General features: G+C 63.8%; 48 protein-coding genes and 3 tRNA genes (2 of these 51 running past the window's edge). 22 read left to right on the top strand and 29 right to left on the bottom strand.

Annotated elements, in window-relative coordinates; genetic code table 11:
- Both atpA and KFK14_RS15365 read right to left on the bottom strand, forming a co-directional pair.
- On the bottom strand, positions 1–604 hold the 5' end (the start) of the coding sequence (gene atpA / locus KFK14_RS15370; protein ID WP_070155393.1) for a F0F1 ATP synthase subunit alpha. It extends 926 nt beyond the left edge of the window; only the first 604 of its 1,530 coding nucleotides appear in the window; the start codon lies at positions 602–604; its stop codon lies off the left edge, out of view.
- A gap of 2 nt (positions 605–606) precedes the next feature.
- Positions 607–1,161: a F0F1 ATP synthase subunit delta gene (locus tag KFK14_RS15365; protein WP_212608255.1), complete on the bottom strand. Its 555-nt coding sequence runs from the start codon at positions 1,159–1,161 to the stop codon at positions 607–609.
- A 460-nt stretch (positions 1,162–1,621) separates the two neighbouring features.
- Between KFK14_RS15365 and KFK14_RS15360 the strand changes: the two genes are divergently transcribed.
- Complete coding sequence (locus KFK14_RS15360; protein WP_212608254.1) at positions 1,622–3,337, top strand: methyl-accepting chemotaxis protein; 1,716 nt, start codon at positions 1,622–1,624, stop codon at positions 3,335–3,337.
- Between the two features lie 165 nt (positions 3,338–3,502).
- On the opposite strand, the gene KFK14_RS15355 is transcribed toward KFK14_RS15360, so the two are convergent.
- A complete protein-coding gene (locus tag KFK14_RS15355) occupies positions 3,503–5,065 on the bottom strand; it encodes a S1C family serine protease (protein WP_212608253.1) in 1,563 nt (520 codons plus the stop codon).
- Positions 5,066–5,203: 138 nt separating this feature from the next.
- Between KFK14_RS15355 and ada the strand changes: the two genes are divergently transcribed.
- Both ada and KFK14_RS15345 read left to right on the top strand, forming a co-directional pair.
- Entirely contained in the window at positions 5,204–6,262 is a 1,059-nt protein-coding gene (gene ada, locus KFK14_RS15350; RefSeq protein ID WP_212608252.1) for a bifunctional DNA-binding transcriptional regulator/O6-methylguanine-DNA methyltransferase Ada, read from the top strand.
- Between the two features lie 114 nt (positions 6,263–6,376).
- Positions 6,377–7,561 carry an epoxide hydrolase family protein gene (locus KFK14_RS15345; RefSeq protein WP_212608251.1) on the top strand — a complete coding sequence of 395 codons (1,185 nt, stop codon included), beginning with the start codon at positions 6,377–6,379 and terminating at the stop codon, positions 7,559–7,561.
- A 26-nt stretch (positions 7,562–7,587) separates the two neighbouring features.
- On the opposite strand, the gene KFK14_RS15340 is transcribed toward KFK14_RS15345, so the two are convergent.
- The gene (locus tag KFK14_RS15340; protein ID WP_212608250.1) at positions 7,588–9,756 is read right to left on the bottom strand and encodes a primosomal protein N'; all 2,169 of its coding nucleotides are present in this window, start codon (positions 9,754–9,756) and stop codon (positions 7,588–7,590) included.
- A gap of 180 nt (positions 9,757–9,936) precedes the next feature.
- Between KFK14_RS15340 and KFK14_RS15335 the strand changes: the two genes are divergently transcribed.
- Together KFK14_RS15335 and KFK14_RS15330 are read left to right on the top strand one after the other, a co-directional pair.
- Positions 9,937–10,566, top strand: coding sequence for a 5'-methylthioadenosine/S-adenosylhomocysteine nucleosidase (locus KFK14_RS15335; protein WP_425516623.1), 630 nt, complete (start codon positions 9,937–9,939; stop codon positions 10,564–10,566).
- Positions 10,563–11,459 (top strand): tyrosine recombinase XerC, encoded by an 897-nt coding sequence (locus tag KFK14_RS15330; protein WP_070156928.1) that lies wholly within the window; start codon positions 10,563–10,565, stop codon positions 11,457–11,459. The genes KFK14_RS15335 and KFK14_RS15330 overlap by 4 nt, the downstream gene beginning before the upstream one ends.
- Positions 11,460–11,468: 9 nt before the next feature.
- Here KFK14_RS15330 and KFK14_RS15325 read toward each other — a convergent pair whose 3' ends face one another.
- The 4 genes from KFK14_RS15325 to rsmI all read right to left on the bottom strand — a co-directional run bounded on the left by KFK14_RS15325 (position 11,469) and on the right by rsmI (position 14,506).
- Positions 11,469–12,080, bottom strand: a complete 612-nt coding sequence (locus KFK14_RS15325; RefSeq protein ID WP_212608248.1) for a DedA family protein — start codon at positions 12,078–12,080, stop codon at positions 11,469–11,471.
- A gap of 118 nt (positions 12,081–12,198) precedes the next feature.
- The gene (gshB, locus tag KFK14_RS15320; RefSeq protein WP_212608247.1) at positions 12,199–13,155 is read right to left on the bottom strand and encodes a glutathione synthase; all 957 of its coding nucleotides are present in this window, start codon (positions 13,153–13,155) and stop codon (positions 12,199–12,201) included.
- Positions 13,156–13,307: 152 nt separating this feature from the next.
- A complete protein-coding gene (locus KFK14_RS15315; protein ID WP_212608246.1) occupies positions 13,308–13,676 on the bottom strand; it encodes a YraN family protein in 369 nt (122 codons plus the stop codon).
- Positions 13,673–14,506, bottom strand: a complete 834-nt coding sequence (gene rsmI / locus KFK14_RS15310) for a 16S rRNA (cytidine(1402)-2'-O)-methyltransferase (protein WP_212608245.1) — start codon at positions 14,504–14,506, stop codon at positions 13,673–13,675. Before rsmI ends, KFK14_RS15315 begins: the two co-directional genes overlap by 4 nt.
- 11 nt (positions 14,507–14,517) lie before the next feature.
- On the opposite strand from rsmI, the gene KFK14_RS15305 reads away from it, so the two are divergent.
- Positions 14,518–15,714, top strand: a complete 1,197-nt coding sequence (locus tag KFK14_RS15305) for a penicillin-binding protein activator (RefSeq protein WP_425516622.1) — start codon at positions 14,518–14,520, stop codon at positions 15,712–15,714.
- Between the two features lie 184 nt (positions 15,715–15,898).
- On the opposite strand, the gene fsa is transcribed toward KFK14_RS15305, so the two are convergent.
- The 5 genes from fsa to putA form a co-directional block, all read right to left on the bottom strand.
- Positions 15,899–16,552, bottom strand: coding sequence for a fructose-6-phosphate aldolase (gene fsa / locus KFK14_RS15300; RefSeq protein WP_212608244.1), 654 nt, complete (start codon positions 16,550–16,552; stop codon positions 15,899–15,901).
- 95 nt (positions 16,553–16,647) lie between these two features.
- Positions 16,648–17,889 carry an NHL repeat-containing protein gene (locus tag KFK14_RS15295; RefSeq protein WP_070156921.1) on the bottom strand — a complete coding sequence of 414 codons (1,242 nt, stop codon included), beginning with the start codon at positions 17,887–17,889 and terminating at the stop codon, positions 16,648–16,650.
- A 130-nt stretch (positions 17,890–18,019) separates the two neighbouring features.
- Positions 18,020–20,068: a transglycosylase domain-containing protein gene (locus KFK14_RS15290; protein ID WP_212608243.1), complete on the bottom strand. Its 2,049-nt coding sequence runs from the start codon at positions 20,066–20,068 to the stop codon at positions 18,020–18,022.
- A gap of 67 nt (positions 20,069–20,135) precedes the next feature.
- Positions 20,136–20,209: transfer RNA gene (locus KFK14_RS15285), tRNA-Gly, on the bottom strand.
- Positions 20,210–20,253: 44 nt separating this feature from the next.
- Positions 20,254–23,892: a trifunctional transcriptional regulator/proline dehydrogenase/L-glutamate gamma-semialdehyde dehydrogenase gene (putA, locus tag KFK14_RS15280; protein ID WP_212608242.1), complete on the bottom strand. Its 3,639-nt coding sequence runs from the start codon at positions 23,890–23,892 to the stop codon at positions 20,254–20,256.
- 125 nt (positions 23,893–24,017) lie between these two features.
- Between putA and KFK14_RS15275 the strand changes: the two genes are divergently transcribed.
- Complete coding sequence (locus KFK14_RS15275) at positions 24,018–24,491, top strand: Lrp/AsnC family transcriptional regulator (protein ID WP_212608241.1); 474 nt, start codon at positions 24,018–24,020, stop codon at positions 24,489–24,491.
- Positions 24,492–24,573: 82 nt separating this feature from the next.
- Here KFK14_RS15275 and KFK14_RS15270 read toward each other — a convergent pair whose 3' ends face one another.
- From KFK14_RS15270 to aroA, 6 genes are all read right to left on the bottom strand, one after another.
- The gene (locus KFK14_RS15270) at positions 24,574–24,867 is read right to left on the bottom strand and encodes a hypothetical protein (protein WP_212608240.1); all 294 of its coding nucleotides are present in this window, start codon (positions 24,865–24,867) and stop codon (positions 24,574–24,576) included.
- Positions 24,868–24,974: 107 nt separating this feature from the next.
- A tRNA-Leu gene (locus tag KFK14_RS15265) sits at positions 24,975–25,061 on the bottom strand.
- A 92-nt stretch (positions 25,062–25,153) separates the two neighbouring features.
- Positions 25,154–25,435, bottom strand: a complete 282-nt coding sequence (locus KFK14_RS15260; RefSeq protein WP_070156904.1) for an integration host factor subunit beta — start codon at positions 25,433–25,435, stop codon at positions 25,154–25,156.
- A gap of 250 nt (positions 25,436–25,685) precedes the next feature.
- Positions 25,686–27,401: a 30S ribosomal protein S1 gene (gene rpsA / locus KFK14_RS15255; protein WP_070156929.1), complete on the bottom strand. Its 1,716-nt coding sequence runs from the start codon at positions 27,399–27,401 to the stop codon at positions 25,686–25,688.
- Between the two features lie 170 nt (positions 27,402–27,571).
- On the bottom strand, positions 27,572–28,207 hold the full coding sequence (gene cmk / locus KFK14_RS15250; RefSeq protein WP_212608239.1) for a (d)CMP kinase: 636 nt from the start codon (positions 28,205–28,207) through the stop codon (positions 27,572–27,574).
- Positions 28,204–29,544 (bottom strand): 3-phosphoshikimate 1-carboxyvinyltransferase, encoded by a 1,341-nt coding sequence (gene aroA, locus KFK14_RS15245; protein ID WP_212608238.1) that lies wholly within the window; start codon positions 29,542–29,544, stop codon positions 28,204–28,206. The genes cmk and aroA overlap by 4 nt, the downstream gene beginning before the upstream one ends.
- A 149-nt stretch (positions 29,545–29,693) precedes the next feature.
- Here aroA and KFK14_RS15240 point away from each other — a divergent pair, with 149 nt between their 5' ends.
- Both KFK14_RS15240 and KFK14_RS15235 read left to right on the top strand, forming a co-directional pair.
- Entirely contained in the window at positions 29,694–30,032 is a 339-nt protein-coding gene (locus KFK14_RS15240) for a TIGR02300 family protein (RefSeq protein WP_070158133.1), read from the top strand.
- Positions 30,033–30,107: 75 nt separating this feature from the next.
- Positions 30,108–30,183: transfer RNA gene (locus KFK14_RS15235), tRNA-Ala, on the top strand.
- Positions 30,184–30,312: 129 nt separating this feature from the next.
- On the opposite strand, the gene KFK14_RS15230 is transcribed toward KFK14_RS15235, so the two are convergent.
- On the bottom strand, positions 30,313–30,966 hold the full coding sequence (locus tag KFK14_RS15230) for a PilZ domain-containing protein (RefSeq protein ID WP_212608237.1): 654 nt from the start codon (positions 30,964–30,966) through the stop codon (positions 30,313–30,315).
- A gap of 220 nt (positions 30,967–31,186) precedes the next feature.
- Between KFK14_RS15230 and KFK14_RS15225 the strand changes: the two genes are divergently transcribed.
- Positions 31,187–31,372, top strand: coding sequence for a hypothetical protein (locus KFK14_RS15225; RefSeq protein ID WP_212608236.1), 186 nt, complete (start codon positions 31,187–31,189; stop codon positions 31,370–31,372).
- 20 nt (positions 31,373–31,392) lie between these two features.
- On the opposite strand, the gene KFK14_RS15220 is transcribed toward KFK14_RS15225, so the two are convergent.
- Complete coding sequence (locus KFK14_RS15220; RefSeq protein ID WP_070157702.1) at positions 31,393–32,688, bottom strand: MFS transporter; 1,296 nt, start codon at positions 32,686–32,688, stop codon at positions 31,393–31,395.
- Positions 32,689–32,862: 174 nt separating this feature from the next.
- Here KFK14_RS15220 and pgsA point away from each other — a divergent pair, with 174 nt between their 5' ends.
- From pgsA to KFK14_RS15205, 3 genes are read left to right on the top strand one after another with little or no spacing between them, the layout of a single operon-like run.
- Positions 32,863–33,426 carry a CDP-diacylglycerol--glycerol-3-phosphate 3-phosphatidyltransferase gene (gene pgsA / locus KFK14_RS15215; RefSeq protein WP_212608235.1) on the top strand — a complete coding sequence of 188 codons (564 nt, stop codon included), beginning with the start codon at positions 32,863–32,865 and terminating at the stop codon, positions 33,424–33,426.
- Between the two features lie 6 nt (positions 33,427–33,432).
- Complete coding sequence (moaD, locus tag KFK14_RS15210; RefSeq protein WP_212608234.1) at positions 33,433–33,693, top strand: molybdopterin converting factor subunit 1; 261 nt, start codon at positions 33,433–33,435, stop codon at positions 33,691–33,693.
- Positions 33,690–34,136, top strand: a complete 447-nt coding sequence (locus KFK14_RS15205) for a molybdenum cofactor biosynthesis protein MoaE (protein ID WP_212608233.1) — start codon at positions 33,690–33,692, stop codon at positions 34,134–34,136. Before moaD ends, KFK14_RS15205 begins: the two co-directional genes overlap by 4 nt.
- Positions 34,137–34,150: 14 nt before the next feature.
- Here the strand turns inward: KFK14_RS15205 and KFK14_RS15200 are convergent, their stop codons facing one another.
- Positions 34,151–34,618: a MarR family winged helix-turn-helix transcriptional regulator gene (locus KFK14_RS15200; protein ID WP_212608232.1), complete on the bottom strand. Its 468-nt coding sequence runs from the start codon at positions 34,616–34,618 to the stop codon at positions 34,151–34,153.
- A 77-nt stretch (positions 34,619–34,695) separates the two neighbouring features.
- Here KFK14_RS15200 and hppD point away from each other — a divergent pair, with 77 nt between their 5' ends.
- The 3 genes from hppD to fahA all read left to right on the top strand — a co-directional run bounded on the left by hppD (position 34,696) and on the right by fahA (position 38,429).
- Positions 34,696–35,748: a 4-hydroxyphenylpyruvate dioxygenase gene (gene hppD / locus KFK14_RS15195; RefSeq protein ID WP_212608231.1), complete on the top strand. Its 1,053-nt coding sequence runs from the start codon at positions 34,696–34,698 to the stop codon at positions 35,746–35,748.
- A 90-nt stretch (positions 35,749–35,838) separates the two neighbouring features.
- Positions 35,839–37,131, top strand: a complete 1,293-nt coding sequence (gene hmgA, locus KFK14_RS15190; protein ID WP_212611173.1) for a homogentisate 1,2-dioxygenase — start codon at positions 35,839–35,841, stop codon at positions 37,129–37,131.
- Entirely contained in the window at positions 37,128–38,429 is a 1,302-nt protein-coding gene (fahA, locus tag KFK14_RS15185) for a fumarylacetoacetase (protein ID WP_212608230.1), read from the top strand. The genes hmgA and fahA overlap by 4 nt, the downstream gene beginning before the upstream one ends.
- A gap of 106 nt (positions 38,430–38,535) precedes the next feature.
- Here fahA and KFK14_RS15180 read toward each other — a convergent pair whose 3' ends face one another.
- The gene (locus KFK14_RS15180; RefSeq protein WP_212608229.1) at positions 38,536–39,432 is read right to left on the bottom strand and encodes a LysR family transcriptional regulator; all 897 of its coding nucleotides are present in this window, start codon (positions 39,430–39,432) and stop codon (positions 38,536–38,538) included.
- A 100-nt stretch (positions 39,433–39,532) separates the two neighbouring features.
- Here KFK14_RS15180 and KFK14_RS15175 point away from each other — a divergent pair, with 100 nt between their 5' ends.
- Both KFK14_RS15175 and KFK14_RS15170 read left to right on the top strand, forming a co-directional pair.
- Entirely contained in the window at positions 39,533–41,635 is a 2,103-nt protein-coding gene (locus KFK14_RS15175; protein WP_212608228.1) for a malate synthase G, read from the top strand.
- Positions 41,636–41,701: 66 nt separating this feature from the next.
- On the top strand, positions 41,702–42,040 hold the full coding sequence (locus KFK14_RS15170) for a cupin domain-containing protein (RefSeq protein ID WP_212608227.1): 339 nt from the start codon (positions 41,702–41,704) through the stop codon (positions 42,038–42,040).
- Positions 42,041–42,136: 96 nt separating this feature from the next.
- On the opposite strand, the gene KFK14_RS15165 is transcribed toward KFK14_RS15170, so the two are convergent.
- The 4 genes from KFK14_RS15165 to KFK14_RS15150 form a co-directional block, all read right to left on the bottom strand.
- A complete protein-coding gene (locus KFK14_RS15165) occupies positions 42,137–43,603 on the bottom strand; it encodes a virulence factor family protein (RefSeq protein ID WP_212608226.1) in 1,467 nt (488 codons plus the stop codon).
- 89 nt (positions 43,604–43,692) lie between these two features.
- Complete coding sequence (gene mprF / locus KFK14_RS15160; protein ID WP_246524656.1) at positions 43,693–46,290, bottom strand: bifunctional lysylphosphatidylglycerol flippase/synthetase MprF; 2,598 nt, start codon at positions 46,288–46,290, stop codon at positions 43,693–43,695.
- A complete protein-coding gene (locus tag KFK14_RS15155; protein WP_246524655.1) occupies positions 46,287–46,727 on the bottom strand; it encodes a DUF2147 domain-containing protein in 441 nt (146 codons plus the stop codon). The genes mprF and KFK14_RS15155 overlap by 4 nt, the downstream gene beginning before the upstream one ends.
- 77 nt (positions 46,728–46,804) lie before the next feature.
- A complete protein-coding gene (locus KFK14_RS15150) occupies positions 46,805–47,515 on the bottom strand; it encodes an AcvB/VirJ family lysyl-phosphatidylglycerol hydrolase (RefSeq protein WP_212608224.1) in 711 nt (236 codons plus the stop codon).
- A gap of 145 nt (positions 47,516–47,660) precedes the next feature.
- Between KFK14_RS15150 and KFK14_RS15145 the strand changes: the two genes are divergently transcribed.
- The 3 genes from KFK14_RS15145 to KFK14_RS15135 are packed head-to-tail and all read left to right on the top strand — an operon-like array spanning position 47,661 to position 50,156.
- A complete protein-coding gene (locus KFK14_RS15145) occupies positions 47,661–48,128 on the top strand; it encodes a PDZ domain-containing protein (RefSeq protein ID WP_212608223.1) in 468 nt (155 codons plus the stop codon).
- On the top strand, positions 48,097–48,777 hold the full coding sequence (locus tag KFK14_RS15140; RefSeq protein ID WP_212611171.1) for a winged helix-turn-helix domain-containing protein: 681 nt from the start codon (positions 48,097–48,099) through the stop codon (positions 48,775–48,777). Before KFK14_RS15145 ends, KFK14_RS15140 begins: the two co-directional genes overlap by 32 nt.
- 2 nt (positions 48,778–48,779) lie before the next feature.
- Positions 48,780–50,156 (top strand): sensor histidine kinase, encoded by a 1,377-nt coding sequence (locus KFK14_RS15135; protein WP_246524654.1) that lies wholly within the window; start codon positions 48,780–48,782, stop codon positions 50,154–50,156.
- Positions 50,157–50,190: 34 nt separating this feature from the next.
- Here KFK14_RS15135 and KFK14_RS15130 read toward each other — a convergent pair whose 3' ends face one another.
- A complete protein-coding gene (locus tag KFK14_RS15130; protein WP_212608222.1) occupies positions 50,191–52,056 on the bottom strand; it encodes a WecB/TagA/CpsF family glycosyltransferase in 1,866 nt (621 codons plus the stop codon).
- Between the two features lie 857 nt (positions 52,057–52,913).
- Between KFK14_RS15130 and KFK14_RS15125 the strand changes: the two genes are divergently transcribed.
- Positions 52,914–53,204, top strand: a complete 291-nt coding sequence (locus KFK14_RS15125; RefSeq protein WP_070155956.1) for a hypothetical protein — start codon at positions 52,914–52,916, stop codon at positions 53,202–53,204.
- A gap of 122 nt (positions 53,205–53,326) precedes the next feature.
- Here the strand turns inward: KFK14_RS15125 and rpoC are convergent, their stop codons facing one another.
- Positions 53,327–57,114, bottom strand: partial view of a DNA-directed RNA polymerase subunit beta' gene (gene rpoC, locus KFK14_RS15120; protein WP_212608221.1) — the 3' portion only. It continues 466 nt past the right edge of the window; only the last 3,788 of its 4,254 coding nucleotides appear in the window; its start codon lies beyond the right edge, outside the window; it ends in the stop codon at positions 53,327–53,329.

The raw sequence follows: 57,114 nt of genomic DNA, 5'->3' as shown, positions 1-57,114 counted from the left end.
TGCAGTAGAGCTTCTTGCCCTCATCCTTGCCCGCATTGACGCCTTTCTGGTTGATGAAGGTGTCGATGGCGACGGCGGTCTTGCCGGTCTGGCGGTCGCCGATGATCAGTTCGCGCTGGCCACGGCCGACGGGCACGAGGGCGTCAATCGCCTTCAGGCCGGTCTGGACAGGCTCATGCACCGAGGTGCGCGGGATGATGCCGGGCGCTTTCTTCTCGACGCGCATGCGGGCTTCCGAAACGATCGGCCCTTTGCCGTCGATCGGGTTGCCGAGGCCGTCCACGACGCGGCCGAGCAGACCCTTGCCGACGGGAACGTCGACGATGGTGCCGGTGCGCTTGACGGTGTCGCCTTCCTTGATCTCGCTGTCCGAGCCGAAGATCACGACGCCGACATTGTCAGCCTCCAGGTTCAGGGCCATGCCCTGCACGCCGTTGGCGAACTCGACCATTTCACCGGCCTGGACATTGTCGAGGCCGTGGATGCGGGCGATGCCGTCACCGACGGAGAGCACGGTGCCAACCTCGGAGACCTGCGCCTCCGTGCCGAAGCTGGCGATCTGGTCCTTGATGACCTTCGAAATTTCTGCGGCGTTGATATCCATGTTCAGCCTTTCATCGCCATTGCTAGCGTGTTCAATCGGGTACGGATGGAGCTGTCGATCATCTGGCTGCCGATCTTGACGACCAGCCCGCCGAGAATTGCAGGATCGACTTTCGCATCAACAGCAACATCGCGGCCGACGCGCGCCCTCAGGCTCTTCTGAAGGGCGGTGATCTGAGTCTTTGTCAGGGCGTGGGCGGAAGTGACTTCCGCGCGGGCCTCACCCTTGTGATTCGAAAGCAGCGTCTCATAGGCGCGGATGACCGCTGGGAGCTGCGAGAGGCGGCGGTTCTGGGCGAGGACGCCGAGGAATTTCGCCGTAAGCTGATCAATGCCCATCGATGAAGCGACAGCGGCGACCGCCTGGGTCGCGGCTTTACGGCCGATCAGAGGATTGTTGATCAATGCCTTGAAATCGGGGGATTGCGTCAGCGCCGCCTTCAGCGCGCCGAGGCTGTCGCCAACCGAGTCGAGGCTCTTGCCGTCGCGGGCCAGCTCGAACAGCGCCAGCGCATAGCGCCCGCTGAGGCTTGCCTGAATACCGCCGGAATTCTCCACGCGCTTACCGTCCTCCCACCTGATGTGCCGGTCATGCAAAGAAAGGGAGGCGGTAGCCCGTCCCCCTGTTGTGCGGGCCGGTTAGCAGGGGGGAGGCGGGGATGCAATACGCCTATGGACCATATGTGACAGGGAAGCGGGCGATAGCAAAATGGGACAGTGACTCCGCCGGGACTCCGCCTGCACTCCGCCGGCCGGAGCGGCGCGGATCAATGACGGGCGATGCCCCGTCCCACGGCCTTCATGCGGGCGGAACCGGCGACGGCCTCGTCCGCCGTTAACCTTTTCATGACAGAAAAATGACTGATTTATGACAGTTTTCCGGGGTTTTCCGAATGCGGAAAGCGGCATTCCGTTAACGATATTTTCAAGGGCAGATGAGACACGGGCCGCAGCGGGCGAGAAGTTCCGCACCACAAAGGGTCTTTGCGTGCGCATTCGGAACATTCTGAAAACTTTCGTGAATCGACGGGTGCGTACAGACGGGTCGCTGATCCGGCATGCGCGGGTTGCCGTAATCGGAATGTCGGTTGCGCTACTGATCCTTTCGCTGTTCGTCCTGGCGGTCGCCTCCATTAACCAACTGGGCGTTGCGCGGCTGGTCGACCACCGGTTCGGCCCGCTGAGCGACCTGCAGACAGTGACCAGCAGCTATGAGCAGGCGCTGGGCATCGCCAACAAGGTGCAGAGCGGGAATATGACGCCCGAAGGCGGCGCGAGCGCGCTGTCGTCCCTGCAGGACAGAATCGCGCGGGCCTGGTCCGCGCTGGACGGGGAAGTGCCGGAGCAGGCGGGCGGCATCGTCTGGAGCGAATTGCTGCAGGAACGGGAATCGGCGGACAAGGGCATGTCGCAATTGCGCATGCTGCTGGAGCGGAACGATCGCGACGGGCTGGATTTCTTCCTGTCGGGCACCTTCTACACCCATGTCGACCCGCTGCTTACGGTGTCGGGCGATTATATGGAGGGGCTGCGCGGCATGGCGTTGTCCGAACGGCGCACGCTGTCCGCCATAGCGACCGTCACGCAGGCGCTGTTCAGCGGCGTCGTCGTCCTGGGAATCGCTATTGGCTGGTATGTGCTGCGGCTGGCGAACCGCAAGATCATCATTCCCCTGTCCGACATTGCATCCTTCACGGCCGCAACCGGCCTAGAGGACGAAGTGCCGCATCAGGACCGGAGCGACGAAATCGGCGACATCGCGCGGGCGATCGCGCTGGCCGGGCAACGCGCGCAGGAAGGCAGGCGGCTGAGAGAGCAGAAGCGGGCGGCGGAGGCGGCCCTTACGTCCCGCGAGCAGGCCGCAGCCGAGGCGGCGCAGCGGCGCGCGGAGTCGCTGGACCAGATATTCGGCCGGTCCGACGCCGAGCTGCGCGACCTGGCGGGGGGCCTTGCTGCGGCGGCGCAATCGATGCGCGAGATGGCGGTGGGGATGGAGCTGATTTCCGGCACGTCGCAGGACATGGCGACGGCCGCGAGCCGGGACGTCGATGATATCGCGGCAACGATGACCCAGATCGAGGACGCAAGCACCGCGCTGACCGGCATGATGGGCGAGGTGGAGAAAACCATCGCCTCGACCCGTGAGCAGGCGGCGAGCGTCCATGTCCGCAGCCAGGACAACCGGACGCACGCCAATGCCCTGCGGCAATTGGTGCAAGGCATATCCGGCATGCTGGACCAGATCAGCGGCATTGCCCAGCAGACCGACATGCTGGCGCTGAACGCCGCAATCGAGGCAAGCCGCGCGGGGGCGGCGGGGCAGGGGTTCGGCGTGGTGGCGCAGGAAATCAAGCAGCTTGCTTCGCAGACGCAGGCGGCGGCGCGCGAAATTGGCGAGCAGCTAGGCCGGATCGCGGACACGAGCGACGCCGTGCTGGGCAGCGTCTCGCTGGTCGAGCAGATGGCGGCGGGCGTCAGCCGCAATTCGGACCGCATTGTCGAGGCGGTGACCAGTCAGGGTCATTCGAGCCGGGAGATCGCGATCGCCGTCGCCCATGTCAGGGGCGGCGCGCGCAGTACGGCCAATGGGGTCAGCGAATTGCGCGACAGGGCGAGCGATGTCCGCCAGTCGGCGAAGGGCCTGCTGGAAACCGCCGACGCCATTGCGGGGAAGGCCGAGCGGCTGCGCAATGCGTTCGGACGGCTGGCGGAGGATGTCAGGACGGCGGCTTAAGGCGCGGGCAGGGACATGCCGCGTTAGCGACTCATCGGCAGTTGCGGGGGCTTAGCTACCGCCGTTCGCCCTGAGCGTGTCGAAGGGTTGCGCTTTCTTGAAACGAAGAAGGGCGGTGCTTCGACAGGCTCAGCACGAACGGGATGTGGAGAGTAGGCGGCGTCTCTAATTGCCGGGCTTGGCCGCCGACGCAGCGCCCTTCTGGCAGTGATAGACCAGACGCTCATTGGGTTGGGGCGGCAGGATGGCGCGCAGGTCGTCCTGCATGCGCTTGATCTTCTCAATGGCCTGCGGATCAGTGGAGCACTGGCCCGAATCCGACTTGGCCCTTACCTCCCGCGCCCGTTCCAGCGTTTCGGCGTCGGCGAGATAGCGTTCCGACCGGTAGGTGCCGGTTTGCGGATCGAAACTGTTGACGGACAGAACCGCCTGTTCGGCCGGGGCGAGGATGCGGCTCCAGATTTCCCCCGCGGGGCCGCGGGTGGGAATGAACTGCGTCTTGCCGTTAACGCAGCCGCCCGCCGCCCAGTTGATCGCCACATCATTCATGTCCGACACGGTGATGCGGCTGCGCGCGGTGTCGATAAGGCAGATATTGTCGCCAAGCGGCGCATAGGTGGATGCGCTTGTCACCTGGCCATCATCGGGCATGACAACACGCTCGTCGATGCTGGAGAAGCTTGGCCGGAGCAGGAAGGTGAGGAGCGCGCCGAGAAGGAGCGCGCCGCCGCCAATGCCGAACCACATCGCCGGTTTCTGCTTGCCCTGATTATAGTTCAGCCCGGCGGCGCCGATGCCGAGTACGGCCAGGGCGAGGAGGACGGCGGCGATCGCCATCGCATTCTCACGCCCGGAAATCACCTGCTGCTCCGCCGACTCGCGGGCCTTCGCCATGGCTGCGTCATGGGCTTCGTCGCGCGCGCGGGCAGCAGCGTCCTTCTGCGCCGCTTCCTCCGCGGTGCGGCGGGCGTCCTCATCCGTGATCTGGGCGATCGACTTGCATTCGGCCGTGGTGCGCAGGAACTGGACGCCCGCCTGGCGGAGAAAATTTGCGATCTCCCGGTTCGACACGGCAAAGCCGAATTCCGCGTCATTGCCGCCATCGGACACCGAGCCGAAACTGTTGACGCCAAGCACCCGGCCGCAATCATCGACCAACGGGCCGCCGCTGTTCCCCGCCGCGAGCGGCGCGGTGTGCAGGATGGTGTCGTAACCCTTGCTGCTGCGGCCGGACGAGATGTTGCCGCTGGTCTTTACCGGGATCAGCGGTTGAACCATCTGCTGCAGGTCGAGGCCCTGGGCGCGGTCCACGGTGCCGGGATAGCCGATGGCGGTGACATGCTGGCCGTCCTGCGGCGCTCCGGCATAGAAGGTGCTGACGGGCAAAGCGCCCTCGTCAAGCTGGATCAGGGCAAGATCATTGCCGGGCGAAAAAGCGACGATCTTGCCGCCATAGCTTTTCTTGCCCTCCGACGGGACCACGCCGATCACGAGGTTTCTTTCCTCGCGGACAAGCTCCACCACATGGGCGTTGGTCAATATCTTGTCGGGCGCGACGGCAAAGCCAGTGCCGTGGCCGACAAAATAGGACTGGTTGCCGTCCGTGGCGACGATCGCCACGCGGACGACCCCGCGCGCGGCGGCGGTCAGGTCCTGCTGATCGGCGCGCGCGACGGAAGCAAAGCCGGCAAGGCACAGAATCAGGGCGAGGCGGCGGATCAGAGTCATTACGCGCGCACTACATATGGGCTGCGGGACGCTTGTAAACGGGAAACCCTTTCCACCCTCCCGGAAGGGAACTTACAAGCGAGGTTTGAGCGCAAGGGGCGGGAAGCCTTCTCGTCGCGGCGCGGGCAGGGTAGACGCATGAACCAGATGACTCACCCCCAAGCCCCTCCAGCGGCGATCGACGCCGATGCCGCATGGGCCGCCTTTTCCAGCCGGGACCGCGATCAGGACGGCCGTTTTGTGGGCGCGGTGCTCACAACCGGCATCTATTGCAAGCCAAGTTGCCCGGCGCGCCATCCGAAGCGGGAGAATGTCCTGTTCTTTCCCGACGCCGCCGCCGCGCGGCACGCAGGCTTTCGCGCATGTCTGCGCTGCCGCCCCGACGAGGCGGGACGGGACAGGCTGGCGGTGGAGAAGGCGCTGGCGCTGATCGCGGCGGCCGAGGAGCCTTTGCCGTTGGAGGCGCTGGCCGAGGCGGTTGGCTATGCGCCGCATCATTTTCACCGGCTGTTCAAGCGCGATACGGGCGTCACCCCGGCCGCCTATGCGCGGAAGCTGCGCGCAGACCGGCTGGAGACAGCGCTGTCCGAAGGGGGGAGCGTGACCGAGGCGATCTATGATGCGGGCTATAATGCGCCGAGCCGCGCCTATGCGGATGCGGGCAGGCGGCTGGGCATGACGCCGAGCGCCTGGAAGAATGGCGGGCAGGGCGTGACGATCCGCTACACCGTCGCCGACAGCAGCCTTGGCCCCATGCTGATCGCCGCGACCGACAGGGGATTGTGCCGGATCAGCTTTGACGAGGATGAGACGGAGTTGGAGCGGCGTTTCCCCAATGCGGATATTCTGCCGGCGGACAAGAATTTCGCTGATCTGGCGGAGGAAGTGGTGGCGCTGGCCGATCACCCGGAGCGGCGGATGAACCTGCCGGTGGACGTACAGGGCACAGCGTTCCAGCAGGCGGTTTGGGACGCATTGCGCGCGATTCCGCCAGGCCAGACCCGCACCTATAAGCAGGTGGCGGAGAGCATCGGCAAGCCGGGCGCGGTGCGGGCGACGGGAACGGCCTGTGGCGACAATGTGCTGGCGGTGCTGGTGCCGTGCCACCGGGTATTGCGCAGCGATGGCGGGATTGGCGGTTACGCCTATGGGTTGGAGCGCAAGGAAAAGTTGCTGGAGCGCGAGCGAAGCGCATAAGAGCACAGATCTTCAGCTCTCTCTAAAAAATACATTCATGATTGTCTTTTATAGGAGGCTGTGCAAGCCTCGCCCTGACCCCTCCACAAGATCTGGGGCAAGAGAGGATGGCCAATGACCATAGAGGAAATCCAGTTCGATCCTTCGCCCGCGCGGCTCGCCGATCTGCGGCAGCGGGTCGCCAACGCGCATCTGCCCCATGATTTTGCGAATGCCGACTGGTCCTATGGGATGAATGGCGACGTGCTGCGCGACCTGCTGGATTACTGGCGGGACGGATATGACTGGGACGGGCAACAGCAGGCCATCAACAGCTTCAAGCATCACCGGGTGACGATAGACGATGTGCCGGTGCATTTCATCCGGGAGCCGGGACGCGGCCCCGCGCCGATGCCGATCATCCTGTCGCATGGATGGCCATGGAGCTTCTGGGATCTCCACCGGGTGATTCGGCCGCTGGCGGACCCGGCCTCCTTCGGCGGCGATCCGGCCGATGCGTTTGAGGTCATCGTGCCGTCGATGCCGGGCTTTGGCCTTTCCACGCCGCTGACCAGGACAGGCATCAACTTCTGGTCGACCGCCGACCTGTGGCACAAGCTGATGACGCAGGCGCTCGGCTTCCCCCGCTATGCCGCGCAGGGCGGCGACTGGGGCGCGCTGACGACGACGCAGCTTGGCCATAAATATGCGGACGAACTGCACGGCATCCATATCTCCACGATCGCGCCGCTGACCCTATTCAACCATGAGCGGCCATGGGACATCACCGCCGGCAATCTGGCGCCCAAGGAGCTGCCGGAGAGCGAGCGGCGGGCGTTTCTGGACTGGCAGGCGCGCATCGCGGCGCATGTGTGCGTCCAGGTGCTCGACCCGCAGACGCTGGCCTATGCGTTGCATGACTCGCCGGTGGGCCTGCTGGCCTGGCTCGTCGAGCGGCGGCATAGCTGGGGCGATTGCAGGGAAGGACTTTATGCCGCGTTCGACCGGGATTTCCTGATCACGACGGCCATGATCTACTGGCTGACGGACAGCTTCGTGACCTCCGCGCGCTTCTACGCGGAGGCCGCCCGCAACCCCTGGCAACCATCCCACACCCTGTCGCCCATGGTGCAGGCCCCGACCGGCATCAGTCATTTCACCCATGACGGCACCACGGGGCTTGGCAAGGGTACGGGCGGGCTGTTCAATCTGACCTTCGAGCGCCGCCATGACCGGGGCGGACATTTCGCGCCGATCGAGGTGCCGGACATAATCATCGAGGATGTCCGGGCGATGTTCCGGCCCATGCGCCAGTCCTAGAGAATCATGTCCCCGCCAAGCAGGTTCTAGACAAAACTGTAGGGGTCGACGTCCACGGCGACGCGGGTGCCGGATTTCCAGACGACATTGCCCAGCCATTCGCGGATCGCCGCCTGCACGTCGAGCTGGCGGGTGGCGTGGACAAGCAGGCGGTGGCGGTGGCGGCCGCGCAGGACGGAGAGCGGGGCGGGCGCGGGGCCATATACGCTCATGCCGTCGATCTGCGGCGCGCTCTTGCCGATCAGGCGGGCGGTTTCGGCGGCCTCGCGCGAATCCTCGCTGGATATGATGATGGCGGCGAAGCGGCCGAAAGGCGGGGCATTGGCGCGGCGGCGGCTTTCGGTTTCGGCGGCGTAGAAGCGTTCGGAATCCCCGGCGATCAGCGCCTTGATGACGCCCGCCTCCATCATCCGCGTCTGAAGGAATACGCGGCCGGGCTTTTCCCCGCGTCCGGCGCGGCCGGAGACCTGCACGATCTGCTGGAAAGTGCGCTCGGAGGCGCGCAGGTCGCCGCCCTCCAGCCCCAGATCCGCGTCGATCACGCCGACGAGGGTGAGGTTGGGGAAATGATAGCCCTTCGTCACAAGCTGCGTGCCGACGATGATGTCGATGTCGCCGCCCTCGACACTTTTCACGAACTCGGCCGCCTTGGCCGGGGACCAGAGCGTGTCCGATGTTACGATGGCGGTGCGGGCGGTGGGCCAGCGGGCGGCGACCTCATCGGCGATACGCTCGACACCGGGGCCGCAGGCGACCAGGCTGTCCTCCTCCCGGCATTCGGGGCAGACCTTTGGCGTTGGCAGGACATGGCCGCAATGGTGGCAGGCGAGGCGGCTGGTGAGGCGGTGCTCGACCATCCATGCAGTGCAGTTGGGGCATTGGAAGCGATGGCCGCAATGGCGGCACAGGGTGAGCGGGGCATAACCGCGGCGGTTAAGAAAGAGGAGAGCCTGCTCCCCCTTTTCAAGCACTTCGTCGATGGCCTTCACAAGCGGCGGCGCTATCCAGCGGCCGCGCTCCGGCGGATCGGACAGCAGGTCCAGGCCAACAATCTCCGGCATTTCCGCGCCGCCATAGCGGCCGGGCAGCTTGATCTCCGTATAGCGGCCGATCTCCACCTGATGCCGGGTTTCGATGGCGGGCGTGGCGGAGGCGAGGATGACCGGGCATCCTTCCTGAAGTCCGCGCATCACCGCCACGTCGCGGGCGTGATAATGGACGCCATCCTCCTGCTTGAAGCTGGTCTCGTGCGCCTCATCGACGACGATCAGGCCGAGGGCCGCATAGGGCAGGAACAGTGCGGAGCGGGCGCCGACGACGACCTTCGCCTGGCCCGACGAAATGGCGCGCCACGCGCGGCGGCGCTCCGACTGGCGCAGGCCGCTGTGCCAGCTAACGGGCACGGTGCCGAAGCGTTTCTCGAACCGTTCGAGGAAAGGTTCGGTGAGGGCGATTTCGGGGAGCAGGACAAGCACCTGCCGCCCGCCGCGGATGGCGCTGGCGATCGCCTCGAAATAGACTTCCGTCTTGCCGGAGCCGGTGACGCCGTCGAGCAGGAAAGGCTCGAATGTCTGGGCATCGACGGCCGCGACGAAGCGGGCGGCGGCGGCGGATTGTTCCTCGCTGAGCGCGGGCGGGGCGAAGTCCGGATCGGGATCGGGGAAGGGGGTGTCGGTGGAGACCTCCACGGGTTCGAACGCGCCGGATTTGACGAGGCCCCGGATCACGGCGTCGGACACGCCGCCGATCAGCGCCAGTTCGCGCACCAGCCCCTGCCGCCCGCCGATGCGTTCGAGGGCCTGGGTGCGCTGCTCCGTCATGCGGTCGGGCGCGTCGCCGGTCGGGCGATATTCGATGACGGTGCGCGCGCCCTCCAGCGCGGACAGGGAGGCAAGCGCCATGCGCAGCACGGCGGCAGGCGGAGCGAGATAATAGTCAGCCGTCCATTCGATCAGGCGGCGGAGCGGTGCGGGGATTGGTGGCGCGTCCAGCACGGCCAGCAGGTTACGGAGCCGGTTGTCGCCCACTGTCTCCGCCTCCTGGAAACTCTCCGGCTCCCACACCACGCCGACAAGCTGCCGCGGGCCGAGGGGCGCTACGACAATGCTGCCCGGCTCCACCTGCATGCCGTGGGGGACGCGATAGTCGAGCGGGCCGAGGGCTGCATTGAGGAGGAGGACGCGGGCGCGAGTCATGCCCCCTAGTTAGGGACGATGGCGGGGAAAGGGAATCGCCGCGTCGAAAGGGTATTCGAAGAAAGCCGCCAGCGCGATGGGGACAATCTTTTCCTTTGGCGGATACGATGGCACAGTGGCGTCAGACTTGGCGATTGCGCGCCTTCCCCGATGGGAGAATGGCCACGATGGGAGAATGGCTTGGCCGACTGCGAAATCATCGGCCGCCACCGCATATTGTTCGTCATGGCGGTCGGCGCCGAATATGGGGTCCATCTGCAAAGGCGGTTCACGCCGCTCCTGACCGGCGTAGGACCGATCGAGGCGGCGATCACGACCGGCATAGCCCTGGCCGATATGGCCCGGTCAAAGACGCTTCCCGATCTTGTGGTATCGCTCGGCTCGGCGGGGTCGCGCGCATGCGCTCTTGGCGAGATATATCAGGTCGCCAGCGTATCGTGGCGCGACATGGATGCCTCCGCACTGGGGTTTCCGAAAGGCGTGACCCCGTTTCTGGATCATCCGGCCGATATACCCCTGGTGACGCCGATCGACCTGAAGGCGGTAAGGCTATCCACTGGCGCGAACATCGTGACAGGGGACGCTTATGCTGCCATCGACGCGGACATGGTGGACATGGAAACCTTCGCCGTGGCGCGCGTGTGCCAGAATTTCAACGTGCCGCTCATGGGCTTACGCGGCGTGTCTGACGGACCCGGCGACCTTGACGGCATTAGGGGGTGGACCGAGCTTCTCTCCGTGCTCGACGAGAGGCTTGCGGCTGCAGTGGATCAACTGGCGGCCGCGCTTTCCTCAACGCGCGCCTTATGACCGCCGCCGCCGCTCTGATTGACGCCTATCGCCTGTTCCTCGCCCAGGACAGGCGGCGGTCGGTTCATACGGTGCGGGCCTATGTCGCGACGGCGGAGCGGTTGCTGGATTTTCTGGCGCGGCACAGGGGCGGAGCGGTCTCGCGCAATGATCTGACCCGGCTGGGGACGGCGGATATCCGGTCTTTCCTCGCCGACCGGCGGGGCGAGGGCATCGGCAACCTGTCGGCGGCGCGCGAACTGTCGGCGGTGCGGGGATTCCTGCGTTTCGCCGGTGGGGAGGGCGCCAGCGTTCCGGCGGTCAAGGGGCCAAGGGTCAAGCGCGGCGTGCCGCGCCCGGTTTCGCCGGATGAGGTGATCGCGCTGGCGGAGGATGTGGCGGAAACGGCGCGGGACGGATGGATCGGCGCGCGCGACTGGGCGGTGCTGATGCTGCTTTATGGTTGCGGCCTGCGGATCAGCGAGGCGTTGGGAATCACGGGCGACGCCATGCCGCTGGGCGAGACGCTGCGCGTCACCGGCAAGCGCAACAAGACGCGGGTGGTGCCGTTGCTGCCGCAGGTCAGGCAAGCCGTCGAAGCCTATCTGGCGGTATGTCCCTGGCCGGCGGAGAAGGGAAAGGCGATCTTTCGCGGGGCGCGGGGCGGCGTGCTGGACCCGGCGCTGATCCGGCGGGCGGTGCAGGGCGCGCGGGGACGGCTGGGCCTGTCGGAGCGGACGACACCGCATGCCCTGAGGCACAGTTTCGCGACGCACCTGCTGGGCCGGGGCGCGGATTTGCGGTCGTTGCAGGAACTGCTTGGCCATGCCAGCCTGTCGTCGACGCAGGTCTATACCCAGGTGGACGCCGCCTATCTGCTCGATATCTACCGCAACGCCCATCCGCGGGCGTAGGAGGCCGTCTCAATCCTTTTTCGTGGCTGACGGTTTCCAGGTGATGAGCCGCCAGACATAGAGGATGGCGATGACCACCACCACGGCGGTCGAGATGGGGCCGATATATTTGTCGATCTCGCGGAAATTATAGCCCAGCACATAGCCTGCATAGGCAAGGATCAGGTTCCAGATCGTCGCGCCCGCCGCCGTCCAGAGCAGGAAACGGATATGCCCCATGCGGAACAGGCCAGCGGGCAGCGAGACCATTGTGCGGAAGGTCGGCATGAAGCGGAAGCCGAACACGATGACCTGCCCATAGCGTTCGAACAGGCGATTGAGCGCCTTTACATGACCCCAGTCCAGCGTCGCCCAGCGGCCGAAGCGGTCGACCAGCGCCTTGATGCGCCGCATGCCCAGTTTCAGCCCGACCAGATACCAGAAATAATTGCCGATCGTGGTGCCGACCGTTCCCGCGATCATCAGCGGGAGCATCTCCATCCTGCCCTGACCCACGCGAATGCCGCCGACGCCCATGATGAGTTCCGACGGAATGGGCGGAAAGACATTTTCCAGCACCATCAGGAAGCCGATGCCCCAATATCCGCCGGAATCGATCAGGTGGAGAACCCAGTCAGTCATGGCTTATCCGTCTTCCGTCATCCCAGCGAAAGCTGGGATCTCAGGAAAGGAAGCGCCATCCGGCCTGAGATCCCAGCCTGCGCTGGGATGACGTAGGAGGGGAGGCACAACTCTGCTCTTATCCCCGCGCCTTCAGCCGCGCGTCGATGGCGTCCCAGATCATGCCGCCGGTGTCGGTGCCGTCAAAGGCGTCAATGGAGACGATGCCGGTGGGCGAGGTGACGTTGATTTCCGTCAGCCATTTGCCGCCGATCACATCTATGCCGACGAACAGCAGGCCGCGCCTCTTCAGTTCAGGACCCATGGCCGCGCAGATTTCGCGTTCTTCCGCCGTCAGTTCGGTCTTGGCAGCGGAACCGCCGACCGCGAGGTTGGACCGGATTTCGCCCGCGCCCGGAATGCGGTTGACCGCGCCCGCCACTTCACCGTCGACGAGGACGATGCGCTTGTCACCGCTGGCGACGCCGGGGATGAACGCTTGAACCATGAAGGGTTCGACCCATGACGCCTTGAACAGTTCCACAAGGGCGGAGAGGTTTGAGCCTTTGCCATCGACATGGAATACCGCGTTGCCGGCATTGCCGTAGAGCGGTTTCACGACGATCTCGCCATGTTCGGCGAGGAAGCTTCTCACTTCCGCAAGGCTGCGGGTGATCATGGTGGGGGGCATGAAGCGCGCATAGTCGAGCACGAACAGCTTTTCCGGCGCGTTGCGGACGGCGGCGGGGTCGTTGACGACCAGCGTTTCGCCCTGGATGCGCTCCAGCAGGTGCGTGGCGGTGATGTAGGAGAGGTCGAAGGGCGGGTCCTGCCGCATCAGCACGACGTCTATGTCGCGGCCAAGGTCCAGCTTCACGGGATCGCCGAAGGTGAAATGATCGCCCTGAACCTTGCGCACCTCCACCGGGCGAACGTCGGCAATGACCCGGCCGTCGCGGAAAGTGAGGTCGGGCGCAAGATAATGATAGAGTTTGTGTCCGCGCTTCTGCGCCGCGAGCATGATGTGGAAGGTCGAATCCCCGCCGATCTTGATGCCTTCCATCGGGTCCATCTGCACGGCGACATTCAGGGTCATGTGGTTCTCTCTTCCTCATCCATTTCGAAGTTCGTCATGCTGAACTTGTTTCAGCATCCATGAGCACGGACGCTGCATTGCCATGCGCCGCCGGAGCCAATGGACCCTGAAACAAGTTCAGGGTGACGAAGAAGGGGGAATGGGCGAACGGCTCACCCCCCATGCCAGACGTTGGTCAGATGGCGCGGCGCGCGGCCGGGCGCAAGGAGCATCACGTCGATTCGCATGTCATCGCCCGGCTGGGCATAGTCCGGCCACAGGATTTCGGCGGCGCGGGCAACGCGGGAGAGGCGGCGTTCGTCGATGGCGAAATCGAGTTCGGCGGCGGTTGCGCGGGCCTTCACCTCCACAAAAGCGACCATGTTTCCGCGCCGGGCGATCAGGTCGACTTCGCCCAGTGGGGTACGAACGCGGCGGGCGAGGATTTTCCAGCCCTTCAGCCGCAGCCACCAGCCGCAGATGCGCTCGGCCTGGCGGCCGCGCTTTTCCGCCCTCAGCCTGGCGGGTTCGGGTTGCCTCATCCCTTCAGGATCATGGCGCGGGCGTAAAGCTCACGGCGGTCGAGGCCGAGCTTCTTCGCCACTTCTCCGGCGGCCTTGGAGACGGGCAGGCGCTCCATCGCCTCCAGCAGCGCGGCGTCGGCGTCTTCCTCGCTTGCAGGTTCAGCTTCTCCCGGCGGGCCGACGATGACGACGATCTCGCCCTTGGGCGGCGCATCGGCATAGCGGGTGGAGAGCGCGGAGAGGGGACCAGTCACGGTTTCCTCAAACGTCTTGCTGATTTCCCGCGAGACGGCGGCATCGCGGTCGCCCAGCGCCTCCGCCATCGCGGCGAGGCTGGCGGAAAGGCGCGGGCCGCTTTCGTAGAAAATGAGGGTCGCGCGCAGGGCGGAGACTTCCGCGAGGGCATCGGCGCGCGCCTTCACCTTTGCGGGCAGGAAGCCCATGAACAGGAAACGGTCGGTAGGCAGGCCGGAAAGGGTGAGGGCGGTGATCGCGGCGCTGGGGCCGGGCAGGCTGGTGACGAACCGCCCGGCGGCGCGCGCGTCCCGCACAAGCTTGTAACCCGGATCGGAGATGAGGGGCGTTCCGGCGTCGGAAAGCAGTGCAACCGATTCGTTAACCATGCGTTCCAAAAGCCGGGCGCGGAGGGTGTCGCTGGAATGATCATGATAAGGGACCATCGGCCGGTCGGACCCGGCATGGCGCAGCAGTTTCGCGCTGACGCGGGTGTCCTCTACCGCGATCACGTCCGCCAGACGCAGGATTTCGGCCGCGCGCGGGGTCAGGTCGGCAAGGTTGCCGATCGGACCTGCTACGATGTAAAGGCCGGGTTCAAGAGAAGGCTTCATAAGGAAAGCAGATGACAGAGACGGGTGCCGGACGGCAAGCGGGCATATGGTCCGCGATGGGAAGAAGCGGGCGCATTCTGTTTGCCGCCTGCACTCTGCTGGTCGCCGCCTGTCAGTCCATCGTTCCCAAGGGCACCGGTCCGACGCCGCCGCCCGTCACGACTCAGCCGGGCGTGGAGCAGGGCCTGCCCACCGACACGCTGCGCAACCGCGTCGCCCTGCTGGTGCCGATGACCGGACCGAATGCCGGTGTCGGCCAGTCCATCGCCAATGCAACGACGCTGGCGCTGCTGGACAGCCGGACGGAAAAGGTGCGCGTCACCACCTATGACACGAATCTGGGCGCTGGCGCTGCCGCGCAGAAGGCGATTGCGGAGGGCAACAAGCTGATCCTCGGTCCCCTGATCGCGTCGGACGTGCGCGCCGTCAGCCCGATCGCGCAGAAGGCCGGGGTGCCGGTCATCAGCTTTTCCAACGACAGCAGCGTCGCGGGCAACGGCACCTACCTGATGGGATACAGCCCCACCCAATCGATCGAGCGGGTGATCACCTATGCGCGGGGCAAGGGGCTGACCCGGTTCGCCGCGCTGGTGCCGCGCGGCGTCTATGGCGAGCGGTCGGGCAACGCGCTGCTGCGCACGGTCGAAAGCGCGGGCGGGACGGTGGTGTCCATGCAGACGTTCGACCGGTCGGCCGGATCATTTGCGGCGGCCGTTCAGAAGCTGCCGCAGGGCGACGCCTATGACGCGATCCTGATCGCTGACAGCGGCCGCACGGCGATCCAGATCGCGCCGCTCGTGCGCAAGCGCGGCGCGGCCGGCGCGCGTATCCTGGGCACGGAATTGTGGAACACGGAAAGCGCGCTGGCGGGCAATGCCGCGGTCAATGGCGCATGGTTTGCGAGCGTGTCCGACACCTATTACCGGCAGCTAGCGACGAAATATCGCGCGCGGTTCGGCGCCGCGCCGTTCCGCCTGTCCTCGCTCGGCTATGACGCTGTGCTGCTGACGGTGAAGATGTCGCAGGAGTGGAAGCCGGGCACGCCGTTCCCGGCCAGGCGGCTGAGCGATGCGGGCGGCTTCACCGGGATCGACGGGGCATTCCGCTTCGGCGCGAACGGGGTTGCCGAGCGGGCGCTGGAGGTGAGCCAGATCAATCCGGGGAGCTTCACCGTGATTGACGCGGCGCCCAGGGGGTTTGGGCAGTAAGAGCACAGCGAACAGTCCTGAGGCTCCTTCCCGTTCAGGCTGAGCGAAGTCGAAGCCCTGACCTGAACGGAGTGAAGGCGCCTCGCTTACGCTCGGCAGAGCCCCCTTCGACTGCCCGCCTGCGGCAGGCGCTCAGGACAGGCTTCGACTTCGCTCAGGGCGCACGGAATGCGGTGATCATTCCTCAAACGATGGTCTGGCCGGTCTTTTCCCAGTCCGCCAGGAAGCCGGCGATGCCCTTGTCGGTCAGGACATGGTTGAACAGCGCCTTGATGACGGCCGGGGGGGCGGTCATCACGTCTGCGCCGATCTTTGCGGCCTCAAGGACGTGGATGGGGTGGCGTACGCTGGCGACCAGAATCTCGGTCTCAAAGGCGTAATTGTCATAGATGAGGCGGATGTCCTCGATCAGCTTCATGCCGTCAAAGCCATTGTCATCGTGGCGGCCAACGAAGGGCGAGATGAAGGTCGCGCCAGCCTTCGCCGCGAGCAGCGCCTGATTGGCGGAGAAGCAGAGGGTCACATTGACCATCGTGCCCTCATCCGACAGCGCCTTGCAGGTCTTGAGGCCGTCGATGGTCAGCGGCACCTTGATGCAGACATTGTCCGCAATCTTCCGCAGGATTTCCGCTTCCTTCATCATCGTGGGATGATCGAGCGCGACCACTTCGGCGGAAACCGGACCATCGGTGAGCTTACAGATTTCCGCGACGACCTCGACGAATTTGCGGCCGGACTTGTGGATCAGCGACGGGTTGGTGGTCACGCCGTCCAGCAGGCCGGTGTCGGCCAGTTCAGTGATGTCGGCGATGTCGGCGGTGTCGGCGAAGAATTTCATGGGTCGGCCCCTTCCGGCGGATGATTCGTTGGCGCCGCTATAGAAGGACGCTCATCCCCCGTCATCCCGTGAAGGGCGCACAGGCCAGTCACTACTTAGTCGAAGCCGGTGAATACCAGCTTCTGCACTCGCCGGCCCGTGGATACTTCCGTCGCATAAATATTGCCCGCCGAGTCGGTGGCGATGCTGTGCAGCCAGGTAAATTGCCCGGCCTGCCGACCGTTACGGCCGATCGCGCCCAGCACTTGATGCGTCTCGCGCAGGAGTATCCAGATGCGGCCGTTCATCATGTCCGCGATGTAGAGATATTTTTCGTCCGGAGAGAGGGCGACGTCCGTCACCGTACGGGTGCCGCGCGTTTCGGGAGCGATGGCGACATCCCGGACAAACTGCATCTTGCCCTTGGCGTCCCTGCGGAAAAGCTGGGCGCGGTTGTTGCGGCGGTCGCAGACATAATAGTCGCCGCCCTTCGTCTTGACGATGCAGTGGACGATATCGCCGAAATTCTTCGCTTGCGGGTTCGCGCCGCCATCCGCGTCGCTCATCGCCTTGCTCACGTCGAAATGGCCGTCCGAGGGGATGTCGGCGGGCGGCGTGGCATAAGCGCCCCAATATTCGCGAAAGCCGTTCGCCTTGCCGTCAAAGCCCATGATCCGCTTGTTGATATAGCCATCGGCGACCAGCACCTCATTGCCCTCGTGGAATATGTCCGACGGGTTGCCGAGCGATGCCTTGTCCTGATTGCCCGCCGTCTTTTCGCGCCTGCCGAAGCTGCGGATGAACTTGCCGTCGGCGGTGAAATTCAGGACGGCGTGGTCGCCATCGCCATTGCCGCCGAACCAGACGGTCTTGTCCGCATCGACATAGATGCCGTGGCCGGATTTTGGCCACTGGCTGACGCCGTCGATCACAGGGCCAGTGTCCGGCCCGCCCCAGCCGTCGAGATAAGCGCCCGCTTTGCTGAAGCGGACGATGGTCGGGGCGGGGCGGCAACATTTGGCGGCGGGCGGGTTGAGCGCCAGGCCGGTGTCGGTAGCCCCCAGCGAATGGGGGCGGTGGATCACCCAGACGTCATCGTCCTTGTCGACCGCTACGCCGCTGACCTGCCCCAGCATCATGTCGTCGGGCATGGTCGGCCAGGCGGCATCGACCTTGAAACGGGGGATGGGGGTTCCCGCTGGCGCGATATCCTCGACAAAGAGCGCCGCGAGTGCGGGTTCGCGCGCGGCGGGCTTGCCGGCGGGTGTCTGGCTGCCGTTCTGGGCCGTTGCGGAGGCGGACAGGCAAGCGAGGGCGAGCAGGGCGGAAAGGCTGGCGGTCGGGACCATGCGGGCCATAGTGCGTCTCCCGTAAAAAGCTTTGCCCGGCGATCCGCCGGCGCACGGAATATCCCCCGGCTTTACCGGAATTGCCAGCGGGATTGTCGCACCGCAACAGAGCGGAAACAGGAAAAACGCAAAGCGCGGGCTATTGCTGCTTTTCCGCCGGTTGTTGCGCCGGGGCAGTGGCGGGAAGGGGCGGCGGCGCGACCGGTCCGCTGGGCGCAGGCTCGGTGGGCCGCAGCGGCGCAATGTCGAGGTTTAGGCCGTTGGGGCCGACGCCGATCGACAGATTGCCGATGTTGGTTTCCACGCTGATATTGGCGATGGCGTTGACCAGATCCTCGTCATTGTCGGCGGGGGTCTCCGTTTCGGTCGGTTCGCCGATGGCGCGGGAGGTGAAATCGCGCCAGATGCGCGCCGGGATGCCGCCGCCCGCTATGCCGGGGAGCGGGGTGTTGTCGTCATTACCGACCCACACCGCCGTCACCAGACCCCCGGCATAGCCGACGAACAGGGCGTCGCGATTATCCTGCGTCGTGCCGGTCTTGCCGAAGGTGCTGGTGCGCAGCGCGGCTGCGCTGCCGGTGCCGCGATTGGCGGCGGAGGAGAGAAGGTCGCGGATCATCTCCAGCTCGTCATCGCTGAACGCCTTCTGCCGGTCCATCAGCTTGGCGAGCCAGCTCTGTTCCTCCGGCGGCAGGCCGTGGCCGATAACCGGATAGGCCCCCGCGGCGACGGACGCATAGGCTTGTGTCAGCTCCAGCAGGGTGATTTCCGATGTGCCGAGCGCAAGGCTGGGGTCCTCGCCCAGCGGGCTGCGCACGCCAAGGTCGCGAGCCGCCCGGATCACGTTCCTGATTCCGACCTTTTCCGCCAGGCGGACGGCGGCGACGTTGCTGGACACGGCGAATGCCTGACGCAAGGTGATGCGGCCGCGATATTTGCGGTCATGATTGGCGGGGCGATATTCGCCCTCCGTGATCGGGGTATCGTCGATCATGTCGTCCGGGGTCATCCCGGCGCGGAAGGCGGCAAGGTAGACGAACAGCTTGAAGGTGGAGCCGGGCTGCCGCCGCGCCTGAATGGCGCGGTTGAAGGCGCTTTTCTGATAGCTTTTCCCGCCGATCATGGCGACGACGCTGCCGTCCGGCTTCATGGTGACGATGGCGACCTGCGCCTTGCCCAGCGGCGCGCGGCGGGCAGCGCCCTCGGCTATTTTCTGCAGCTTCGAGTCCATCGTCGTGGTCACGTCCTGCGCGCCATAGACGGCCCCGGCGCGATCGCGCGCCTCCGGCAGCACCCAGTCGGCGAAATAAGTGCCGCTGGTCGATTCCGGCGCTTCCGTCACGTCGAGGATAGCGGGGCGGGTTTCGCGCTCCTGCTCCGGCGTCAGGAAACCGGCCTCGACCATCGCATGGATGACGAGCTTCGCGCGGGCGCGGGCCCCCTCCAGATTGCTGGTCGGGGCAAGGCGGGAGGGCGCCTTGAGCAGTCCGGCGAGCATGGCCGCCTGCGCGACCGTCAGCCTCTCTGGCTGCCGGTTGAAATAGTGGAGAGAGGCGGCGCGCAGGCCGTAGACATTGTCGCCGAAATAGACGTTGGACAGATAGCGTTCGAGGATCTGGTCCTTGGTCAGCCACGCCTCCAGCCAGAAGGCGATCAGCGCCTCGCGCAGTTTACGCCCCGCGGTGCGGTCATTGGTGAGGAACACGCCCTTGGCAAGCTGCTGGGTGATGGTGCTGCCGCCTTCCTTGGTGCCGCCCGCCCACAGGTTGCGCCACATCGCGCGGGCGATGCCGCGCGGGTCGATGCCCCAATGGCTGTAGAAGCGGCGGTCCTCGATCGCCATGAAGGCTTCGGGCACGCGTTTGGGCAGGTCGGCGATGGCGACTGGCTTGTCGATAATCGCACCCTTGCGCGCGATGACCCTCGCGTCGGCGGAGATCAGCGTGATGCTGGGCGGCGCGATGGGCTTTAACGAACGCGAAAGCGGCGCAGTGACCGCCAGCCAGGCGACCAGCGCGAAGAAGATGGCGAGCAACCCGGCCGCGATCCACGCGAGGATGCGCAGCTTCTTGCGGAAAGGCGTTGGCGGCGGAAAGGAGCTGGGCGGGCCGCCAAACGGAACCGGTCCCGTCGTCGCGGGATGCGGCGTCGCGCCAAAGTCCACGGGGCCAGAGGGTGCTTCGTTCATGACTGACGGATAGACTGTATTATTGACATGATACAGTCAAGCTCCCCTTTCGGGAACGTCGCACGATTGGAGCGGGTGAAGGGAATCGAACCCTCGTCGTAAGCTTGGGAAGCTTCTGCTCTGCCATTGAGCTACACCCGCGATGCGCCCGCAATCCTAAGTTTTGGGGATGGCGTCAAGTGGCATCACGCGATCGTCATCAGGCTGGCATTGCCGCCCGCCGCCGTGGTGTTGATGGAGGTCGACACTTCCTCCAGCAGCCAGTCGAGGCAATAGCTGCCCGCGCCGTCATGGACCTGAACAAGCGGGATCGGGCCGGGGAGGGCGGCGATGGCCTGTTGCGCGGCGATGATCTGTGCGGCGTCGCCTTCGATCAGCGCGGCGGCATAGGGACCGGAGGCGGCAAGATCGCCCGAATGCGTTATACGAGTAGCGATGCTTGCCGGGACATTCTTTTCCAGCGCGATCTTGCCATGGATGACGGCTTCATTGCCGGCCGCAAGGATGGCGGCGAGCTGTTCGATCAGACCTGCGCGGCTTTGCGGCATCAGCAGGATGCGGCCGCGCGGATGAAGGGCATAGACATTGCTTTCGCCCACGGGGCCGGGAAGCGCAATCTGCATTCCGAGCGCTGACAGGCTGCCATAATGCCTTGCCTTATCAGCCAGTTCAGGATCGCCTTGAGCATCCAGCCATAGCGCGAAATCTGACAAGGCAGGATCGATGCGGGTGGAGCTATGCTGTGGCGGCACAGGCGGATTGGCGACGAGGCGGCCGAGATAGAGCGGCCCGCCTGCCTTCGGTCCAGTGCCGGACAGGCCGCGTCCGCCAAAGGGTTGCATCCCCACCACCGCGCCGATGATGTTGCGATTGACATAGAGGTTGCCCGCCCTGATCCGGCCGCTGACATGGGCGATCGTTTCGTCGAGGCGCGTGTGCAGGCCGAAGGTCAGGCCGTAGCCGGTCGCGTTGATGTCATCGATCAGCCGGTCAAGCTGCGCCCTGCGGTAGCGGATGACGTGCAGCACAGGGCCGAACACTTCCCGGTCAAGGTCGGACAGGCTGTCCATCTCAATGATCGTCGGCGGGACGAAAGTGCCTCGGCTCGCCTCGGCGGCAAGGCCGATCTGCTCGACGGAATGGCCCAGGCTGCGCATACGGGCGATATGCGCCTCTATCGTCGCCTTGGCTTCGCCGGTGATGACAGGGCCGATGTCCACGGACAGGCGGTCGGTGCGGCCGATGCTGAGCTCGTGGAGCGCGCCCTTCAGCATGGCGAGGATGCGGCCGGCGGCTTCTTCCTGCAGGCAGAGGATGCGGAGCGCGGAGCAACGCTGTCCGGCGCTGTCGAAGGCGGAGGCGATGACGTCCGCGACCACCTGTTCGGCGAGGGCGGAGGAGTCGACGATCATCGCGTTCTGGCCACCGGTTTCGGCGATGAGGGGAATGGGCCTACCATTGGCGGATAGGCGCGCCGCAAGTTGCTTCTGGATGAGCCGGGCGACCTCGGTCGATCCGGTGAACATGACGGCGGCGGTTTCGGGCGCGGCAACAAGCGCGGCGCCGACAATGCCCTCGCCGGGCAGCAGTTGCAGGACCTCGGCAGGAATACCCGCTTCATGCAGGATGCGGACGCCCTCCGCAGCGATCAGCGGCGTTTCCTCTGCGGGCTTGGCGAGCACCGGATTGCCCGTGACGAGCGCGGCGGCGATCTGACCCGTGAAGATGGCCAGCGGGAAATTCCACGGGCTGATGCAGGTCACAGGCCCAAGAGGCGCATGCGACGGTCCAAGGGTGCGCCGGGCCTGATCGGCATAATAGCGCAGGAAATCAATGGCCTCCCTTACTTCGGAAATGGCGTTGGGCAGGGATTTTCCCGCCTCGCGCATGATGAGGCCGAGCAGGGTGGGCATGGCTTGCTGCATAAGATCGGCGGCGCGGTCCAGACAGGCGGCGCGATCGGCGGGAGCCGTAGCGGCCCAGATGGCGGCGGCGTCGTTGGCGCGGGCGAGAGCGGCGGCGACATCAGCGGGCGATGCCTCCACGACTGTCCCAACGACATCTCCATGATCAGCGGGATTGAGGACATTGCGCGGACTTTCGCCCATCCCGCCCAGGGATGGCGACGCCGTCCAGTTCCGCGCAGCGCTGGCCTGAAGCGTCTGGGTCAGGACGGCGAGGGTGGTTTCGTCCGACAGGTCCAGCCCGTCGCTGTTGCGGCGGCCGCGATAGATGCCCGAAGGCAAGTCGATCTGGTCATGCTTGCGGCCGGGCACGGGCATGGCGCGCACAATCTCGACCGGATCGGCGATCAGGTCGGCAATCGGCACGTCGGGATCGGAGATGCGGTTGACGAAGGAGGAGTTTGCGCCATTTTCCAGAAGGCGGCGCACCAGATAGGCGAGCAGCGTTTCATGCGTGCCGACGGGCGCATAGATGCGGCAGGGCCGGTCCAGCCGGTCCTGACCCACCACCTCGTCATAAAGCGGTTCGCCCATGCCGTGCAGGCACTGGAACTCATAATCGCCCGTCGCAAAGCCAGGCCCCGCCATCTGGTATATGGTGGCCAGCGTCTGAGCATTATGGGTCGCGAATTGCGGAAAAATGACGTCGCGCGCGCCGAGAAGCTTCCGCGCGCAGGCGATATAGGCAAGGTCGGTATGGACTTTACGGGTATAGACCGGGAAATCGGCCAGGCCATCCACCTGCGCCCGTTTGATCTCCGCATCCCAATAGGCGCCCTTGACCAGCCGGACCATGATCCGCCGCTCGGCGCGCCGGGCAAGGTCGATGATCCAGTCGAGCACGAAGGGGCAGCGCTTGCCATAAGCCTGCACAACGAAGCCCAGGCCATCCCAGTTCGCAAGATCCGGGTCGAGCGCCAGATCCTCCAGCATGTCGAGGGACAGTTCCAGCCGGTCCGCCTCCTCGGCATCGATGTTGAAGCCGATGCCATAGGATTTGGCGATCGCCGCGAGCGCCTTCACGCGCGGGAGCAATTCTCCCATCACCCGGCCGCTCTGGGCGCGGGAATAGCGGGGGTGGAGCGCGGAGAGCTTTATCGAAATGCCAGGGCCTTGATAGATGCCGCGTCCGTTGGACGCCGTGCCGATAGCGTGGATGGCCTGCTCATAATCGGCATAATAGCGGGCGGCGTCCGCGGCGGTGGTCGCCGCTTCGCCCAGCATGTCGTAACTATAGGCGAAGCCGCGCGCCTCCAGCGGGCGGGAGCGCCTGAGGGCTTCGGCGATTGTCTCGCCGGTCACGAACTGCTCGCCCATCATCCGCATCGCCATATCGACGCCGCGCCGGATCACTGGCTCTCCGCAGCGGGCGATCAGGCGGGTGAGGGCGGCGGCTAGACCGCGATCATTGACGCTGGTGGCGAGCTTTCCCGTGACGACAAGACCCCAGGTCGCCGCATTGACGAACAGCGAACGGCCGCCCCCCATATGCGATTTCCAATCGCCGTCGGCGATCTTGTCCCGGATCAGCGCGTCGCGGGTCGCATCGTCGGGGATGCGGAGAAGGGCTTCGGCGAGGCACATGAGGGCAACGCCCTCCTGACTGGAAAGGGCATATTCCTGCACCAGACCCTCGACGCCTGTCCCTTTATGTTTGGCGCGCAGGGCCGTGACCAGCGTTGTGGCGGTGCCTGCCGCCGCCTGACGGATGTTTTCGGGAAGTGTGGCCTGTTCCAGCAGCGCCTGAACGCAATCCGGCTCGGCCCGGCGATAGGCCGCCGTAATGGCCTGACGCAACGCGGAGGGTTCACGCACCGGCGGGGCGAAAGACGCGAAGGGGGAAGTCGGTTCGGCAGGCATGGGCACCTCTGTCAGGCAGGCAGTCTATCGATTTCCCTCAATAGCATATTCCGTTATGCCATTATGGCTTATGATTGGCCGATTATTGCATAAGATCATCGATATTCAGAAGGTATGCAGTTTATATGACTTCAAAATTCGCAAATAGCGGTCATATCGACCAATTCGATATCAGGATCATCGACCAATTGTCGCGCGAAGGCCGCATGACGGTCACCGAACTTGCGGCAAGGGTGGGGCTTTCCAAGACGCCCTGCCAGGTGCGGATGAAGCGCCTGATCGATGAGAAATATATCACTGGCTTCCGGGCGATCGTCGACCCGGTCAAGCTGGGCATGGACCATATCGCCTTTACGGAAGTGAAGCTGTCGGACACGCGGGAGGCGGCGCTGCAGGAGTTCAATGCGGCCGTGCGCAGGATCAGGGAAGTGGAGGAGTGCCATATGATGGCGAGCAGCTTCGATTATCTGCTGAAGGTCAGAACCGCCGACATCCGCAAATATCGCGCCGTGCTGGGCGAGAAAATCTCAAGCCTGCCGCATGTGGCGAGCACATCGACCTTTGTGGCGATGGAGGCGGTGAAGGAAATGGCGGGCTGAGACGCGCCGGCCGGCCGGTGCGGGCGGTCGAATGTCAGGTTCAATGCCGGAGCATCAGTGCCAGAGGATCAATGCCGGAGGATCAGGCGAAATCCTCTTTGCCGACGATCAGTACCTCGACATGATCGGGCCGCCGTTTGGTTGCGCCGCCGCTGGCGCGGGTGGCGATATAACGGCGGCGGATGGCGGTTTCGAGCCATTGCCGCCTGCCGCGCTCATGATCGATCAGGTCGCTGCTGGCGCCCTTTATCGCGGCGTTCATCGTGTCCTGGCTGATCTTCGCGACAATGTTGGAACCGTCATGGCAATCGATCCATAACGCGCCGTCCTTGGCGCGCGCATTCGCCCAATCGAATGTCAGCTTGATCCTGCCCACGCCAGCGCCCCCTGCCGATGACTGACAATATTGTTATCGAGACAATCTGCGCGGGCAAGGACAAGTTTGGAGGCGGAATGCCGCCGGAAATATTTCAATCACTTGTCTGGTGCGGACGGCGGGACTTGAACCCGCATTCCCTTACGGGAGGCGGATTTTAAGTCCGCTGCGTCTACCGATTTCGCCACGTCCGCATCCCGGCCGGAGTACCGCCCGCGCAGATGCCAGTGAAGCGTTCGGCTCCAACCGTCAAGCAGAGGTCGTCAAGGAGGAGAAGGGGGAAGCGTCAGCCTTCGTTGAGGCGTTCGCGCATTTCCTTGCCGGGCTTGAAATAAGGGACGCGTTTCGCCGAGACCGGGACAGCTTCCCCAGTGCGCGGATTGCGGCCCGTGCGCGCATCACGCGAACGTGTCGTGAAGGCCCCGAAGCCACGCAGTTCCACGCGGCCGCCAGATGCCAGTTGATCGATGATTTCGCGAAAGAACAGATCAACGATCCGTTCTATTTCTTGCAGTGTCAGTCCCTGATTATCTTCGGCCAGCTTCTGAACGAGTTCGGATCGGATCATTGCCCCTCCACTGCGCACACGACACCCCCACGCTGTCATGTTCATTGTCTTTTAACTAAAAGTGCAGGGCATGACAATCACGCTATTGGCCAAGACTTGTCCCATTAATTCAATATTTTGCTATTTGGACTGCTAAAGTCGTCATAATTGATCCGTTTCGGGTCAAAATGAAAGGCCCGCCCTATCCTTTAAGATAGGGCGGGCCCGGCAAGTATCGAGTCTGAAACGACTCAGATCATGCAGTAAGCGATCAGCCTTCGTTCTTGGCCTTCAATGCTTCGCCAAGAATGTCGCCGAGCGAAGCGCCGCTGTCGGACGAGCCGTACTGCGCCACAGCCTGCTTTTCTTCCGCGATCTGCAGAGCCTTGACCGAGAAGTTCGGCTTCTTGGCCCGGTCGAAACCGATGACCATTGCGTCGAACTTCTGACCGACCTGGAAGCGATCGGGGCGCTGCTCGTCGCGGTCGCGGCCAAGGTCGCTGCGCTTGATGAAGCCGGTCGCGCCGTCTTCGCCGGCCTGAACTTCCAGGCCACCGTCGCGGACTTCAAGAACGGTGACCGTGGTGATCGCATTCTTGTTGAGGCCGGAGCTGGACGAGGCGCCAGCGCTGCCAGCGGCCGGAGCGCCACGCTCAAGCTGCTTCATGCCAAGGCTGATGCGCTCCTTCTCGGTGTCGATGTCGAGCACGATGGCCTGAACGGCCTCGCCCTTGCGGTGCAGGTTGAGCGCGTCCTCGCCGGAAATGCCCCAGGCGATGTCGGACATGTGGACCATGCCGTCGACGTCGCCGTCCAGGCCGATGAACAGGCCGAATTCGGTGGCGTTCTTGACTTCGCCCTCGACGACCGAGCCGACCGGGTGCTTCTCTGCGAAGCTGTCCCACGGGTTCGACTGGGCCTGCTTGAGGCCGAGCGAAATGCGGCGCTTGTCCTCGTCGACTTCCAGGACGATCACGTCGACTTCCTGGCTGGTGCTGACGATCTTCCCCGGATGGACGTTCTTCTTGGTCCAGCTCATTTCGCTGACATGGACCAGACCCTCGATACCGGCTTCCAGCTCCACAAAGGCGCCATATTCGGTGATGTTGGTGACGCGGCCCGACAGCTTCGCGCCGACCGGATACTTGGCGCTCGCGCCTTCCCACGGATCGCTCTCAAGCTGCTTCATGCCCAGCGAGATGCGCTGGGTGTCGCGGTTGATGCGGATGATCTGCACGCGGACGGTGTCGCCGATGTTGATCATCTCATTGGGGTGGTTGATGCGCTTGTAGCTGAGGTCGGTGACGTGCAGCAGGCCGTCAATGCCGCCCAGATCGACGAACGCGCCGTAATCAGTGATGTTCTTGACCACGCCCTCGATGACCTGACCCTCGTGCAGGGTCTGGATGAGGCCGCTGCGCTGCTCGGCGCGGGTTTCTTCCAGAATGGCGCGGCGCGACACGACGATATTGCCGCGGCGGCGATCCATCTTGAGGATCTGGAAGGGCTGGGGGATGTCCATCAGCGGGGTGACGTCGCGCACGGGGCGGATATCGACCTGCGAACCCGGAAGGAACGCCACGGCGCCGTCGAGGTCGACAGTGAAGCCGCCCTTGACGCGGCCGAAGATGACGCCTTCGACGCGAGCATTCTCGGTGAACTCGCTTTCCAGCTTGTCCCAGGCGGCTTCGCGGCGGGCGCGGTCGCGTGACAGCATCGCTTCGCCGTGGGCGTTCTCGACGCGATCGACATAGACTTCGACTTCGTCGCCGACCTTCAGGTCAGCCTTCTGGCCCGGCATTGCGAATTCGCGCAGCGGCACGCGGCCTTCGCTCTTGAGGCCCACGTCGATGACGGCCAGGTCGTTTTCGATGGCGGTGATGGTGCCCTTGACCACGCGGCCTTCGAAGCCGCCGTCCTCGCCACCGAGAGAATCATTGAGAAGTGCCGCGAAATCATCACGCGACGGAAATGCCGTAGAGGCCATATATAAAGTCCTTCGTCGTCATTGCTGGCCGGCCGGTTGTCTCCGGCGGTCTTTGGCCAAACCGCCCAAACGGCCGCATGCCGCCTGGGCATTCGCGGGGAAATCCGTGCCGGAACGCGCCATGCCCGAAAAGCGAAAAGGGCGCTTCGAAACCCGAAGCGCCTTGACGGTCACCCTTTGCGGTGACGTTCCAGTTGCGCGTCCACAAGCGCGATCGCCCGTTGAACGGCCGCGTCTATAGCCAAATCGCTGGTATCTAGCAAGTCTGCGCCGTCCGCCTGGACGAGTGGGGCGTTAGCCCGTCCCATGTCGCGCGCGTCCCGCGCCTCTATTTCCGCGACGATGCTTTCGATGTCGGCGGCGACGCCGCGCGATTCCATCTCCAGCGCGCGGCGGCGGGCGCGTTCGCGGGCGCTGGCGGTGATGAACAGCTTGGCGTCCGCATCCGGCGCGATGACCGTGCCGATATCGCGTCCGTCGAGGACGGCGCCGCCATCCTGATTGGCGAAGTCGCGTTGCCGCTGGACGAGCGCCGCGCGCACCGCGCCATGAACGGAGACCCGCGACGCAAGCGCGCCCGTAGCCTCAGTACGCAGGTCCGGATCATCGAGCAGCGTGTCATCGAAATAGCAGGCGGCGAGGGCGCTTTTTTCCTCGTCCGGGTCCCCGCCTGTCCGCGCCACCGAAAGGCCCACGGCGCGATAAAGCAGGCCGGTATCAAGATGGGGGAGGCCGTAATGGCGGGCGAGCGCCTTGGCTATGGTGCCCTTGCCCGAAGCGGCGGGGCCATCGACGGCAATGATCATGCAACGGCCCCCAGCCCGCGCAGCAGGCCGATGAAGCCGGGGAAGCTGGTGGCGACGGGGCGCATGTCGTCGATCTCCACGCCGTTCCTGGACACAAGGCCGGCGATGGCGAAGCTCATGGCGATGCGATGGTCGAGTTTTGTCGCGATGGGACCTCCGCCGGGCAGCGGATCGCCGCCGGTGCCGTCGATGATCAGGCCGTCCTCCAGTTCCTCCACCTGCGCGCCGATCAGGCGCAGGCCGGTCGCCATTGTGGCGATGCGGTCCGATTCCTTGACGCGCAGTTCCTCAAGGCCGCGAAAGATGCTGCGCCCTTGCGCCATGGCGGCGGCGATGAAGGCGACGGGATATTCGTCGATCATGCTTGGCGCGCGCGCCGGGTCCGGCTCGACGCCGCGCAGGGTGGAGGCGGTCACGACCAGATCGCCTACAGGCTCTCCTCCGACATCGCGGGCGTTGGTCACTTCGATGCTGCCCCCCATGTCGCGCAGCAGGTCAAACAATCCGGCGCGGGTGGGGTTCAGTCCGACATTGGTGACGGTCACCTTCGATCCAGGCGCAAGCAAGGCGGCGACAACGGGGAAGGCGGCGGAGGAGGGGTCTCCGGGTACGATGATGTGGCGGGGGGAAAGCTCCGCCTCGCCGGTCAGGCTGATGATGCGGGCGCCGTCCACCTGCGTCTCGACGGTGAGATCCGCGCCGAACCCGCGCAGCATCCGCTCGCTATGGTCGCGGGTCGGTATAGGCTCGATCACGCGGGTAATGCCCGGCGCGTTGAGACCGGCCAGCAAAATGGCGGATTTCACCTGAGCCGAGGCGACAGGCAGGCGATATTCGATCGGCACGGCGGGGCAGATGCCGCGCAAGGTCAGCGGCAGGCGGCCGCCGGGACTGGCCGTAAATTCCGCGCCCATCAGGCTGAGCGGATCGATAACCCGGCCCATCGGCCGTTTGCTGAGCGAAGCATCGCCGATGAAGGTCGCCGTCAGCGCATGCGAGGAAAGAAGCCCCATGAGGAGCCGGGTGGAGGTGCCGCTATTGCCCATGTCCAGCGCCGTGGCGGGTTGGAGCAGGCCGCCCACGCCGACTCCGCTGATCCGCCATGCGCCGGTATCGTCGCGCGCGATATGCGCGCCCATCGCTTGCATCGCCGCTGCGGTGGCGAGCACATCTTCACCCTCCAGCAGTCCCTCGACACGGCTTTCGCCAACCGCCAGGGCAGAGAGCATCAGCGAACGGTGGGATATGCTCTTGTCGCCGGGAATGGCGGCCGTTCCTGAAAGGGCGGGCGCGGCGCGAAAGGTTGCGGGTTGAGGCGGGTCGGCGTGGTGAGCCATCGGTATCCGTTGATCGGGAGGGAACAAGAAAAAGCGACCCGGCTTTTGACAGTGCGGCATAGCTATGGCAAGGCGCGCATCGCTTCGCGGCGGGGATGCCCTCGACCGCGCATTTCAGCATTGATTTGAACAAGGATGGACGGCGGCACATGGTGAAGCCTGAATGGGGCACGAAACGGACCTGCCCGAAATGCGCAACGCGCTTCTACGATCTGGGCAAGGACGATCCCGTCACCTGCATCAACTGCCAGTCGCACTGGGAGCCGGAGCCGGTTCTCAAGTCGAAGCAGCCGCTTCCCTATGAGGAAATCGCGCCGAAGAAGGTGGTTGAGACCGCCGACGGCGAGCATGAGACGGTCGATGACGATCTGGATATCGATCTGGACGTCGATGACGACGAGGATTCGCCGGACAATGACGTCGATCTGGGCGGCGACGACGACCTGGGCGTCGAGCGCGGCGACGACGGCGACGACGACGACAATTAACTCTTGCAAAGGGGGCGCTCGCTGACCTAAAGGCGGCGCCTCATCGCCGGGCTACCCAGCCGGCGACATGGTTACGGGGCCTTAGCTCAGCTGGGAGAGCGCCTGCATGGCATGCAGGAGGTCAGCGGTTCGATCCCGCTAGGCTCCACCAACCATCCCTCCAGAATCATCTGGCAGAATCTTTGAAGGGCGCGTGCTATCCGCCCTGATCTTTGCAGCCCGAAACGCAAAAAACCTCCGGCGGACGATCCGCCGGAGGTTTTTTGCGCTTGTGCGGCCGTCAGTTCGAAGCGCTGTCGCGTTGTCCCTGGCGGGCGATCCACTGGGCGAGGGCCTCGAACGGAATCGGTTCGTTGAAACTGATTCCCGCCTGGCCGTTTTTCCGCCAGCGCACGGTGCCATGACGGGGCGGCAGGCCATGGACCATCAGCACCACGTCATCGTCGGCGTCGAAGGCGTCGCCCTCGGACACCTTGGCGCCGCCCTGGGAAATATCCTCGATCTCGGCATGCACATAATGGGCGCCGCGGCGCACCACGACCGCCATATTCGCCCGCAGACGGGGCGCACGGGGCACCTTGCCGAACAGCAGATCGGTCTGCTCATTGGCAAGGAAGTTGAGGACGTCGATCCGCTCGTCAAACTCGACACCGACCATGAATCCTTCGGTCCACACGATTCGGCCCGTCATCACATGACCATTTTTGATCTCGATCGACACGCTCTCGCCGGTTTCATGACTGCAATAGATATGCGCCATCAGGCCGCCGCTGGAAATGTTGCGGATCATGCACAGTTCTTCATGCCCGCCGGACATGATCTTGCCGACGCGCAGTACCGTCAGATGCCTCTTGTCGGACCTCCGCTCCACCGTGTTCGGTTGGCGCTCAATCCGGGAGACGACGGAAGGCGTTGCCGCTCCGACTTGCTCCATCTTTGCTCTCCACGCGAGTTCGTTGCCGGACTTGCCCCTCGCAAGTGCAAGAGCCGGACCCCGCCGCTCTGCCATGAAACAGGGAAAATGCTTACGATCAGAGAATGATCGCGGTTTTCCGCGCGTTAACCCCGTTTGCCGATGTGCCATAAGGGGACGCCCCCGGCTTAACCATCAATGCCGATGGCCGAAAAAGTAAACGGCGCGTTAACCGGTCGATATGAAAAGACGCGCACTTGTCCTGACCAGCGAGTCGGCCCGCCACCCCTTCCGGCAGACCCTGCCGCCCCATGTCCTTTCCGTGCCGAAGCCGTCCAGGACGCAGCGGGACGATGATCAGGACTTCAAGCTGTTCCTGTTGAGCTTTGCGGCCTTTTTCACGGTATTCTACAGCTTTATCGCCTGAAGCGGCGACTTTTCAGTCGTTCAGTCGCAGGCGCAGTGGAGCTTCCAGGCCAGCCAGGCCGAGGGCAGGCACAGCAGCGATACCAGAACCAGTTGATCAGTAATCGCGACGCCGATCGCGGTCAGGGTGATCGCGATCACTGATCCGACCACCATCGCGCCGGAATTGACGATATTGTTGGCGGCGACTGTGCGCGCCGCCTCATGCTTTTCGACCGTTGTCGTCAGGAAGGCGTAGAGCGGCACCACAAACATGCCGCCAAATGTCGCCACGCCCAGCAGGCTGCCGGTCATCGCAATAGCGTCAGGATGATAGAGGAAATCCCAGAAGGAAAGATATTGCCCCTCCGGCGCTGCCTCCCACCCACGGCAGACGAGATGGAAGGCGAACACGCAGATGCCCATGCCGATGACCGAAGCGGGCGCGAACTTCGCCGAAACCTTGCCGCCAAGCAGCCGGTTGATCGCAATCGAACCAATGGCGATGCCAATGGAAAAGATGGCGAGGAAAAGGCTGGCGACCGATTTGTTGGCCGTCAGCACATTCTTCACCAGTGGCGGGAACTGGATGAACAGCACCGCGCCAATCGTCCAGAAGAAGCTGATCGCGACAATCGCCAGATAGAGTCGGCGAATATGCATGGTGTTGCGGACCAGCGTGATCGACGCGCGGATGAAATGGAAGTCGAGCTTCATGGGCGCGCCCATCGGCGGTGCTGCGGGAACCTGACGGCCCGCCACATAGCCGATAATGGCGATCACCACGACGCCGATCGCCGCCACCTTGACCGAGATGACCCCCGCGAGGATCGTTCCGGCGAGAATCGCGATATAGGTGCCGGCCTCGACCAAGCCGGTGCCGCCCAGCACTTCGGGCGGTTGAAGATGCTGGGGCAGGATCGCGTATTTGATTGGCCCGAAGAAGGTCGAATGGATGCCCATCGCGAACAGCGCGGCCAGCATCAGCGGGATAGCGAGCACATGGACGGCGATGTCCGCCCAGGCGAGCCAGAGGCCGGTAGCGCCAACCGCCATGATGAAGATTTCCGCCAGTTTCACGATGCGGATAATGCCCGCCTTGTCCCGCTGATCGGCCAGTTGGCCGGACAGGGCGGAGAGCAGGAAGAAGGGGAGGATGAACAACCCCGTCGCAATGGCGCTGAACCAGGTTTCGGCCCGCTCATCATTATAGACGGCATAGACCACGAACAGAACCATCGCGTTCTTGAACAGGTTGTCGTTGAAGGCGCCGAGGAGCTGAGTGACGAAAATCGGCAGGAAACGACGCTTGGACAAAAGCCTGAGAGAGGCCTGCATATGGGAAAAGTCTTCTCGCTGTTTCCGGGCGTTGGGCGCAGGGTCTAGCGGCAGACGGTCGGCCTGTCCAATGCCCTTTGTTGCCGACGCCGATAGTCCCGGATCGTGACGCTTTTGTTGTCGGGCGTCGTCGCCTGCTTGTTTCGGCTTTCGCGCTGTGGCAGGCGGTGGGCGATGCTGACGCTGCCCAACCTGCTGACGCTTTCGCGAATCCTCGCCGTGCCCTTGCTTGTGTGGCTGCTCTGGTGGCCGCACTGGACCGCCGGTTATGGCATGGCGTTCGCGCTCTACTGCCTGATGGGCATCACCGACTATTTCGATGGTTATCTGGCGCGCGCGCAGGGCACGGTGTCGAAACTGGGCGTGTTCCTTGATCCTATCGCCGACAAGATCATGGTCGCGGCCGTCATCCTGATGCTTGTGGGCACCCGGCATGAGGCGGCGTCGATTACCGGCGTACATCTGATCGCGGCGCTTATCATCCTGCTCCGGGAAATCGCCGTGTCCGGCCTGCGCGAGTTTCTGGCCGGATTGCAGGTGTCGATTCCCGTGTCGGCGCTGGCGAAATGGAAAACGACATTCCAGCTCATCTGCTTGGGCGCTTTGATCCTGGCGGGGGCAATGCCGCAATTCCCATTCGTGCATATGACCGGCATCTTCACCCTGTGGGCGGCGGCGATTCTGACGCTGATCACTGGCTGGGACTATCTGCGGGCCGGCGTCCGCCATATGGATTGATCCGGCGTGGCCGGTCTCGACATTCTGTATTTCGCATGGGTGCGCGAGAGCATCGGCAAGGATGGCGAACGGATCGACCATCCGGGCGCGATGGCGACGGTTGCTGACCTGGTGATGACCCTTGCAGCGCGGGGCGGCGGCTATGCCGAGGCGCTGGGCAAGCCGGACAAGCTGCGCGCCGCGATCGACCAGCGATTCGTGCCGATGGACACGAAATTGCAGGGCGCGAAGGAACTGGCGTTGTTTCCTCCGGTCACAGGCGGATGACCATATCCTGCCGGATAGGCGAGGCGGATTTCGATCCGGCCGCCGAAATTTCCGCGCTGGAGGCGCTCGGCGGCGGCGGCGTGGCGACCTTTACCGGCATCGTGCGGGGGGATGATGGGCTGGTCACGCTGCGGCTGGACCATTATCCGGCAATGACCCAGGCGCAGGTGGATCGCATCGCGGCGAAGGCGATGGCGCGCTGGCCGTTGCTGGGGATACGGGTCGTACATCGTGTCGGTTCATTGAAGCCGGGCGAGCGGATCGTATTTGTCGGAACCGCCTCCCGCCACCGGACGGCGGCTCTGGAAAGCTGCGCCTTCCTGATCGACTGGCTCAAGACCAATGCGCCCTTTTGGAAGAAGGAAAGCTTCGCCGATGGCCGGTCAGCATGGGTCGAGCCACGGGCCGAAGATGATGCGAAGGCGGCACAATGGGAGGAGTGACGGGTCAGTAACCCCTATTTCCGGTCGGATCCGTGAGCGAGGCCAAGTGCGATCCGGTCGATCCGGCGCAGCATCGTTGTGAAACCGGCAATCTCCGCCTCATCAAATTCAGCGAAAATCCGTTCTTCCAGCTCCAGAGCCTTGGGCGCGATGGCGGCATAAAGCTGCTGACCGTCCGTCGACAGGACGAGCAGGTGCGATCTTTTGTCCGCGGGATTGGGGATGCGGTCCAGCAAGCCGCGTTCGACCAGCGTGATCGCAGCCCGGCTGACCGTGACCTTGTCCATGCGGGAATTGGCGCAGATTTCCTGCTGCGTGATGCCGGCATCCTTTTCGGCGACCAGCGCGATAACCCGCCATTCGGGAATACTGATGGCGAACAGCGCCTGATAGGCTGAAGCGATGCTGTCACTGACAAGGTTAGAGGTGAATGACAGCCGATAGGGGATGAAATCGTCAAGGCGCAGTTTTTTCGCAGGCATGCCAACTGGTAGCATTTGACACCAGTTAGGCCAATCGCCATAATAGTATCAATAGATACTATATAGGAGCTGGGCCGATGGCCGCCGATTCCGAAAATCCGTTGGGCCTGCATGGCTTTGCGTTCGCTGAATTTACCTCACCCGATCCGGCCGCTATGGCGCGACAGTTCGAGCAGCTTGGATTTGTTCCGGCCGCGCGCCGGAAGGACAGGGGGCTGACGCTTTACCGGCAGGGGCGCATCGCGTTCATCCTGAATGCCGGGGAGGGCGAACAGGCCAGCGCGTTTCGCGCCGCCCATGGCCCATCCGCCAACGGCATGGCGTTTAACGTCGCCGACGCGAAAGCGGCGCACCGCCACGCCATTCAAAGTGGGGCGACCGACGCCGACACCGCGCAGAGCGCTCTGCCGGGGACTTATGCCATTGAGGGCATAGGCGGCTCGCTGCTCTATCTGGTGGACAGTGATCCCTTTGCGGATTGGGATGAGGTGCCCGGTTGGCGAGAGGCGTCGGCGGAGCGGGGCGTCGGCCTCGACCTGCTCGACCACCTGACCCATAATGTCCGCCGGGGGCAGATGCGTGTCTGGTCCGAATTCTACGCGACGCTGTTCGGTTTCGAGGAACAGAAGTTTTTCGACATCAAGGGGCAGGCGACCGGCCTGTTCAGCCAGGCGATGATCGCGCCGGATCATGAAATCCGCATCCCGCTGAACGAGAGCCAGGATGAAAATAGCCAGATCGAGGAATTTATCCGCGAATATAATGGCGAGGGCATCCAACACCTCGCCCTGACGACGCCGGATATCTATTCCACGGTGGAGAAACTGCGCGCCAATGGCGTGCGGCTGCAGGATACGATCGACACCTATTATGATCTGGTCGACAAGCGGGTGCCGGGGCATGGCGAGGATCTGGCGCGGTTGCGCCAGAACCGCATCCTGATCGATGGGGATGTCCATGATGAGGGGCTGCTGCTGCAGATATTCACCGAGACTATGTTCGGCCCGATCTTCTTCGAGATCATCCAGCGCAAGGGCAATGAGGGTTTCGGGAACGGTAATTTCCAGGCACTCTATGAATCCATAGAATTGGACCAGATCCGGCGCGGCGTCGTGACGGTCGATGCCTGAGCAAGCGGGCGGCAGGAGAGAAATATGACGGCGCATGTCCCTGCCGGATTGCTTGACGCCGCTGTGCGCGGAGATGGCGACAGCGGAATGATGACCGGGTTCGGCAATCATTTCGCGACGGAAGCTGTGCATGGCGCATTGCCGCAGGGTCGCAACTCGCCGCAGCATGCGCCTTATGGTCTGTATGCGGAGCAGTTTTCCGGCACGGCGTTTACCGCGCCGCGCGCCGAAAACCGGAGGAGCTGGTTCTACAGGCTCCGTCCGGCGGCCAACCATCCGGCCTTCATGCCTTATGTGCGGGAGTCGCTGCTGCGGTCCGGTCCATTTGACGAGGCTCCGCCCACACCGAACCGCTTGCGTTGGGACCCGATGGAAATTCCGGCCGGGCCAACGGATTTTATCGACGGCCTTGTTACCCTGTGCGGCAATGGCGATCCCTCCATGGCCGTGGGAACGGGCATCCATATCTTCACCGCCAACCAGTCAATGACGCGCGCCTTCAGCAACGCCGATAGCGAGATGCTGGTCGTGCCGCAGCAGGGACGATTGCGGTTGGTCACGGAAATGGGCGTGATGACTGTCGCGCCAGAGCAGATGGCCCTTATTCCGCGCGGCCTGCGTTTCCGGGTCGAACTGCCCGATGGCGCGGCACGGGGCTATATCTGCGAGAATTATGGGGCCTTGTTCCGGTTGCCTGATCTTGGTCCCATCGGCGCGAATGGCCTGGCCAACCCCCGTGATTTCGAGACGCCGCAGGCGTGGTTCGAGGATATCGACGCTCCATATGAACTGGTCCACAAATTTTGCGGTGGGCTATGGACAGCCTCGCTTTCCCATTCGCCTTTTGATGTTGTGGCGTGGCACGGCAATCTGGCGCCGTGCCGATATGACCTGCGGCGGTTCAATACGATCAACACAGTGTCATTCGATCATCCCGATCCCTCGATCTTCACCGTGCTTACTTCGCCCACCGAGACGCCCGGCACGGCGAATTGCGATTTCGTCATCTTCCCCCCGCGTTGGATGGTGGCAGAGGACACGTTCCGGCCGCCCTGGTTCCACCGCAATGTGATGAGCGAATTTATGGGTCTGATCGGCGGCGCCTATGATGCGAAGGCGGAAGGCTTTGTGCCGGGCGGCGCGTCGCTGCACAATTGCATGGCCGGACATGGGCCAGACCAGGCGACCTATGAACGGGCGGTGGAGGCGGAACTGAAGCCGCACAAGATCGACAACGGGATCGCCTTCATGTTCGAAAGCCGCTTTCCGTTCCGTCCGAGCCGGTTCGCAATGGAGACGCCTCTGCGCCAGCAGAACTATGATGCGTGCTGGAGCGGGTTTCGAAAGGCGCAAGTGCCGGGCGGCGGAAGCGGCGCGATATGAGCTTCCCTAAGATTGACGATACACATGATCCGGCCCTGACGAGCTGGGTCAGCGGCGCGGACGGGCATGCGGATTTCCCGGTCCAGAACCTCCCGCTGGGAATCTTTGCGCCAAAGGCTGGAGCGCCGCGCGCAGGCGTGGCGATCGGCGATCATATCTTGGATTTGGCGCAGTGCGCTGAACGGGGCTTGCTGCCGGAGGCTGTGCGGGATGCCGTGCGAGGAAGGACGCTAAATGCGCTTTTTGCATTGCCTTCAGCCGACCGGCTGGCGCTGCGGCGGAGCCTGAGCCGGATGCTCAGTGATGGGAAGCACAGGGAAAGCATCGAACCGTGCCTGTTCGCGGCCGCCGATTGCACCCTGCACCTGCCTGCGGCGATCGGCGATTATACTGATTTCTATGTCGGCATTCATCACGCCACCAATGTCGGCAAGCTGTTCCGGCCCGACAATCCGTTGCTGCCCAACTATAAATATGTGCCAATCGGCTATCATGGCCGGGCGTCGTCCGTGCGGTCATCCGGCGTTCCGGTCGTCAGGCCGCGCGGACAGCGTAAGGCGCCCGATGCCGATGCGCCAACGGTGGGGCCGACCGGCAGGCTGGACTATGAACTGGAACTGGGCGTGTGGATCGGCCAGGGCAATGCGCCGGGCGAGGCAATCCCCATCAACGAGGCGGCGGGACATGTGGCGGGCTTCTGCCTGTTGAACGACTGGTCCGCGCGTGATTTTCAGGCGTGGGAATATGTGCCGCTTGGCCCGTTCCTGGCGAAGAATTTTCATTCAACCGTATCGCCCTGGGTGGTGACGGCCGAGGCGATGGCGCCTTTCCGCATAGCGCAGCCTGCGCGGCCGGAAGGCGATCCAGCGCCCTTGCCCTATTTGTGGGACGAAGCTGATCAGGCACAGGGCGCTCTGTCGCTCACGCTGGAGGTTTGTATATCCAGCGCCAAGATGCGGGAGGCGAATATGCCGCCGCACCGGCTGTCGCATGGTCCTGCGTCAAACATGTATTGGACCGTGCAACAGATCGTGACGCATCATGCGTCCAACGGCTGCGACCTGCGGCCGGGCGATCTGCTGGGGACTGGCACGATCTCCGCGGCGGAACGGGAGGGTTATGGCAGCCTGCTGGAACTGACCGAAGGCGGCAAGACCAAGGTGCTGCTGCCAACCGGCGAGGAGCGGGCTTTCCTGGAGGATGGCGATGAAATCATCCTGAGGGGCCGGGCCGAAGCGGCCGGATTCGCGTCGATCGGATTGGGAGAATGCCGCGCGGTCATCCTGCCCGCGAAATGAGCGTGGCGCTTCATAATAAGCCGTTCGCCCTGAGCTAGTCGAAGGGCTGCCCTACTGAAGGAAAGAGCAGGGTTGCGACAAGATCAGCCCGAACGGTGAATAGGGATTATCGGGATTCCCACGGCGGAGAGGGCGCGTAGAGCGATTTTGCGAAGGCGACGAACGCGCTGATGGTTGGGCTTGGCGCAGGCATGGGCGGGTGGACCGCGAAAATGGCGACGTCCGATGACCCTTCATGGTCGGGCAGCACCTGGACAAGCTGGCCCGACGCCAGCTCCTCGCTGACATCCCAGAGGGAGCGAAGGGCGATTCCTGCGCCGGAGATGGCGAGTTCGCGCACCACTTCGCTCGAATTGGTTGAGACGATGCTGTTCGCGTCAAGGCCGACCGGTCCGGCAGGGCCAGTGAGTTGCCAGGGAAGTTGGCCGCTGGCGGCGAGCAACCGGTGATCCTCCAGGGATTCTATTCCATGCGGTTCTCCATGCTCGGCAAGATAGGCGGGCGCGGCGCACAGGACGCGACGGCTGGTGGCGAGGCGGTGGGCAGTCAGGCCGGGATCGACAGCGGCGCTGATGCGGATCGCCACATCCACGCGCGAGGAATAAAGGTCAATGAAAGCGTCGCTGAGATCCAGAGACAGCGATATTTTCGGGTTCAGCGCCAGGAATCGCGCGATATGCGGCGCGAGATGCATCCGCCCGAAGGAGGTGGGCGCAGAGATGCGCAAGGGGCCTGCCGGCTGATCGGGGTTGCCGGCGACGCGCGCCTCCGCCTCTCCAATGGCGGCGGAAATGGCGAGGAGGTCGGCATGGAGCTGTTCTCCCTTCGGGGTCAGCGCCATGCGGCGGGTCGAGCGGTGGAGCAACCGGGTCTGCAGCCTATGCTCCAGACGGCTTAGCCGTTTCGAGACCATTGCGGGCGACATGAGACGGGATCGCCCCGCCGCCGAAAGGCTTCCCGCCTCCACGACGGCGAGAAACAGGTCATAGTCCGGGTCCATCATGATCTGTTCTTCGTAGGAAAAGCTGTTATGAATTTTTATCGTCTACCGAAAGATGGTGGGTGGGTCTAGCTGTGCGAGCATAAGCAGCAGGAGCCTTTGCATGAGCATCACCGTGGACAAATCCGGCCTGAAGGTTGCGGCGGAACTGGCCGATTTCGTCGAGAAGCAGGCATTGCCGGGCACTGGCATCGCGGCGGCGGATTTCTGGGCGGGCGCAGCGGCGATCTTCGCCCGCTTCGCGCCGCGCAATGCGGCTCTGCTGGCCAAGCGCGATACGATCCAGGCGCAGATCGACGCCTGGCATAAAGCGCGCAAGGGCCAGCCGATCGACAGCGCCGCCTATCAGGCGTTCCTGAAGGAGATCGGCTATCTGGTTCCCGAACCGGCCGCCTTCACGATTACCTCGCAGAATGTCGACGATGAACTGGCGCGGCTGGCCGGTCCGCAGTTGGTCGTGCCGGTCCTCAACGCCCGCTTCCTGCTGAACGCCGCCAATGCCCGTTGGGGCAGCCTCTATGATGCGCTCTACGGCACCGACGCCATTCCGGGCGCCGCCGTGGGCAAGGGATATGACGCCGAGCGTGGGGCGAAGGTCATTGCCTGGGCGAAAGCGTTCCTGGACGGGGCCGTTCCGCTCGCGAGCGGGAGCTGGGCGGACTGGACTGGCGGCGAGCCTGACCTGAAGGATGCGGGCCAGCTTGCCGGCCGGTCTGGCAGCAATATCCTGCTGCGCAATAATGGCATCCATATCGAGCTAGTGATCGATCCCGCCCATCCGATCGGCAAGGATGATCCCGCCAATCTGGCGGACGTCATCCTGGAGTCGGCGCTCTCCACCATCGTCGATCTGGAAGATTCGGTCGCGGCGGTGGACGCGGAGGACAAGGTCGCCGCCTATGCCAACTGGCTGGGCCTGATGAAGGGCGACCTGACCGCCAGCTTCGAGAAGGGCGGCCAGACCATGACCCGCGCGCTGGAGGGCGACCGCGCCTATACCGCGCCGGACGGCAGCACCTTCACTTTGCCGGGCCGCAGCCTGTTGTTCGTGCGCAATGTCGGCCATCTGATGACCACGCCCGCCGTGCTGCTGGCCGATGGGAGCGAGGCACCGGAAGGGATTCTCGATGGCATCATCACCAGCCTGATTGCGCTGCATGACCTGAAGCGGAACGGCGCATTCGTGAACAGCCGCGAGGGGTCGATCTATATCGTGAAGCCCAAGATGCACGGGCCGGAAGAAGCGGCGTTCACCAACGACCTGTTCGATGCGATCGAGGATCTGCTTGGCCTGTCCCGCCACACGTTGAAGGTCGGGGTAATGGACGAGGAGCGGCGCACGTCGGCGAACCTCGCCGCCTGCATCCATGCCGTGCGTGAGCGGATCATCTTCATCAACACCGGCTTCCTCGACCGCACCGGCGACGAGATGCATACCTCGATGCAGGCCGGGCCGATGCAGCGCAAGGGCGACATGAAAACGTCCGATTGGATCAAGGCCTATGAGGACCGCAACGTCCAGATCGGCCTTGCCTGCGGCCTGTCCGGCAAGGCGCAGATCGGCAAGGGCATGTGGGCCGCGCCTGACCGCATGGCGGACATGCTGGACCAGAAGATCGGCCACCCGAAGACCGGCGCGAACACCGCCTGGGTGCCCAGCCCGACCGCCGCGACGCTGCACGCCACCCATTATCACACCGTCGATGTATTCGCGCGGCAGGAGGAACGGAAAGCCGAAGCGATCGCGCCGATCGAAGCGCTGCTGACCATTCCGTTGGCCGCCGGGCAGAACTGGTCGGAGCAGGAGATCCGCGACGAACTGGACAATAATGCGCAGGGCATATTGGGCTATGTCGTCCGCTGGATCGATCAGGGCGTCGGCTGCTCGAAGGTGCCCGATATCCATGACGTTGGCCTGATGGAAGATCGCGCGACGCTGCGCATCTCCTCCCAGCATATGGCGAACTGGCTGCTGCATGGCGTCTGCTCGAAAGGGGAGGCGGAGGCCGCTTTCGCGCGCATGGCGTCCAAGGTCGACGGGCAGAATGCGGGCGACCCGCTCTACAGCCCGATGGCCGGGCGAGAAGCCGACAGCCTGGCGTTTCAAGCGGCGAAGGCGCTGGTGTTTGAGGGCGTGGAACAGCCCAACGGCTATACCGAGCCGCTGCTGCACAAATATCGCGCGAAGGTGAAGGCGCTCGCCTGATTGTTTTCGTCCGGCTTGCGGGCCGGGACAAGGGATGGGATTGGGCATGGCGTTCGGAGGATCGCCATGCCCAATCTTTTTGAAGCGCTGCCGGAGGACAGGTCCCGCGAGGATTTTGCGGATTTACTGAGCCGTCCCGGTGTGAGGATCGAGCGGATCGTGTCCTATGGGCAGGCGACGCCAGTCGATGCGCCCTATGACCAGCCGCATGACGAGTGGGTGCTGCTGCTGAAAGGCAGGGCGGGGTTGTGGATCGAGGGTGAGGGGGAGACGGTGCTGGGGTCTGGCGATCATGTGCTGATCCCGGCGAACCGGCGGCACCGGGTGACGTGGACCGATGCGCATGGGCCGACCGTGTGGCTGGCGGTGCATTTTGATGCTTCCGTCAAAACCCGTTCGCCATAAGCTTGTCGAAGCCCTGCCTCTCCTTCCAGCGTTGAAAAGAAAGACAACCCTTCGACAAGCTCAGGGCGAACGGGAGAAAACACGGTAGATCGCCATTCACGCCGTTGTCCGCCCGCTCAGGATAATCCGGGCCAGCAGTGGCGCGTTGCGGTTGAAATGGTGGCCGCCGGGGACCGTGAAAATGCTGGCGATGCCCCTGGGAATGGCAGGGCAGGCGCTGTCATCCTCATCCATGCCGCGCACGCAGCGGATCGGCAGGCCGCGCAGGCGGGTGACGGCGGGAATGGTGGGCATCGCCTGCGCCGAAGGGATGTCCAGCCATGAGCCAAGGCGGAACTGAAAGTCTGCGGACGGGCTGAGGCCCAGCAGGTTGACCGCAGCGACTTTCGCGCGGGCGGCCGGGTCCATATTCGCCACCATATAGGGCATGACGTCCGCGCCGAAGCTGTAGCCGATCAGCACGACCTTCGGCCGGTGCCAGCGCTGGCTGAAGGCGTTGACGATCTTGCCAAGGTCCGCGCCCGCGCCGCGCGGCGTGCGGGCGCTCCAGAAATAAGAAAGGCTGTCCATGCCGACAACAGGAATGCCGGCCCTTGCGATTTCGCCTGCGACGTCGCGGTCTATCCCTACCCAGCCGCCATCGCCGGAATAGATGACGGCCATGGTGTCCGACGGCTTGCCACCCTTCGGCTGGACGATAGTAAGGGGGAGGTCGGGCGGCAGCGCAACCGGCGGGCGCGGACCGGACGGCAGGGCGTAGGTGGGTTGAAGCATCGGTGCGATTGCGGTCATGAGTTGCGGCACCCAGTTCGCCTGCACCTGATAGCCATGGCCGACCCTGGGCAGAGCCACGAAGGTTGTCGAGGGCACCTTATTGGCAAAGGCGCGGGCTTCGGCTGGGTTCACGACCGTATCGTCTTGACCCTGCAGCACGATCCAGGGGACTTTCACCTTGCTGCTGGGTGCGAACAGCCAGCCCTTCTCCGGCTTGGCGATGCGCTTTGCGGCGAAGCCTGGGGCGGCGCAATAGGGCTTGGCGCCGGGGATGTCGGCGCTGAACCCCATGGACACGACACCGCGATAACCGCCGTTCGGCCATTGGGCCAGACTGCCATAGGCGAGCGTCGCGCCTTCCGAATAGCCGAAGATGATCGGCTTCATATAGGATTTGACGCCCATGCGGTGCTGGATGTCGCGCGCCAGATCGACCAGCGGATAGTTGGCGTTGATGCATTTGCCCTTGGCCGCCTCCATCGTCCTGAGGAGGGCGGGGGTCGAGACGCCGGCGACCAATATGCCATGGTCGGCCAGCGCGCGGGACATGCCGGTGACGTCCGGTTGCCAGCCGCCGTCACCGGACAGGAACAGCGCAACGCCCACAGGATTGCCCTGCGGCCGGTAGACCGCGACTTTCCCGAAGGGTTTCATCACATAGCTGCTCTCGCCGGGATATGTCTTTTCCACCTGTGGAGCGGGAGGCCCGGGCGATTGCGCTGGGGCGGGGCCGCACAGGCCGATCAGCGCAAAAGCCGATGCCAACCTTATGGAACGTCCAACCCGCATAGATGCCTCCTTCACTATTGAAGCGGGTATGGAAGCTGTCACCCTTCCACGGCTTGGCGGCGAGATGACAAATCCGTCATGCTCGCGGATCAGCCCGCCGCCAGCCGCCGCCCGGAACTGGCGACAAGACGGAGGGGGCCGCCCCGGCGGCCCGGCGTGGGGCCATTGGCGATCAGCGCCTGGAGATCGATCAGCGCGCGGCCGAGGGACAGGCCCTGCGGCCCGGCGACGAAGCGCGGCTCCCAGACCGGCGAGAATTTGTCCTTGTAGGCGCGCAGCCCCTCAAAGCCGTAGAGCGATTCCCCGTGACGGTAGAGAAGCGCGCCGAGTTTCGACCATAGTGGCGCAAGGCGGCGCGCCTCCAGCCCGGAAAGCGGCGCTATGCCCAGGTTGAACCAGCGATAACCCTGCTCCTTGCCCCAGCCCATGATGTGGACGAACAGGAAATCCATCGCGCCATAGGGCATGACGTCGTCATGGCGCATCAGGTCGACCGAAAGCTCCGACCGGTTTGCGGTTTTCCAGAGATTGGCGAAGGCGACGATCCTGCCCTCATGCCGCACAACGGCGCAATCGCATTGGGCGATATAGGCGGGGTCGAAACGGCCGATGCTGAACCCCTTTTCCTTGTGACCCTTGGCGTCGAGCCAGCGGTTCGAGATATCCTGGAGTCCCCGCATGACGGCCGGGACGCCGGCGACGGGAATCATCTCGAACGTCGCACCCTCCCGTTCGGCGCGGCGCTCGGCATAGCGCAGCGGCCTTGCGGCGGGACCATCGAGCGTGAAGGCGGAAAGATCGACGCGCGCCTCCTCGCCATATTTGGCGATCTGGAAGCCCAGCTCGACGGCGATGGGCAGCGCTTCGGCGCTGATCTGGTAGAGGAGCATCCGGCCCTGGGCGGCATCGGCCTGTTCGCGCAGTTGCCACAGCAGGTCTGACCACTCCTCGCGCGCGCCGACCGGGTCGCCCATGACGATCCAGCTATGCCCGCGCTGCTGATACATCAGGAAGGCGCGGCCGGATGCGGAGGTCAGGAAACGCTTATCGCCGGTCAGCGCCAGATTGGCATCGGTGCGGGTGGCGAGATTCAGCGCAGGCTGGCTGGGGCTTTCATCGGGATGCGCGTCACCCACGGGCGTCGCGGGACGGAACAGCCGCCAGACACTTGTCGCGGCCAGCATCACCGCCACGGCAAAGCTGGACCGCAGGAAACGGGAGGCGTCGCCTTTCTCAGCGAAATGCCACCAGAGGTCGCTTTGGTAATCGACATGGCGATAGGCAAACAGGCCGATCCAGACGGAGAGGCCCAATGCAATGGCGACCGTCGCCAGCCAACCGGGAGAAAGCGCGTCAGCGGTCAGCATCGTGCGGCGATAAAAGGCCGGGCGCGTCCATTGCAGAAGGCCGGCGATGGCGAGCATGACGCTGGCTTCTTCATAGTCCAGGCCCTTGAGCAACGAGAAGGCTGCCCCGGCCAGCAGCAGCGCGCGCGTTATCCAGAACGCACCGTCAAGGCGGCGATAAAGGCCCCCGGCGAGCACCAGCAGCGCCGCGCCGGAAAGGCTGGCGGCCATATGCGACGCCTCCAGAAAGGGCAGGGGCAGCATATCGTAGAGGATGCGCATGCGGCCGGGCACTGCGGGCAGCGCGCCGGAAACAAGTAGTACGACGCCGCCCATGAAGACGAGCGCGGACACCATGACCGGCGCAAGGCCCGACGCGATCATATGTGCGCCGCGGAGTGTTCGGGTGACAGGCTTGCGCCAGCGCCAGCCCTCCTGCGCGGCGACGAGGGCCGCCGCAAGCGCGAGCGGCAGGAGATAATAGATTACGCGATAGGCGAGCAGCGCCGCCACCAGTTCCGGCCGGTTGGTGGCGGGCAGCGCAGTCAGCATCACCGCCTCAAAAACGCCGATGCCGCCAGGAACATGCGTTACCAGCACGGCGATAATCGCCAATGTGTAGCCGATGAAGAATAGCGGAAAAGCGTGGATTGTCGCTCCGGGAACCAGCACGAACAAGGCGGCGCTGGCGGCGGCGAGATCGACCCCCGCGATGGCGATCTGCGCAGCGATCTGGGCGCGGCCGGGGAGCGGAAGCGACCAGCGATATAGGCGAAGGACGCGGCCTTCATTGCCTGCAAAGGCGACGGTGAATGCGACGGTGGTCAGCAGAATGATTCCTGCGGCGCGCAGCCAGGAAGATGGCAGGCCGATGCCGGTAAGCAATGGCGCGCCGGGATGCACCGTCAGCATCAGCCCGGCGAGGGAAAAGACGCCTGCCCAGAAGGTGATGCTGGCGACGGCGACCACCCGCGCGGTGTCCGCTGCGGACAATCCCGCCGCGCTATAGACCCGGTAGCGGGCCGATCCGCCGGTCAGCAGCGACAGGCCAAGATTATGGCTGAGCGTGTAGCTGGTGAAGGAGGCGAGGGCGGCTGTGCGATAGGGCAGCGGACGGCCAATGATGCGCAGCGCCAGCACGTCATATAAAGTCAGAGTGACGTAGCTGATGACCGTCAGGCCAAGCGCCATCAACAGCCCGGCGGAGGGGAGGGCATGGATGGCGGCGCGGATGTCGCGCAGGCGGACCTCCTGCAACAGATGATCAAGCGCGGCGAAGCCGAGGCATGCCAGCAGCAGGACGCCGCCGACGGTCAGAAGCGTGCGGTAACGGGCGGTCATGAGCGCCTCCATATCTGGCTCTTGCACAGCAGGCCGGCGAGGATGCAGCCGGAAATCTTCAGATGCTGTGGGTCGATCTGTTCTATCGTGGACTGGAAGGAGCGGCCCATGTCGGGCACATAAACCCGGCCCGCCCAGCGTTTGAGACCGGATGGGCGGTAATCCTGAAGCAGTTCGGTGCCGACAAGATGGGGAACATCCGCCGCCGCAGCGTCGGCCAGCGCGGCCCGGCTCGCCCAACTGACCCAGCCGCACAGCTTGCCGCTGCAATCCCCGGCCTGGACTACGACCGATCCGCGCGGGTTAAGCCAGAGTCCGGCCACAGGCAGCGGCGATTGCACCGATGGCGACAGGGCAGGGCGCGAGGCGGCTTGCGCAGCGGGGGCGATGACGCACAGCATGGCCAGGGCGGTCCCGATCTTTCCCACTTGTCTCATTGCGCGTCTCTTATGGCTCCTGCCGCCTGATATGCGGTCTGTGCTGGCGGGGAGGTGGGTGGCGGATTACAAATCCGTTAGGCGGGAGAGAGGCGGGCGCGGACCATCTCGCGCCGGACCTCCCGATATACAGCGTCGGCGTCATAGTGCAGCGGGTGGCCGCCCGGCAGGGCAACGGCATGGGCGTTGTCCTGCCACAGCAGAGGGCAGAGGCTGGCGCTTTCCTGTTCGCCGAAAATGCAGAGCAGCGGCGCCCAGGTCAGCGCCCGGCCAGTGGGCAGCGCATCATCCTCATGCATCAGGAAGGTGAACATCTCGCCGGGGGATGCGCGATACTCCACGGTCGCGCCCGGCACGACCAGCGTCACCATTGCAACCCGCGCCCGCGACGCAGGTGGAAGGCCCGCCAGCCCGACATGCAGCATGTCCGCGCCGAAAGACTGGCCAATCAGGATGATCCGCCGGGCATGGGTGAGGGCCTCCGCCCGCCCCATCGCGTCCTGCACCAGCGCGGTCGCCTCCGCCACCGTGCGCCAGGTCCGGAAATAGGTGAGGGAATTGACGCCGATCACGGGAATGCCGTCGTCAGAGAGGCGGCGGGCGATCTGGCGGCCCATGCCGACCTTGAAGCCCATATCCCCGGACATCACCACAGCGGCGACATCCGTGCGGGGATGTTGCGGCATGATCGTGACGAAGGGGTCGCGGGCGAAATATCCCAGCCAGGTAAAATATCCCAGCAGGGCGGCGACGCACAGGGCGACCGTAAAGCGGTACCGGTTTTTCATATCTGCCTGCCCGCATCTCTGCCTGTCTGCCGAAAGATGAGGCGTTTCCTATCGCGCGGCCCCGGATTTCGCCGTGTCGGTTGGATTACAATTTCGTCATCCGGCCGAAAGCGGCTGGTGAGATGGACTGACGTAGAGCGGCCCAATGGCAGAGCCGCCGATCCACGTCAGTTCCGACATGCGCCTGCCCGGCGCGAGGGGCAGGCTGCGCCCGCGCACGGCCATATTATGGGCGGGGTTGCTGATCCTGTCGGCAAGCCCGCTGATGCTGTTGACGCAGATGCCGTCCGATACGCCCGACGCCGATGAGCCGCCAGACGCATCGGGCATGACGGTCGCGGACATGAGCAACGCGCATGAGGTGGTGGTGACCAGCGTCAGGACCGGGGGACCGGCCGAGCGGGGCGGATTGCGCGCCGGGGACCGGCTGAGCGGTATCGGCGGACGCCATCCCGCAGACGGGATGATGGCCCGCCATTGGCTGAACGAGTCGGCAGCATGCCGTATACGGATCAATTTCCTTCGCGGCGGCGCGATGAATGTGGCAACATTGGACAGGTGCAGGGATGACGGGACGAGACATGGGCCGCAAGATACTGGTCGTCGAGGATGACCGGACAACCGCCGACTTCATCCTGAAAGGGCTGGCCGAGCATGGCCATGTCGGGGATCATGCGGCGGACGGCAGGGACGGCCTGTTCCATGCGACCAGCGGCGAATATGACGCCATAGTCCTGGACCGGATGTTGCCGATGATGGACGGACTTAGCGTATTGCAGGCGATGCGCGTGGCGGGGATCGAGACCCCTGTCATCCTGCTGTCCGCGCTGGGTTCGGTCGACGACCGGGTGACGGGGCTGACGGCGGGGTCGGACGATTATCTGGTCAAGCCCTTCGCCTTTGCCGAGTTGCTGGCGCGGCTGGAGCTTCTGATGCGGCGGCGGGGCAGCGGGACGCCCGTGGAAACCGCGCTGACATGCGAAAATCTGCGCATGGACCTTTTGAAGCGGGAGGTGCGGCGTGGCGATCGCGTCATCGACCTGCAACCGCGCGAGTTCCGTCTTGTCGAATATCTGTTGCGCCATGCCGGGCAAGTGGTGACGCGCACCATGCTGCTGGAGGGCGTGTGGGATTATCATTTCGATCCCGGCACCAACGTCATCGACGTCCATATCAGCCGGTTGCGGCGCAAGATCGACATGGAGGGTGATCCGCCCCTGATCCACACGGTGCGTGGCGCCGGCTACCGGATCGGCGCATAGGCATGATGGCTGCGGCCAGGCGATGGGCGCGGTCTTCGCACGCCCGGTTCATCGGCCTGATCCTTCTGCTGGAACTATTGTTTGGCGGGCTGTTGCTGTTGTCCGTCACCCGGCTGGTCGAAAACCGCATCAATCAGTCGGACAGCATCGTCGCGGCCAGCCTGCGCGACGATCTGCTGGCGGTGGCGGATGATCAGGGTGTGCCGGGACTGAGCCGGGTGATCGCCAAGCGGATTGCGGGACGCAGCGATGAATTGATCCTGCTGGCCGATGCGGACGGCCGCGCCATCGCTGGCAATCTGGAGCGCTGGCCGCCGACGATCGCTGCGCCCTCCCGCTGGACAAAGATCGACCTTTACCGGGTGGGCGGGGATCGGCCGGGGCGGTTTGGCGTGGTTGCCGAGCGCCTTTCCGGTGGCGAAAGGCTGCTGGCCGGGCACCTGATCGAAGGCAGCGCCCAGTTCACCCGGACGGTGGAGGATGCGCTGCTGACCGCGCTGCTGATGGCCTTGCCGCTCGCGGCCGCGGGCGCATGGTTCGTGGTCTATATGATCGACCGGCGTATCGCCGGCGTCACCGCGACCGCGCAGGGGGTGCGCGCTGGCGATTTCGGACGCAGGGTGGTTCTGGACGGATCGGGTGACAGTTTCGACCAGCTTGGCGGAACGATCAACGCGATGCTCGACCGGATCGAAGCGCTGATGTCGGAGATGCGTCTGCTGACGGACAGCATGGCGCATGACCTGCGTTCGCCCCTGACGCGATTGCGGACACGGGTCGACCGGGCGGCGCTGTCCGATGACCGGGAGGCGCTGCAGGGCGCGATCGAGGGGATCGGCAGGGAGGCGGACCAGTTGCTGGCCATGCTAGGCACCACGCTGGAGATCAGCCGCGCGGAGGCCGGAATCGGGCGGGAGCGGTTTGTCGACGCTGATCTGCCGGTGATGCTGGCCGATCTGGTCGAACTATATGCGCCGGTCGCCGAGGATACGGGCAGGGAGATTAGTCTGCAGGTCGAGGCCGGAACGCATCTGCCGGTGCATCGCGAGTTGCTGGGGCAGGCGGTGTCCAACCTGATCGACAATGCCCTGAAATATGGAACGGGCGGCATCAAGGTGCGCCTGTCGGAGCATCAGGGGGATGCGGTCATCGCCGTTTCCGATCAGGGGCCGGGCATTGCGCCGGACCGGCAGCAGGAAGCGTTGCGCCGCTTCGGCCGGTTGGACCCGGCGCGCTCGACCAGCGGGGCGGGGCTGGGACTGTCGCTGGTATCGGCCGTCGCGCAATTGCATGGCGGCAGGGTTGCGCTGATCAATGGAGAAGGGGAGACGGCAGGATTTTCCGTCGAGATGCGGCTGCCGAAAGGGGAGCGGGGCTAGGCGGTTACGGTGCGGCTTTCAGGAGCCTGCCCTTCTAGACCCGGTAACCTGCGATCCGCTGCGCCAGGATGCGGCCCACGAACATCACATTGCCGATCAGGTAGCGGCCGGTCAGCCGGCGGGGTTCCTGAATGAGGCGGTACAGCCATTCCAGCTTCCGGCGGCGCCAGGACATCGGCGCGCGCTTGAAGCGGCCAGTGATGAAGTCCAGCAAGGCGCCGACGCAGATGGTGACGCCCGGAATATCGGCATAATGGCGTGACGCCCAGATTTCCTGGCGCGGCTGGCCCATGCCCACCAGCACCAGATTGGCCCCCGATTCCCGGATCATCTCACAGATATTGGCATCTTCATCGCCGCCGAAGAAGCCGTGATGGTAGCCAGCGACAGTGACCGCCGGGAACTTCTGACCGATATGGTCGGCTGCGGCGCGCGCCACTTCCGGCGTGCTGCCCAGGACGAAAACCGAAAGCGCGCCGCCCGCCTTCGCGAGCAGATGGGGCACGAAGTCCGTGCCGTTCAGATTTTCCGGGAATTTCTCGCGATAGAGAATCTTGCTGGCCAGATCGACGCCTACGCCGTCGTTCAGGACGGTGGCGTTTTCCAGCGCCTTTTCCATCTCCGGATAGCGGGCGGCCACGTTGATCGTATGCGCGTTGGCGAACGTCACCATGGTCGGCGTACGCGATTGCGCCGCGCGGGTGATGAAATCCGTCGCGCTGTCATAACTGTGGACGTCGACATGCACGCGGCCGATGCGTCTGCGGGTCAATCCCAGCACCTCACGATAGGTCCGTTCATATTTGTCCGCGACATCCTTCCACGCGAACGAACTGACCGCGTTTTGGATATTTTCGTCCGTTGCGCTGTTTTCAAACTTTTTCAAGTCGCTCATGAGCCTTGCATTCCCGTCGGCCCAGCTTTTCGGGTCTGTGAAATCAAAGAGTGTGCCATATCCAAGCCGCTCGACGATGGCGTGATAAGGCGGAATGGAACTGAGTAGAGGATAAAGACCGGCCGACGCGGCCTCAACCGCGGCGAGGCCGAAGCCTTCATAGGTCGATGCACTGACAAAAAGCTTGCTGCGTCCGATGAGAGCGGACAGCTCCTCGTCTGGCGGTGACTCGACGATTGTTACTTGACCGGCGATTCCCAGCCGCTCGATCTCCGCATTCAAATCGGCAATCTCCACGCCCATCGGCTGACCTGCGATGATCATGTTCCAGCCGGGCTGACCCTTAAGGAAATTGGCGAACCATTGCAGGGTGGTGATAAGGCCCTTGTTGGGTGCAAGACGGCCGAAATAGATGATGGTCTGTCCCGCGCGGGCGGACACGCCGGCAAACTTGCCAATGTCGACGGCATTCTGGATTTCGACGACGCCCTCCTTGCGCACCTGCCGGAACACGCGGGCATCCTCCGCGCTGCACGCAATGACGGCGCGATAGCCGGTCAGCGTCATCCGCGTAATTGTCTCGAAATACAGGCGCTTGAAGAACTGCATGAAGGTCGTGTGGAAGAAACCGCCATGCGTCGTCAGAACCAGCTTCTTGCCATGAAGAAGGCGGGTGAAGGAGAGATAATCGCAGAAGAAGTCGATCGCGTGCACATGCACAATATCCGCATCGTCGAGGTAATTTATCACTGTCGGCGCAATGGGATAGCGCTTGGTTCCGAAAAACGGGATGCGCCGGATTTCGATGCCGCGATGATTGTCAACGTCTGGAAGTGGCGCCGGAATCTTGGAGTTGAAGATTCTGTCGAGCGATACGGTGCGAACATTATGGCCGTCGCTGACCTGTTTCAGCGCGAGGTCCTTGACGAAATTCTCCAGTCCTCCGACTCCGGGGGAGAACTGCCGCGTAACATGGATGATTTTCAGTGACTTATCGTTCTGCATGCTGACATCCCGCGGGTCGTAACCATGCATAGCAGGACGGACCGACCTTTTCCGTATTGAATTCATACCTTCGGCCCGATGGCCCACTATGGCACATGGCGGACTATGGAGGAAATTGGTTGAGATATCATTAAGCTATCGAAATCTTTGAAAACATCTCGCATCTGCGGTATAGCTTTTCTTCTGTTCAGATTATGATCTGGATATATAGAGAAAAAAATTTTCATCTCTTGCGATATTACTTTCTTTATCTTCTGAGATGAAGAACATTCTTTTATCTGCTTTTTTGTTTATTTATGTGCCGTGCAGCAATTTCTCTCGTCACCTAAACTTTGCTGTGATGTTTGCGGCGGGGCGATAGGGTGCGCTCTAACGAGAGGGGCGTCGTCCAGGGGAGGGGGCGCATGCATCAAGCAACCGTCCATCGGCTTCTGATATCCGCAAAAATCTTTCAGCGACTCGGATTCGCCGATTCGGCCTATCGACGAAAAGAATCGGTTCGTCGCGAGCGAAATTAACTATTGTGACACAAGGATTTGCTGGCCATTCTTGCAAATCAAGCCGCAATTAGCACGACTCAACGCCGAATCTTACCTGTTCCAGATTGGAACAGTCGCATTCGGGTTGACCCGTTCGAGACTCCTGACTTACCCAAAATGCCCTTTGGCAAAGTCCGGCCGAGCGCCGCCTACTGACAGCTGCGGATGCGCCAAAGGAACAAAGGAATGGGTCGCTATGGTTTCCAAGCTTGATGACAGCATCACCGCCCGGATTGCGGGAAGGAGCGCGGTCGAAACAGCAGCTTCTACACATGCAATATCCCATACCGCGCGGCAGTCCAGCGGAGAATTCCAGCGATGACCATGGTTCAGACGCCTTTGCGCATCGGCAAGCATGCGCTGAAGCTTGAAGCGCCTCTTACAGCCCCGAAACGTCGGGTCGCTGCGCCTGCAAGAAAGAGCGCGGCGCTGGCGGACACGCTGTTTGGCATAGAAGTGCTGAGGCCGCAGGGCTGGGTGCCGCTGACGGTTCGTCTTGGGCGCCGGGTGCGGACATTCGGATCGATGGCGGAAGCGATGGACGCTTGCATCCTGCATTGGCGCAGGACGGGGCACGGCGCACGGCCTTTCCGGATGCTCGACCGCTAAGCGACAGTGATAGCGGAATTATAACTGGCGCTGGTCACCGCCCGGTACTGAATAATGATCAAATAAAAAAGGCCCCGCCGGTTGTCCGGCGGGGCCTTTTTCCTTGTCCTTTCGGACCGAGTTTATTCCATATCCTCGGTCGTGAAGTCCTCGCCCTGGACCGCGCCAAGCGGATCGTCGCCGATCGCCGCTTCCGGGCCTTGGGCCAGTTCCGCCGCATGCTCGGCCGCCGCGCTGGCAGGCGCGATCAGATCAGCCTGGAAGGTGCGGAGCTGAGCGCGCATGGCTGCGTCGCGGCTGGAAGCGACGACGCGCAGGCGGTTCATGCCAGCGCCAGTGCCCGCCGGGATCAGGCGGCCGACGATGACATTCTCCTTCAGGCCGACGAGCGTGTCCTTCTTGCCCTGGACCGCCGCCTCGGTGAGGACGCGGGTGGTTTCCTGGAAGGATGCCGCCGAGATGAAGCTGCGGGTCTGCAGCGACGCCTTGGTGATGCCGAGAAGGACCGGCTTGCCCTGCGCCGGCTGCTGGCCGGGTGCGAGCTTCGCGTTGATCTCGTGCATTTCCTCCGCGTCGACCTGTTCGCCGGCAAGCAGCGTGGTCTCGCCGCCATCGGTGATCTCAACCTTCTGCAGCATTTGACGAACGATCGTCTCAATGTGCTTGTCGTTGATCTTCACGCCCTGCAGCCGATAGACTTCCTGGATTTCGCTGACCAGATATTCGGCCAGCGGCTCGATGCCGAGGACTTCCAGAATGTCATGCGGGTCGGGCGATCCGCCGATCAGGTTGTCACCGCGCTTCACGAAGTCGCCTTCCTGAACGTCGATCACCTTGCTCTTGGGGATCAGATACTCGACCGGATCGCTGCCATCCTCAGGCACAATGGCGATCTTGCGCTTCGCCTTATAGTCCTTGAGGAACTGCACGCGGCCGGAGATCTTCGCGATGATCGCGTTGTCCTTCGGCTTGCGGGCCTCGAACAGCTCCGCCACGCGCGGCAGACCGCCCGTGATGTCGCGGGTCTTGGCCGCTTCGCGGCTGACACGGGCCAGGACGTCGCCGGCCTGCACCTGCTGACCGTCCTCGACCGAGAGCGTGGCGCCGATGGCGAGCATGTAGCGCGCCGCTTCGCCGCTGCTGTCGTCGAGCAGGGTGAGGCGGGGGCGCAGATCCTCCTTGGTGCGCGCTGCGCCGCGATGCTCGGTAACGACGCGCTGGGCGATACCCGTCGCTTCGTCCGTCTGCTCCGCCAGCGTCTTGCCGTCGATCAGGTCGACATATTTCACGATACCCGGCTTTTCCGTGATCACTGGCATGGTGAACGGATCCCACTCAGCGATGCGATCGCCCAGCTTCACCTTGGCGTTGTTTTCGAACAGGATCGTCGCGCCATAGGGCAGACGATGGACCGCTCGCTCGCGGCCTTCCTGATCGATGATCGCCAGTTCACCGTTGCGGGCAAGCGACAGGCGGCGGCCACGGCTGTCCGTGATCGTCGGCATGTCGCGCAGTTCCAGCGTACCGTCCGCAACCGCTTCCAGGTTCGACGTTTCGTTGAGCTGCGCCGCGCCGCCGATGTGGAAGGTGCGCATGGTGAGCTGCGTACCCGGCTCACCGATCGACTGCGCGGCGATGACGCCGACAGCCTCACCGATGTTCACCGGCGTACCGCGGGCAAGGTCACGGCCGTAGCACTTGCCGCAGACGCCCATCTTGCTCTCGCAGATCAGCGGGCTGCGGATCTTGACGGCCTGCGTGCCGATACCCTCGATCTTGGTGATCAGGGCTTCGTCAAGCAGCGTGCCTTCAGGAATGGCGACGCTGTTATCCTTCGGATCGATGATATCCTCTGCCGTGGTGCGGCCCAGAATACGCTCACCGAGCGACGCGATAACGGAACCGCCCTGAACGATCGCCTTCATCTCCAGAGCGCGGTCAGTGCCGCAATCTTCCTCGACGATGGTGCAGTCCTGCGACACGTCGACCAGACGGCGGGTCAGATATCCTGAGTTTGCCGTCTTGAGCGCGGTGTCGGCCAGACCCTTACGGGCGCCGTGGGTGGAGTTGAAATATTCAAGAACGGTCAGACCTTCCTTGAAGTTCGAGATGATCGGCGTTTCGATGATCTCGCCCGACGGCTTGGCCATAAGGCCGCGCATACCGGCAAGCTGCTTCATCTGAGCCTGCGATCCACGAGCGCCCGAATGCGCCATCATGTAGATGGAGTTGATCGGGGCCATGCGGCCAGTCTGCGGATCCTTGGGCTGAGCGCGGATTTCGTCCATCATGGCGTTCGCGACCTGGTCGCCGCAACGGCTCCAGGCGTCGATCACCTTGTTATACTTTTCCTGCTGCGTGATCAGGCCGTCCTGATACTGCTGCTCATAATCCGCGACCATCGCCTTGGTCTCGTCGACGGTGGCTTCCTTCGAATCCGGGATCACCATGTCGTCTTTGCCGAACGAAATGCCGGCCTGGAACGCGTGGCGGAAGCCCAGCGCCATGATGGCGTCGGCGAACAGCACCGTGTCCTTCTGACCGGTGTGGCGATACACCTCGTCGATCACGTCGCCCACATCCTTCTTGGTGAGGAGGCGGTTGACGGTGTCGAAGGGCACCTTGTGGCTTTGCGGCAGGCATTCGCCGATCAGCATGCGGCCCGGCGTGGTTTCGAACCGCTTCATGTAGCGATTGCCGTTCTCGTCGGTCTGCGGCACGCGGCTGATGATCTTCGAATGCAGCGTCACCGACTTGGTGAACAGCGCCTGATGCACTTCCTGCAGGTCGCCCAGCATCATGCCTTCGCCCGGCTCGCCTTCGCGCTCCATCGACAGGTAATAGATGCCCAGGACCATGTCCTGCGAAGGCACGATGATCGGCTTGCCGTTGGCGGGCGACAGGATGTTGTTGGTCGACATCATCAGGACGCGCGCTTCCAACTGGGCCTCAAGGCTCAGCGGGACGTGCACGGCCATCTGGTCACCATCGAAGTCGGCATTGAAGGCCGAGCAGACCAGCGGGTGAAGCTGGATCGCCTTGCCCTCGATCAGCACCGGTTCGAAGGCCTGGATGCCAAGACGGTGAAGCGTCGGCGCGCGGTTCAGGAGAACCGGATGCTCGCGGATCACCTCGTCCAGGATGTCCCAGACTTCCTTGCGCTCCTTCTCGACCCACTTCTTCGCCTGCTTCAGGGTCATGGAGAGACCCTTGGCGTCGAGGCGTGCGTAGATGAACGGCTTGAACAGTTCGAGCGCCATCTTCTTGGGCAGGCCGCACTGATGCAGCTTGAGTTCCGGACCGGTCACGATGACCGAACGGCCCGAATAGTCGACGCGCTTGCCGAGCAGGTTCTGACGGAAGCGGCCCTGCTTGCCCTTCAGCATGTCGGACAGCGACTTAAGCGGACGTTTGTTGGCGCCCGTGATGATGCGGCCGCGGCGGCCATTGTCGAACAGGGCGTCGACAGCCTCCTGCAGCATGCGCTTTTCGTTGCGGACGATGATGTCCGGCGCGCGCAGCTCCATCAGGCGCTTCAGGCGGTTGTTGCGGTTGATGACGCGGCGATACAGGTCGTTAAGGTCCGAAGTCGCGAAGCGGCCGCCATCCAGCGGCACCAGCGGACGCAGTTCCGGCGGAATGACCGGAACGACGTCCAGGATCATCCATTCCGGGCGGTTGCCGGAATCGATGAAGCTCTCAACGACCTTCAAACGCTTGATGATCTTCTTGGGCTTCAGCTCGGACTTGGTTTCGGCCAGGTCCTTGAGCAGGATTTCCTTCTCGCCTTCCAGGTCGAGGTCCATCAGCATCTGCTTGACGGCTTCCGCGCCGATGCCGGCCGAGAAGGCGTCCTCGCCATACTCGTCCTGCGCGTCGATCAGCTCGTCTTCGTTCAGAAGCTGATACT

This window comes from Sphingobium phenoxybenzoativorans (assembly GCF_018286635.1).
GTDB lineage: Bacteria > Pseudomonadota > Alphaproteobacteria > Sphingomonadales > Sphingomonadaceae > Sphingobium > Sphingobium phenoxybenzoativorans.
This window is presented reverse-complemented; position numbering and strand designations above follow the sequence as displayed.

Excerpts from the sequence above, each read along its gene's own strand:
- gshB (WP_212608247.1), bottom strand. The coding sequence starts at position 13,155 with ATGACCCTGAATGTCGCCGTGCAGATGGACCCGATGGAAGGCATCAAG.
- KFK14_RS15125 (WP_070155956.1), top strand. The coding sequence starts at position 52,914 with ATGACCATGGTTCAGACGCCTTTGCGCATCGGCAAGCATGCGCTGAAG.
- KFK14_RS15305 (WP_425516622.1), top strand. The coding sequence starts at position 14,518 with ATGACAGAGACGGGTGCCGGACGGCAAGCGGGCATATGGTCCGCGATG.
- putA (WP_212608242.1), bottom strand. The coding sequence starts at position 23,892 with ATGCCTGCCGAACCGACTTCCCCCTTCGCGTCTTTCGCCCCGCCGGTG.
- KFK14_RS15200 (WP_212608232.1), bottom strand. The coding sequence starts at position 34,618 with ATGCCTGCGAAAAAACTGCGCCTTGACGATTTCATCCCCTATCGGCTG.
- hmgA (WP_212611173.1), top strand. The coding sequence starts at position 35,839 with ATGACCGGGTTCGGCAATCATTTCGCGACGGAAGCTGTGCATGGCGCA.
- fsa (WP_212608244.1), bottom strand. The coding sequence starts at position 16,552 with ATGAAATTCTTCGCCGACACCGCCGACATCGCCGACATCACTGAACTG.
- mprF (WP_246524656.1), bottom strand. The coding sequence starts at position 46,290 with ATGACCGCCCGTTACCGCACGCTTCTGACCGTCGGCGGCGTCCTGCTG.
- KFK14_RS15315 (WP_212608246.1), bottom strand. The coding sequence starts at position 13,676 with ATGAGGCAACCCGAACCCGCCAGGCTGAGGGCGGAAAAGCGCGGCCGC.
- KFK14_RS15260 (WP_070156904.1), bottom strand. The coding sequence starts at position 25,435 with ATGATCCGATCCGAACTCGTTCAGAAGCTGGCCGAAGATAATCAGGGA.
- aroA (WP_212608238.1), bottom strand. The coding sequence starts at position 29,544 with ATGGCTCACCACGCCGACCCGCCTCAACCCGCAACCTTTCGCGCCGCG.
- hppD (WP_212608231.1), top strand. The coding sequence starts at position 34,696 with ATGGCCGCCGATTCCGAAAATCCGTTGGGCCTGCATGGCTTTGCGTTC.
- fahA (WP_212608230.1), top strand. The coding sequence starts at position 37,128 with ATGAGCTTCCCTAAGATTGACGATACACATGATCCGGCCCTGACGAGC.
- KFK14_RS15165 (WP_212608226.1), bottom strand. The coding sequence starts at position 43,603 with ATGCGGGTTGGACGTTCCATAAGGTTGGCATCGGCTTTTGCGCTGATC.
- KFK14_RS15230 (WP_212608237.1), bottom strand. The coding sequence starts at position 30,966 with ATGGAGCAAGTCGGAGCGGCAACGCCTTCCGTCGTCTCCCGGATTGAG.
- KFK14_RS15150 (WP_212608224.1), bottom strand. The coding sequence starts at position 47,515 with ATGAAAAACCGGTACCGCTTTACGGTCGCCCTGTGCGTCGCCGCCCTG.
- cmk (WP_212608239.1), bottom strand. The coding sequence starts at position 28,207 with ATGATCATTGCCGTCGATGGCCCCGCCGCTTCGGGCAAGGGCACCATA.
- KFK14_RS15240 (WP_070158133.1), top strand. The coding sequence starts at position 29,694 with ATGGTGAAGCCTGAATGGGGCACGAAACGGACCTGCCCGAAATGCGCA.
- KFK14_RS15130 (WP_212608222.1), bottom strand. The coding sequence starts at position 52,056 with ATGCAGAACGATAAGTCACTGAAAATCATCCATGTTACGCGGCAGTTC.
- KFK14_RS15355 (WP_212608253.1), bottom strand. The coding sequence starts at position 5,065 with ATGACTCTGATCCGCCGCCTCGCCCTGATTCTGTGCCTTGCCGGCTTT.
- KFK14_RS15135 (WP_246524654.1), top strand. The coding sequence starts at position 48,780 with ATGATGGCTGCGGCCAGGCGATGGGCGCGGTCTTCGCACGCCCGGTTC.
- KFK14_RS15275 (WP_212608241.1), top strand. The coding sequence starts at position 24,018 with ATGACTTCAAAATTCGCAAATAGCGGTCATATCGACCAATTCGATATC.
- KFK14_RS15145 (WP_212608223.1), top strand. The coding sequence starts at position 47,661 with ATGGCAGAGCCGCCGATCCACGTCAGTTCCGACATGCGCCTGCCCGGC.
- KFK14_RS15220 (WP_070157702.1), bottom strand. The coding sequence starts at position 32,688 with ATGCAGGCCTCTCTCAGGCTTTTGTCCAAGCGTCGTTTCCTGCCGATT.
- KFK14_RS15180 (WP_212608229.1), bottom strand. The coding sequence starts at position 39,432 with ATGATGGACCCGGACTATGACCTGTTTCTCGCCGTCGTGGAGGCGGGA.
- KFK14_RS15175 (WP_212608228.1), top strand. The coding sequence starts at position 39,533 with ATGAGCATCACCGTGGACAAATCCGGCCTGAAGGTTGCGGCGGAACTG.
- KFK14_RS15325 (WP_212608248.1), bottom strand. The coding sequence starts at position 12,080 with ATGACTGACTGGGTTCTCCACCTGATCGATTCCGGCGGATATTGGGGC.
- ada (WP_212608252.1), top strand. The coding sequence starts at position 5,204 with ATGAACCAGATGACTCACCCCCAAGCCCCTCCAGCGGCGATCGACGCC.
- KFK14_RS15330 (WP_070156928.1), top strand. The coding sequence starts at position 10,563 with ATGACCGCCGCCGCCGCTCTGATTGACGCCTATCGCCTGTTCCTCGCC.
- KFK14_RS15345 (WP_212608251.1), top strand. The coding sequence starts at position 6,377 with ATGACCATAGAGGAAATCCAGTTCGATCCTTCGCCCGCGCGGCTCGCC.
- KFK14_RS15170 (WP_212608227.1), top strand. The coding sequence starts at position 41,702 with ATGCCCAATCTTTTTGAAGCGCTGCCGGAGGACAGGTCCCGCGAGGAT.
- rsmI (WP_212608245.1), bottom strand. The coding sequence starts at position 14,506 with ATGAAGCCTTCTCTTGAACCCGGCCTTTACATCGTAGCAGGTCCGATC.
- KFK14_RS15140 (WP_212611171.1), top strand. The coding sequence starts at position 48,097 with ATGGGCCGCAAGATACTGGTCGTCGAGGATGACCGGACAACCGCCGAC.
- KFK14_RS15340 (WP_212608250.1), bottom strand. The coding sequence starts at position 9,756 with ATGACTCGCGCCCGCGTCCTCCTCCTCAATGCAGCCCTCGGCCCGCTC.
- KFK14_RS15295 (WP_070156921.1), bottom strand. The coding sequence starts at position 17,889 with ATGGCCCGCATGGTCCCGACCGCCAGCCTTTCCGCCCTGCTCGCCCTC.
- KFK14_RS15205 (WP_212608233.1), top strand. The coding sequence starts at position 33,690 with ATGACCATATCCTGCCGGATAGGCGAGGCGGATTTCGATCCGGCCGCC.
- pgsA (WP_212608235.1), top strand. The coding sequence starts at position 32,863 with ATGCTGACGCTGCCCAACCTGCTGACGCTTTCGCGAATCCTCGCCGTG.
- KFK14_RS15155 (WP_246524655.1), bottom strand. The coding sequence starts at position 46,727 with ATGAGACAAGTGGGAAAGATCGGGACCGCCCTGGCCATGCTGTGCGTC.
- rpsA (WP_070156929.1), bottom strand. The coding sequence starts at position 27,401 with ATGGCCTCTACGGCATTTCCGTCGCGTGATGATTTCGCGGCACTTCTC.
- KFK14_RS15290 (WP_212608243.1), bottom strand. The coding sequence starts at position 20,068 with ATGAACGAAGCACCCTCTGGCCCCGTGGACTTTGGCGCGACGCCGCAT.
- KFK14_RS15225 (WP_212608236.1), top strand. The coding sequence starts at position 31,187 with ATGAAAAGACGCGCACTTGTCCTGACCAGCGAGTCGGCCCGCCACCCC.